Annotated in this window: 51 protein-coding genes and 1 tRNA gene (1 of these 52 only partly in view); 30 read left to right on the forward strand and 22 right to left on the reverse strand. The window is 69.2% G+C overall.

Annotated elements, in window-relative coordinates; genetic code table 11:
- Positions 1-1245 (reverse strand): hypothetical protein (locus ACK4S2_RS06655; RefSeq protein ID WP_409621885.1); only part of this gene is annotated, 1245 nt, incomplete at its 3' end.
- A gap of 190 nt (positions 1246-1435) precedes the next feature.
- Between ACK4S2_RS06655 and ACK4S2_RS06660 the strand changes: the two genes are divergently transcribed.
- The 3 genes from ACK4S2_RS06660 (at position 1436) to ACK4S2_RS06670 (ending at position 5280) form a co-directional block, all read left to right on the forward strand.
- On the forward strand, positions 1436-3328 hold the full coding sequence (locus ACK4S2_RS06660) for a propionyl-CoA synthetase (RefSeq protein WP_409621888.1): 1893 nt from the start codon (positions 1436-1438) through the stop codon (positions 3326-3328).
- 168 nt (positions 3329-3496) lie between these two features.
- Complete coding sequence (locus ACK4S2_RS06665) at positions 3497-3901, forward strand: hypothetical protein (RefSeq protein ID WP_409621891.1); 405 nt, start codon at positions 3497-3499, stop codon at positions 3899-3901.
- Positions 3898-5280 (forward strand): sigma-54-dependent transcriptional regulator, encoded by a 1383-nt coding sequence (locus ACK4S2_RS06670; protein ID WP_409621894.1) that lies wholly within the window; start codon positions 3898-3900, stop codon positions 5278-5280. The genes ACK4S2_RS06665 and ACK4S2_RS06670 overlap by 4 nt, the downstream gene beginning before the upstream one ends.
- Positions 5281-5359: 79 nt before the next feature.
- Here ACK4S2_RS06670 and uvrA read toward each other — a convergent pair whose 3' ends face one another.
- Positions 5360-8218, reverse strand: coding sequence for an excinuclease ABC subunit UvrA (gene uvrA, locus ACK4S2_RS06675; protein WP_409621897.1), 2859 nt, complete (start codon positions 8216-8218; stop codon positions 5360-5362).
- A 213-nt stretch (positions 8219-8431) separates the two neighbouring features.
- On the opposite strand from uvrA, the gene ACK4S2_RS06680 reads away from it, so the two are divergent.
- On the forward strand, positions 8432-8803 hold the full coding sequence (locus ACK4S2_RS06680; RefSeq protein ID WP_409621900.1) for a rhodanese-like domain-containing protein: 372 nt from the start codon (positions 8432-8434) through the stop codon (positions 8801-8803).
- Between the two features lie 22 nt (positions 8804-8825).
- On the opposite strand, the gene ACK4S2_RS06685 is transcribed toward ACK4S2_RS06680, so the two are convergent.
- Complete coding sequence (locus tag ACK4S2_RS06685) at positions 8826-9599, reverse strand: 3-hydroxybutyrate dehydrogenase (protein WP_409621903.1); 774 nt, start codon at positions 9597-9599, stop codon at positions 8826-8828.
- Positions 9600-9951: 352 nt separating this feature from the next.
- Between ACK4S2_RS06685 and ACK4S2_RS06690 the strand changes: the two genes are divergently transcribed.
- From ACK4S2_RS06690 to ACK4S2_RS06710, 5 genes are all read left to right on the forward strand, one after another.
- Positions 9952-11784, forward strand: a complete 1833-nt coding sequence (locus tag ACK4S2_RS06690) for an extracellular solute-binding protein (RefSeq protein ID WP_409621906.1) — start codon at positions 9952-9954, stop codon at positions 11782-11784.
- Positions 11785-11934: 150 nt separating this feature from the next.
- The gene (locus tag ACK4S2_RS06695; RefSeq protein WP_409621909.1) at positions 11935-12051 is read left to right on the forward strand and encodes a lipoprotein; all 117 of its coding nucleotides are present in this window, start codon (positions 11935-11937) and stop codon (positions 12049-12051) included.
- A 719-nt stretch (positions 12052-12770) separates the two neighbouring features.
- Entirely contained in the window at positions 12771-13445 is a 675-nt protein-coding gene (locus ACK4S2_RS06700) for a helix-turn-helix transcriptional regulator (RefSeq protein WP_409621912.1), read from the forward strand.
- Positions 13442-14125: a helix-turn-helix transcriptional regulator gene (locus tag ACK4S2_RS06705; protein WP_409621914.1), complete on the forward strand. Its 684-nt coding sequence runs from the start codon at positions 13442-13444 to the stop codon at positions 14123-14125. Before ACK4S2_RS06700 ends, ACK4S2_RS06705 begins: the two co-directional genes overlap by 4 nt.
- Positions 14126-14197: 72 nt before the next feature.
- Positions 14198-15826 carry an alpha-D-glucose phosphate-specific phosphoglucomutase gene (locus ACK4S2_RS06710; RefSeq protein ID WP_409621917.1) on the forward strand — a complete coding sequence of 543 codons (1629 nt, stop codon included), beginning with the start codon at positions 14198-14200 and terminating at the stop codon, positions 15824-15826.
- Between the two features lie 60 nt (positions 15827-15886).
- Here the strand turns inward: ACK4S2_RS06710 and ACK4S2_RS06715 are convergent, their stop codons facing one another.
- The 3 genes from ACK4S2_RS06715 to ACK4S2_RS06725 all read right to left on the reverse strand — a co-directional run bounded on the left by ACK4S2_RS06715 (position 15887) and on the right by ACK4S2_RS06725 (position 20279).
- Positions 15887-17896 (reverse strand): polysaccharide biosynthesis protein, encoded by a 2010-nt coding sequence (locus ACK4S2_RS06715; RefSeq protein WP_409621919.1) that lies wholly within the window; start codon positions 17894-17896, stop codon positions 15887-15889.
- A 241-nt stretch (positions 17897-18137) separates the two neighbouring features.
- Positions 18138-19586: an IMP dehydrogenase gene (gene guaB, locus ACK4S2_RS06720; protein WP_409621922.1), complete on the reverse strand. Its 1449-nt coding sequence runs from the start codon at positions 19584-19586 to the stop codon at positions 18138-18140.
- Between the two features lie 78 nt (positions 19587-19664).
- Positions 19665-20279, reverse strand: coding sequence for a hypothetical protein (locus ACK4S2_RS06725; RefSeq protein WP_409621925.1), 615 nt, complete (start codon positions 20277-20279; stop codon positions 19665-19667).
- Between the two features lie 110 nt (positions 20280-20389).
- Between ACK4S2_RS06725 and ACK4S2_RS06730 the strand changes: the two genes are divergently transcribed.
- On the forward strand, positions 20390-21085 hold the full coding sequence (locus ACK4S2_RS06730; protein ID WP_409621928.1) for a type 1 glutamine amidotransferase: 696 nt from the start codon (positions 20390-20392) through the stop codon (positions 21083-21085).
- A 36-nt stretch (positions 21086-21121) separates the two neighbouring features.
- Here the strand turns inward: ACK4S2_RS06730 and coaD are convergent, their stop codons facing one another.
- From coaD to ACK4S2_RS06745, 3 genes are all read right to left on the reverse strand, one after another.
- Entirely contained in the window at positions 21122-21628 is a 507-nt protein-coding gene (coaD, locus tag ACK4S2_RS06735; RefSeq protein WP_409621931.1) for a pantetheine-phosphate adenylyltransferase, read from the reverse strand.
- Positions 21629-21736: 108 nt separating this feature from the next.
- Positions 21737-22171 carry a CBS domain-containing protein gene (locus ACK4S2_RS06740; protein ID WP_409621934.1) on the reverse strand — a complete coding sequence of 145 codons (435 nt, stop codon included), beginning with the start codon at positions 22169-22171 and terminating at the stop codon, positions 21737-21739.
- 49 nt (positions 22172-22220) lie between these two features.
- The gene (locus ACK4S2_RS06745) at positions 22221-23111 is read right to left on the reverse strand and encodes a LysR family transcriptional regulator (protein WP_409621937.1); all 891 of its coding nucleotides are present in this window, start codon (positions 23109-23111) and stop codon (positions 22221-22223) included.
- 100 nt (positions 23112-23211) lie between these two features.
- Between ACK4S2_RS06745 and ACK4S2_RS06750 the strand changes: the two genes are divergently transcribed.
- The 8 genes from ACK4S2_RS06750 (at position 23212) to ACK4S2_RS06785 (ending at position 29926) form a co-directional block, all read left to right on the forward strand.
- Positions 23212-24711 (forward strand): CoA-acylating methylmalonate-semialdehyde dehydrogenase, encoded by a 1500-nt coding sequence (locus ACK4S2_RS06750; protein ID WP_409621940.1) that lies wholly within the window; start codon positions 23212-23214, stop codon positions 24709-24711.
- 106 nt (positions 24712-24817) lie between these two features.
- The gene (locus ACK4S2_RS06755) at positions 24818-25237 is read left to right on the forward strand and encodes a hypothetical protein (RefSeq protein ID WP_409621943.1); all 420 of its coding nucleotides are present in this window, start codon (positions 24818-24820) and stop codon (positions 25235-25237) included.
- 171 nt (positions 25238-25408) lie between these two features.
- Positions 25409-25840, forward strand: coding sequence for a hypothetical protein (locus ACK4S2_RS06760; RefSeq protein WP_409621946.1), 432 nt, complete (start codon positions 25409-25411; stop codon positions 25838-25840).
- Between the two features lie 82 nt (positions 25841-25922).
- Positions 25923-27068 (forward strand): acyl-CoA dehydrogenase family protein, encoded by a 1146-nt coding sequence (locus ACK4S2_RS06765; protein WP_409621949.1) that lies wholly within the window; start codon positions 25923-25925, stop codon positions 27066-27068.
- Positions 27065-28102: an enoyl-CoA hydratase/isomerase family protein gene (locus tag ACK4S2_RS06770; protein ID WP_409621952.1), complete on the forward strand. Its 1038-nt coding sequence runs from the start codon at positions 27065-27067 to the stop codon at positions 28100-28102. The genes ACK4S2_RS06765 and ACK4S2_RS06770 overlap by 4 nt, the downstream gene beginning before the upstream one ends.
- Positions 28099-28971: a 3-hydroxyisobutyrate dehydrogenase gene (gene mmsB / locus ACK4S2_RS06775; protein WP_409621955.1), complete on the forward strand. Its 873-nt coding sequence runs from the start codon at positions 28099-28101 to the stop codon at positions 28969-28971. The genes ACK4S2_RS06770 and mmsB overlap by 4 nt, the downstream gene beginning before the upstream one ends.
- Positions 28972-29616: a Crp/Fnr family transcriptional regulator gene (locus tag ACK4S2_RS06780; protein WP_409621958.1), complete on the forward strand. Its 645-nt coding sequence runs from the start codon at positions 28972-28974 to the stop codon at positions 29614-29616.
- Between the two features lie 103 nt (positions 29617-29719).
- Complete coding sequence (locus ACK4S2_RS06785; RefSeq protein ID WP_409621961.1) at positions 29720-29926, forward strand: DUF2892 domain-containing protein; 207 nt, start codon at positions 29720-29722, stop codon at positions 29924-29926.
- A gap of 127 nt (positions 29927-30053) precedes the next feature.
- Here the strand turns inward: ACK4S2_RS06785 and ACK4S2_RS06790 are convergent, their stop codons facing one another.
- Positions 30054-31235, reverse strand: a complete 1182-nt coding sequence (locus ACK4S2_RS06790; RefSeq protein ID WP_409621964.1) for an NAD(P)/FAD-dependent oxidoreductase — start codon at positions 31233-31235, stop codon at positions 30054-30056.
- Positions 31236-31398: 163 nt separating this feature from the next.
- On the opposite strand from ACK4S2_RS06790, the gene ACK4S2_RS06795 reads away from it, so the two are divergent.
- Entirely contained in the window at positions 31399-32187 is a 789-nt protein-coding gene (locus ACK4S2_RS06795) for a helix-turn-helix transcriptional regulator (protein ID WP_409621967.1), read from the forward strand.
- 561 nt (positions 32188-32748) lie between these two features.
- On the opposite strand, the gene tsf is transcribed toward ACK4S2_RS06795, so the two are convergent.
- Both tsf and rpsB read right to left on the reverse strand, forming a co-directional pair.
- Positions 32749-33660: a translation elongation factor Ts gene (tsf, locus tag ACK4S2_RS06800; protein ID WP_409621970.1), complete on the reverse strand. Its 912-nt coding sequence runs from the start codon at positions 33658-33660 to the stop codon at positions 32749-32751.
- Positions 33661-33740: 80 nt separating this feature from the next.
- Complete coding sequence (rpsB, locus tag ACK4S2_RS06805) at positions 33741-34496, reverse strand: 30S ribosomal protein S2 (protein ID WP_409621973.1); 756 nt, start codon at positions 34494-34496, stop codon at positions 33741-33743.
- A gap of 361 nt (positions 34497-34857) precedes the next feature.
- Here rpsB and ACK4S2_RS06810 point away from each other — a divergent pair, with 361 nt between their 5' ends.
- Both ACK4S2_RS06810 and ACK4S2_RS06815 read left to right on the forward strand, forming a co-directional pair.
- Positions 34858-37275 carry an FAD-dependent oxidoreductase gene (locus ACK4S2_RS06810; protein WP_409621976.1) on the forward strand — a complete coding sequence of 806 codons (2418 nt, stop codon included), beginning with the start codon at positions 34858-34860 and terminating at the stop codon, positions 37273-37275.
- A 9-nt stretch (positions 37276-37284) separates the two neighbouring features.
- Positions 37285-37872, forward strand: coding sequence for an NTP transferase domain-containing protein (locus ACK4S2_RS06815; protein ID WP_409621979.1), 588 nt, complete (start codon positions 37285-37287; stop codon positions 37870-37872).
- Positions 37873-37978: 106 nt separating this feature from the next.
- Here the strand turns inward: ACK4S2_RS06815 and ACK4S2_RS06820 are convergent, their stop codons facing one another.
- Together ACK4S2_RS06820 and ACK4S2_RS06825 are read right to left on the reverse strand one after the other, a co-directional pair.
- The gene (locus ACK4S2_RS06820; RefSeq protein ID WP_409621982.1) at positions 37979-40501 is read right to left on the reverse strand and encodes a Hint domain-containing protein; all 2523 of its coding nucleotides are present in this window, start codon (positions 40499-40501) and stop codon (positions 37979-37981) included.
- Between the two features lie 713 nt (positions 40502-41214).
- Positions 41215-41298: transfer RNA gene (locus ACK4S2_RS06825), tRNA-Leu, on the reverse strand.
- A gap of 170 nt (positions 41299-41468) precedes the next feature.
- Here ACK4S2_RS06825 and ACK4S2_RS06830 point away from each other — a divergent pair.
- Complete coding sequence (locus ACK4S2_RS06830) at positions 41469-42047, forward strand: YqaA family protein (protein WP_409621985.1); 579 nt, start codon at positions 41469-41471, stop codon at positions 42045-42047.
- Positions 42044-42514 (forward strand): disulfide bond formation protein B, encoded by a 471-nt coding sequence (locus ACK4S2_RS06835; protein WP_409621988.1) that lies wholly within the window; start codon positions 42044-42046, stop codon positions 42512-42514. The genes ACK4S2_RS06830 and ACK4S2_RS06835 overlap by 4 nt, the downstream gene beginning before the upstream one ends.
- Positions 42515-42643: 129 nt before the next feature.
- Here the strand turns inward: ACK4S2_RS06835 and ACK4S2_RS06840 are convergent, their stop codons facing one another.
- The 4 genes from ACK4S2_RS06840 to ACK4S2_RS06855 all read right to left on the reverse strand — a co-directional run bounded on the left by ACK4S2_RS06840 (position 42644) and on the right by ACK4S2_RS06855 (position 47837).
- Positions 42644-43204 (reverse strand): sarcosine oxidase subunit gamma, encoded by a 561-nt coding sequence (locus ACK4S2_RS06840; protein WP_409621991.1) that lies wholly within the window; start codon positions 43202-43204, stop codon positions 42644-42646.
- Positions 43197-46178, reverse strand: coding sequence for a sarcosine oxidase subunit alpha family protein (locus ACK4S2_RS06845; RefSeq protein ID WP_409621994.1), 2982 nt, complete (start codon positions 46176-46178; stop codon positions 43197-43199). Before ACK4S2_RS06845 ends, ACK4S2_RS06840 begins: the two co-directional genes overlap by 8 nt.
- Positions 46175-46498: a sarcosine oxidase subunit delta gene (locus ACK4S2_RS06850; RefSeq protein WP_409621997.1), complete on the reverse strand. Its 324-nt coding sequence runs from the start codon at positions 46496-46498 to the stop codon at positions 46175-46177. Before ACK4S2_RS06850 ends, ACK4S2_RS06845 begins: the two co-directional genes overlap by 4 nt.
- A 91-nt stretch (positions 46499-46589) precedes the next feature.
- Positions 46590-47837, reverse strand: a complete 1248-nt coding sequence (locus ACK4S2_RS06855) for a sarcosine oxidase subunit beta family protein (protein WP_409622000.1) — start codon at positions 47835-47837, stop codon at positions 46590-46592.
- Positions 47838-48023: 186 nt separating this feature from the next.
- Between ACK4S2_RS06855 and ccmI the strand changes: the two genes are divergently transcribed.
- The 3 genes from ccmI to ACK4S2_RS06870 are packed head-to-tail and all read left to right on the forward strand — an operon-like array spanning position 48024 to position 49977.
- Positions 48024-49262: a c-type cytochrome biogenesis protein CcmI gene (ccmI, locus tag ACK4S2_RS06860; protein WP_409622003.1), complete on the forward strand. Its 1239-nt coding sequence runs from the start codon at positions 48024-48026 to the stop codon at positions 49260-49262.
- The gene (gene ruvX, locus ACK4S2_RS06865) at positions 49259-49747 is read left to right on the forward strand and encodes a Holliday junction resolvase RuvX (RefSeq protein WP_409622007.1); all 489 of its coding nucleotides are present in this window, start codon (positions 49259-49261) and stop codon (positions 49745-49747) included. The genes ccmI and ruvX overlap by 4 nt, the downstream gene beginning before the upstream one ends.
- Entirely contained in the window at positions 49744-49977 is a 234-nt protein-coding gene (locus tag ACK4S2_RS06870) for a DUF1289 domain-containing protein (protein ID WP_409622010.1), read from the forward strand. The genes ruvX and ACK4S2_RS06870 overlap by 4 nt, the downstream gene beginning before the upstream one ends.
- Positions 49978-50057: 80 nt before the next feature.
- Here the strand turns inward: ACK4S2_RS06870 and ACK4S2_RS06875 are convergent, their stop codons facing one another.
- Positions 50058-50945 (reverse strand): sigma-70 family RNA polymerase sigma factor, encoded by an 888-nt coding sequence (locus ACK4S2_RS06875; protein ID WP_409622013.1) that lies wholly within the window; start codon positions 50943-50945, stop codon positions 50058-50060.
- Positions 50946-51029: 84 nt separating this feature from the next.
- Here ACK4S2_RS06875 and ACK4S2_RS06880 point away from each other — a divergent pair, with 84 nt between their 5' ends.
- Positions 51030-51605, forward strand: coding sequence for a MarR family winged helix-turn-helix transcriptional regulator (locus ACK4S2_RS06880; RefSeq protein WP_409622016.1), 576 nt, complete (start codon positions 51030-51032; stop codon positions 51603-51605).
- Positions 51606-51712: 107 nt separating this feature from the next.
- On the opposite strand, the gene purS is transcribed toward ACK4S2_RS06880, so the two are convergent.
- Positions 51713-51952 (reverse strand): phosphoribosylformylglycinamidine synthase subunit PurS, encoded by a 240-nt coding sequence (purS, locus tag ACK4S2_RS06885; RefSeq protein WP_409622033.1) that lies wholly within the window; start codon positions 51950-51952, stop codon positions 51713-51715.
- 17 nt (positions 51953-51969) lie between these two features.
- The gene (locus ACK4S2_RS06890) at positions 51970-52731 is read right to left on the reverse strand and encodes a phosphoribosylaminoimidazolesuccinocarboxamide synthase (protein WP_409622019.1); all 762 of its coding nucleotides are present in this window, start codon (positions 52729-52731) and stop codon (positions 51970-51972) included.
- Between the two features lie 144 nt (positions 52732-52875).
- On the opposite strand from ACK4S2_RS06890, the gene ACK4S2_RS06895 reads away from it, so the two are divergent.
- Positions 52876-53190, forward strand: coding sequence for a DUF1476 domain-containing protein (locus ACK4S2_RS06895; protein ID WP_409622022.1), 315 nt, complete (start codon positions 52876-52878; stop codon positions 53188-53190).
- Between the two features lie 101 nt (positions 53191-53291).
- Positions 53292-54302, forward strand: a complete 1011-nt coding sequence (gene bmt, locus ACK4S2_RS06900) for a betaine--homocysteine S-methyltransferase (RefSeq protein WP_409622024.1) — start codon at positions 53292-53294, stop codon at positions 54300-54302.
- Between the two features lie 126 nt (positions 54303-54428).
- Here bmt and tyrS read toward each other — a convergent pair whose 3' ends face one another.
- Entirely contained in the window at positions 54429-55679 is a 1251-nt protein-coding gene (tyrS, locus tag ACK4S2_RS06905) for a tyrosine--tRNA ligase (RefSeq protein ID WP_409622027.1), read from the reverse strand.
- Between the two features lie 69 nt (positions 55680-55748).
- On the opposite strand from tyrS, the gene ACK4S2_RS06910 reads away from it, so the two are divergent.
- On the forward strand, positions 55749-56127 hold part of the coding region annotated (locus tag ACK4S2_RS06910; protein ID WP_409622030.1) for an anhydro-N-acetylmuramic acid kinase (this coding region is incomplete at its 3' end). Its footprint extends 713 nt past the window's final position; 379 of 1092 annotated nt are visible.

Genomic DNA, 56127 nt, shown 5'->3' on the forward strand with positions numbered 1-56127 from the left:
GCCCATCAGCGTATCCCAGCCGTTGCCGCCATGGACCAGATCGTTGCCGAAGCCGCCGCCGGCGCCGTCGCCCCAGGCGGCGGTGCGCAGGGTATCCTGCCCGTCGCCACCCCAGAGCCGGTTGCGCTGGCCGTCGAGCGCCTCGATCAGGTCGTCGCCGGCGCCGCCGCCCAGCGTGTCGCTGCCGCTGCCGCCCGACAGGGTGTCGTTGCCCGGGCCGGCCCAGACCTCGTTGTTGCCGGCGCGCAAGGTGACCCGGTCGTGGCCGGCGCCGCCCCAGATGGTATCGCGCCCGCCCCAGGCCGCGCCTTCGAACAGGTCGTCGCCGTCGCCGCCGATCAGCAGGTTGTTGCCTTGCAACCCGCGCAGCGTGTCGTTGCCGGCACCGCCGGTCAGCGTATCGTTCAGCGGGCCGCCCAGGATCAGGTCGGCGCCGGCCCCGCCCGCCAGGCTGTTGGCGCTGCCGGTGCCCGGGATGATGTCGTCGCCGGGGCCGGCGGCCAGAACGAAGGTCCAGCCCTGATAGGCCCAGGTCCAGCCGGTCAGGTCGCGGGGCGCGCCGTAAAGGTGTTGCAGGGCCTGCACGTCGAACGGGGAATAGACGCGCAGGTTGCTGCTGGACCAGCTGTAGGACATGAGGGTGTTTTCGGTGCGGTCCAGATCGGGGGCCAGCACAAGGCCGCCGTCGAACGGGTGTTTCAGCCCCACGGCATGGCCCAGTTCGTGCAGCAGCACCTGAAAGCTGGCGCTGCCGGGGGCAAAGCTGTCGGCGCGGTTCATCACCAGCGTGCCGCGGCCCACGCCCCAGTCGCCCACCGACGGATAGTTCGACCAGCCGGCCCAGGTCGAGCCGCTGGCACCGTGGAAGTCGACCATCGCGGTATCGGCCGTGGTTTCGACGAAGACCACCCCCGCGGTGGCCGCCAGCTGCGCCAGCGCGGCCCGGGTGGAATCGCGCTGCGCGGTGCCGAAGGACCAGACCTCGGTCACGGCATAGGCCACCGCGTCCAGCGGCGGCAGCTGGTCGCTTTCCAGAAAGCGGTAGCTGACAAAGACCGGCGCCCCCGGTTGCGGCAGCAAGGCGTTGAAGCGGGTGCCGGGATAGTCGAGATAGGCCAGCAAGGCGGTGTAGTCGCGCACCTCGGTGGCGGCGGCGGGGGCCAGGCCCGGGCCCCGGGCCAGGCCCGGGGCAGAGGCGCACCCCTCGACCCCGACGCAGGACAACTGGAAACAGGACTGGCACATGGGGGCTCTCCGGGGCGCGTTGCCGCGACAGTCGCAGAACGGGGGGGGGGCGATCAAGCGTTTCGCCGGGGGCGGCGCGGCAGTGCCGCGCAGCAGCATGGCTTGGCAGCCCGCGCAATAGTTGCGAAACAATTGCGTGTCACGGCGCAGGCCGAGTCACGCGCCGCAGTGCCGCAAGGGGGACAACCGCATGAGCTACGCATCCGTCTATTCCGCATGGGCCGCCGACCCCGAAGCCTGGTGGATGGACCAGGCCCGGGCGATCGACTGGGTGCGCCCGCCCAGCCGGGCGCTGTTCGCCGAGAACGGCCCTTGCGGCGAATGGTTCGCGGACGGGCTGGTCAACGCCTGCTGGAACGCGGTGGACCGCCATGTGCAGGCGGGGCGCGGCGCGCAGGTGGCGATCATCCACGACAGCCCGGTGACGGGCACCGTGCACAAGATCACCTTTGCCGAATTGCAGGAGCGCGTGGCACGGCTGGCCGGCGCGCTGGCGCGGCAAGGCATCGCCAAGGGCGACCGGGTGATCGTCTACATGCCGATGGTGCCCGAGGCGCTGGAGGCGATGCTGGCCTGCGCGCGGATCGGTGCCATTCACTCGGTGGTGTTCGGCGGCTTTGCCGCGGCGGAGCTGGCAACGCGGATCGACGATGCCAGGCCCCGCGCGATCATCGCCGCCAGCTGCGGGGTCGAGCCCAACCGCGTGGTGCATTACAAGCCCTTGCTGGACGGCGCGATCGAGCTGGCGGCGCACAAGCCCGAGTTCTGCGTGATCTTCCAGCGCGAGCAGGAGGTGGCGAAGCTGGTCGAAGGGCGCGACCATGAATGGCACAGCTTCCAGTATGGCGCCGAGCCTGCCGCCTGCCTGCCGGTCGAAGGCAACCACCCGGCCTATATCCTTTACACCTCGGGCACCACGGGCCAGCCCAAGGGCGTGGTGCGCCACACCGCCGGGCATCTGGTGGCGCTGCACTGGTCGATGAAGAACATCTATGGCGTGAACCCCGGCGAGGTGTTCTGGGCCGCCTCCGACGTGGGCTGGGTCGTGGGGCACAGCTACATCTGCTATGGGCCGCTGGTGCATGGCAACACCACCATCGTGTTCGAAGGCAAGCCGGTGGGCACGCCCGATGCCGGCACCTTCTGGCGGGTGATCCGCGACCACAAGGTGGCCAGCTTCTTTACCGCGCCGACCGCCTTCCGCGCCATCAAGCGCGACGACCCCGAAGGCAAGCTGGTGGGCAACTACGACCTGTCGTCGTTGCGGGCGCTGTTCCTTGCGGGCGAACGGGCCGACCCCGATACCATCGTCTGGGCGCAGACCAGGCTGGGTGTGCCGGTGATCGACCACTGGTGGCAGACCGAAACCGGCTGGGCCATCGCCGCCAACCCCGTGGGGGTGGAACTGCTGCCGGTGAAACTCGGTTCGCCGTCCGTCGCCATGCCGGGCTATGACGTGCAGGTTCTGGACGAAGGCGGCCATCCGGTGCCTGCGGGCACGCTGGGCGCGATTGCGGTGAAGCTGCCCTTGCCCCCCGGCACGCTGCCCACGCTGTGGAACGCCGAGGACCGGTTCCGCAAATCCTACCTCGCGCATTTCCCCGGCTATTACGAAACCGGCGATGCCGGCTACAAGGACGAGGACGGATACCTTTACATCATGGCGCGCACCGACGACGTCATCAACGTCGCCGGGCACCGGCTTTCGACCGGCGCGATGGAGGAGGTGCTGGCCGGCCACCCGGATGTGGCCGAATGCGCGGTGATCGGGGCCGGCGATGCGCTGAAGGGGCAGGTGCCGGTCGGGTTCCTGTGCCTGAACAAGGGCTGCAACCGCCCCCATGCCGAGATCGTCGCCGAAAGCGTCAAGCTGATCCGCGACCGCATCGGCCCGGTGGCCGATTTCAAGAAGGCGGTGGTGGTGGACCGGCTGCCCAAGACGCGCTCGGGCAAGATCCTGCGCGCCACCATGGTCAAGATCGCCGATGGCGAGGCGTTCAAGGTGCCCGCCACCATCGACGACCCGGCGATCCTGGACGAGATCCGCGAGGCGCTGCGCACCATCGGCTACGCCTGCACCTGACCGGCGGCGGTCGGGGCGGGGCGGGGCGCCCCTGCGCGCGCCCTGGCCCGACACAAACCTGTGCGGTTTGCAACCTTGGGGCTTTTCTGCGCCGACGCACTCGCCTAGGCTGAGCGCAAGGCCGGCCCTGCCCCGCCGGCCACCGCCGACCCCAGACCGCGAGGCGCCATGAACACCGAACCGCTGCGCCGCCCCCCGCAAGGCGAAGGCGCCGGCCGCAACCCGCCGCTGGCGCTGGACCAAGACCGCTTCGACCATCTGATGCAGGTGGCCGGTGCCCATGCCGAAGACCTGCTGCGCCAGCTGCTGATCGACCTGGAACAGGTGCATGCCCAGCTGCTGGCGACGGCCGAGGCGCCCGACCCGGGCGTCGTGCGGGCGCAGGCCCATGTGCTGGTGGCGCTGGCCGGGGCGACCGGCGCGGGGAAGGTGCAGGACCTGGCCCAGGCGCTGAACGCCACCGCGCACCACCAGTCGGGGCCGGAGCTGCGCGCGGCCGTGGCGGGGGTGCTGGGGCCGCTCGAAGCGCTGCTGGCCTTTCTGGCGGCGCGGCTGGACGGGATGGGCGGATGACCGATCCGCGCCCGTTGCTGCTGGTCGAGGACACGCCGTCCTTGCAACTGGTCTATCGCGCGGTGCTGGAAGCCGCGGGGCACGCGGTGGAACTGGCCGGCACCGCGGCCGACGGGCTGGCGCTGTTCCGGCGGCTGGAGCCCGATTGCGTGTTGCTGGACATCATGTTGCCCGACCGCGACGGGCTGGCACTGATGCGCGACATGCTGGCCGAACGGCCGGGAACGCGGGTGATCGTCATCACCTCGAACGGGTCGATCAACAAGGCGGTCGAGGCGATGCGCGCCGGCGCGCAGGATTTCCTGGTCAAGCCCTTCGACGAGGCGCGTTTCGTGGCGGCGGTGGAAAACGCCTTGCGCGCCGGCGGCGGGGCCGCGCCGCGCAGCGGGGCCGCGGCAGCGGCGATTCCGGGCCTTGCCGGGCAATCGGAGCCGATGCAGGCGGTGGCGGCGCGCATCCGGTCGGTCGCGCGGTCGATGGCATCGGTGTTCATCACCGGCGAAAGCGGCACCGGCAAGGAACTGGCGGCGCAGGCGGTGCACGACCTGAGCCCGCGCGCCCGGGGGCCGTTCATCGCGCTGAACTGCGGCGCGATTCCGCCCGACCTGCTGGAATCCGAGGTCTTCGGCCATGTGCGCGGGGCGTTCACCGGCGCGGTCAGCGACAAGCCCGGTGCAGCGGTGGCAGCCGATGGCGGCACGCTGTTTCTGGACGAGATCTGCGAGATGGACCTGGGCCTGCAACCCAAGCTGCTGCGGTTTCTGCAGACCTCGAGCGTGACGCCGGTGGGTTCGACCCGGCCGCGCAAGGTGGATGTGCGCATCGTCTGCGCCACAAACCGCGACCCTCTGGAACAGGTGCGCGCCGGGCGGTTCCGCGAGGATCTGTATTACCGCCTGCACGTGGTGCCCATCCACATGCCGCCCTTGCGCGAGCGCGGCGACGACGTGATCGAGATTGCGCAGGCCGCCTTGCGCCGATTTGCCGCCGAGGAGGGCCGCCGCTTTGCCGACCTGTCGCCCGAGGTGCAGGCGCTGTTCCGCCGGCTGCCCTGGCCGGGCAATGTGCGGCAGGTGCTGAACGTGATGCGCAACGTGGTGGTGCTGCACGACGGGCCGGCGGTGACGCTGGACATGCTGCCGCAGGAGGCGCTGCTGCCGCCCGGGCCGGCGCCGGTGCCCCCCCCTGCCCCCTTGCCCGCCGCGGCGCCGCCGGACCTGGGCCAGATGCTGGCCGGGCGCACGCTGGCCGAGATCGAGCGGCTGGCGATCGAGGCGGCGATCGCGCGGCACGGCGGATCGTTGCCGCGGGCGGCGCGCGAGCTGGGGGTGGCGGCCTCGACCCTGTATCGCAAGCGCGAGGCCTGGACGGCCGGTTGAAAGGGGGGCTGTCTGCCCCCCTCTGCGGCTGCGCCGCATTCACCCCCCGAGGATATTTCGGCAAGGTGAAAGGGGGCGGTCACTCGGCCGCGACGCGGCCCTTGCGCAGGAGCGGGCCGAGGTAGCGGCCGGTGTGGCTGCGCGGGTCGGCGGCCACATCCTCGGGCGTGCCGGTGGCCACCACCTCGCCGCCGCCGTCGCCGCCTTCGGGGCCGATGTCGATGACCCAGTCGGCGGTTTTCACCACGTCGAGGTTGTGTTCGATCACCACCACCGTGTTGCCCTGGTCGACCAGTTCGTGCAGCACTTCGAGCAGCTTGCGCACATCCTCGAAATGCAGGCCGGTGGTCGGTTCGTCGAGGATGTAGAGGGTGCGCCCGGTGGCGCGGCGGCTGAGTTCGCGCGACAGTTTCACGCGCTGCGCCTCGCCGCCCGAGAGGGTGGTGGCCTGCTGGCCGACCTTGATGTAGCCCAGGCCCACCTGGCAAAGCGCCTCCATCTTGTCGCGGATGGCGGGCACGGCGGCGAAGAAATCGCGCGCGTCCTCGCAGGTCATTTCGAGCACGTCGGCGATGCTTTTGCCCTTGAAGCGGATTTCCAGGGTTTCGCGGTTGTAGCGCGCGCCCTTGCAGGTTTCGCAGGTGACGTAGACGTCGGGCAGGAAGTGCATCTCGATCTTGATGACGCCGTCGCCCTGGCAGGCCTCGCACCGGCCGCCCTTGACGTTGAAGGAAAAGCGGCCGGGCTTGTAGCCGCGGGCCTGCGCCTCGGGCAGGCCGGAGAACCAGTCGCGGATCGGGTCGAAGGCGCCGGTGTAGGTGGCGGGGTTGGACCGCGGGGTGCGGCCGATGGGGCGCTGGTCGATGTCGATCACCTTGTCGAGGTGTTCGAAGCCCTTGATGGTTTCGCAAGGCGCCGGGGTTTCGCGCGCGCCGTTGAGCCGGACGGCGGCGGTCTTGAACAGGGTTTCGATGGTGAGGGTGGACTTGCCGCCGCCCGAGACGCCGGTGACGCAGACGAACTTGCCCAGCGGAAAATCGACGGTGAGGTTCTTGAGGTTGTTGCCGGTGGCGCCGACCACGGTGAGCTTCTTGCCGCTGCCCTTGCGCCGCGTGGGCGGCACGGCGATTTCGCGCGCGCCCGACAGGTATTGCCCCGTGAGGCTGGCGGGGTCGCGGGCCAGCTGATCGGGCGTGCCCTGGGCCACGACGCGCCCGCCGTGGACCCCGGCACCGGGGCCGATGTCGAAGACGTAGTCGGCGCTGCGGATCGCGTCTTCGTCGTGTTCGACCACCAGCACGGTGTTGCCCTGGTCGCGCAGGGATTTCAGCGTGGTCAGCAGGCGGTCGTTGTCGCGCTGGTGCAGGCCGATGGAGGGTTCGTCGAGCACGTAGAGCACGCCGGTGAGCCCCGATCCGATCTGGCTGGCCAGCCGGATGCGCTGCGATTCGCCGCCCGACAGGGTGCCGGCGTTGCGCGACAGGGTGAGGTATTCCAGCCCGACGTTGTTGAGGAATCCGAGCCGTTCGCGGATTTCCTTGACGATGGCGCGGGCGATTTCCTGGCGCTGGGGGGTGAGCGTTTCCATCACGCCGCCGATCCAGGCATAGGCATCGCGGATCGACTTCTGCACCACCTGGCCCACGTGCAGGCCGGCAATCCTGACCGCCAGCGCCTCGGGCCGCAGCCGGTAGCCGCCGCAGGCGCCGCAGGCGCGGTTGTTCTGGTAACGCTCCATCTCCTCGCGCGACCAGGCGCTGTCGGTTTCCTTGTAGCGGCGTTCGAGGTTGGGGATCACGCCTTCGAAGGTGCGGCTGACCTGATAGACCCGGCCGCCTTCGTCGTAGCGGAACAGGATCTCCTCGCCTTGCGAGCCGTAGAGGAACAGGCGGCGGATCTCCTCGGGCAGATCCTTCCACTTCTTCTTGGGGTCGAACCTGTAGTGATTGGCCAGCGACTCGATGGTCTGCACGAAATAGGGCGTGCGGGATTTGGCCCAGGGCGCGATGGCGCCTTGCAGCAGCGTCAGCGACTGGTCGGGCACGACAAGGCGTTCGTCGAAGAAAAGCTCGACCCCCAGCCCGTCGCAGACCGGGCAGGCCCCGAACGGCGCGTTGAAGGAAAACAGCCGCGGCTCGATCTCGGGGATGGTGAAGCCCGACACCGGGCAGGCGAACTTTTCGCTGAAGACGTAACGCTCTGCGGCGCCTTCCGAAGGTGCCGTCTCGAGAATGGCGATGCCGTCGGCAAGGTTGAGCGCGGTGCGCAAGCTGTCGGCCAGGCGCACCTCCAGCCCTTCGCGCACCACGATGCGGTCCACCACCACGTCGATGTCGTGGCGCAGCTTCTTGTCGAGCTCGGGCGGTTCGTCGAGTTCGTGGAAGGTGCCGTCGACCTTGACGCGCTGGAAGCCCTGCTTGCGCAGGTCGAGCATCTCCTTGCGGTATTCGCCCTTGCGGTCGCGCACGATCGGCGCCAGCAGATAGCCGCGGGTGCCTTGCGGCAGCGCCATGATGCGGTCCACCATGTCCTGCACCTGCATCGCCTCGATCGGCAGGCCGGTGGCGGGCGAATGCGGCACGCCGACGCGGGCGAACAGGAGGCGCAGGTAGTCGTAGATCTCGGTCACCGTGCCGACGGTGGAGCGCGGGTTCTTGCTGGTGGTCTTCTGTTCGATGGAAATGGCCGGCGACAGGCCCGAGATGTGGTCCACATCCGGCTTCTGCATCATGTCCAGAAACTGGCGCGCGTAGGCGCTGAGCGATTCGACATAGCGGCGCTGGCCTTCGGCATAGATGGTGTCGAAGGCGAGGCTGGACTTGCCCGACCCCGACAGCCCGGTGATGACCACCAGCCGGTCGCGCGGGATGTCCACGTCGATGCCCTTGAGGTTGTGTTCGCGCGCGCCGCGCACCTCGATGAACTTCTGTTCCGCCATGACAGCACCCCCGCAGGCCCGAGGCCGAGAGATAGCGGGATTTTCCGGGAAGGCCAATCGGAAAGCGTGAACGATTGGAGAACAGTTGCGCAGGAAACGCAAGGCTCGCATGCAATATTCAATAACGCGAATATTTTCTTGCCAGCGGTCTTGCGCCTGCGGCAGGATCGCCCCAGATCACAGCCAACCCAAACCCCCGAAAGGTTGCTTCAGATGTTCGGATTTGCCCGCAACGCCGGCCCGCGCGTCGGCCGGATTTCCCCGCAAGACTGTGTGGCGCGTCACGCCCGCGGCGAATTGACCGTGGTCGATGTGCGCGACATTTCCGAGCTGCGCGCCAGCGGCACTGCCTCGGGCGGGGTGCATGCGCCGCTGATGCGGCTGGCCGACCTGGCCGACCCGCGCCACCCCGACCACAACCCGGCGCTGGACCCCGATGCCCCGGTGGCGGTGTTCTGCGCCTCGGGCGGGCGGTCGGCGATGGCGGCGGAGATCCTGCTGAACCTGGGCTACCGCGAGGTTTACAACCTGGGCGGCTTCCACGCCTGGACGGCGGGCGGCGGCAAGGTGCACCGCCCGGCCTGAGACCCGCAAGGCGGGCGGCGCGTTACAGCGCCGTCCAGCCGCCATCCACGCTGATCGTGGTGCCGGTGATCTGGGCGGCAGCGTCGGAACACAGGAACACCACGGTGCCGCCGACCTGTTCCACGGTGGCGAATTCGCCCGAGGGCTGGCGGGCGAGCATCACCTTTTTCACCACCTCGTCCCGGCCCATGTTGTGCACCTGCATCTGGCCGGGGATCTGCGCCTCGACCAGCGGGGTCAGCACGTAGCCCGGGCAGATCGCGTTGCAGGTGATGCCTTGCCCGGCACATTCCAGCGCCACGGTCTTGGACAGGCCGACCACCCCGTGCTTGGCGGCGACATAGGCCGACTTGAAGGGGCTGGCGGTCAGCCCGTGCGCCGAGGCGATGTTGACCACCCGGCCCCAGCCGCGCGCGCGCATGCCCGGCAAGGCGGCCGCGGTGGTGTGGAAGGCCGAACTGAGGTTGATGGCGATGATCGCATCCCAACGCTCGGTCGGAAACTCCTCGATCGGGGCGACATGCTGGATGCCGGCGTTGTTGACCAGGATGTCGCAGCCGCCGGCGGTTTCCACCAGCGCGCGGCACTGGGCGGGGCTCGCCATGTCGGCCGCGATGTAGCGCACCGCGACGCCGTGTTCGGCGGCCAGTTGCGCGGCCAGGGCGTGATCCTCGGGCCGGTCGGTGAACGAGTTGATGACGAGGTTGCAGCCCGCCCGCGCCAGTTCCACCGCGATACCCAGACCGATACCCGAGTTCGACCCGGTCACGATCGCGTGTTTGCCCTTCAGTTGCATCGGCGCCTCCCTTGTGTGCAGGCGCAGCATAAGCAATGCGCGGCGCGGCGCCAGAGGGTGCCGCGGGGCGCGATGCGGCGCAGGGCGAAAATCTGCCCGTGTCAGGCCGGCGGGATGCGGGGGGGCCCAGAAACGCCCGCGCAAGACGGGCGTGCGGGGGGGGCCAAAAAAACGCCCGCGCAAGGCGGGCGTTCAGTGTTGAGGCAGGTTTCATACAGGCAAGAAACCTATCGAGCAGTGCTTACCTTATACGCTGCAAGTTGCCGGTTTCCAAGCCGAAAATTTGCATGGTGCACAGTGGGCCGTTATCACGGGGGCCAGCGAAACAAGGGCCGGAGGCAGCGTTTCCACCATGACGACCGATTATTTCCGCAAGCCGGCCCTGGCCTTTGCGCTTGTTGCCGGGGTGCTGGCGGGGGCCGGGGCGGCGGGTGATTCCCGGGCCGAGCCGACCACCATGCATGGTATTGCCATGCACGGAAACCCGGCCCTGCCCCCCGATCTTGTGGCTCAGCCCCAGGTCAACCCCGAGGCACCGAAGGGCGGGCGGATCGTGCTGGGCGAAGTGGGCGGGTTCGATTCGCTCAACCCCTTCTCGACGCTCGGGCGCGCGCCGGGCTGGATCGCGCCCTTGACGGTGGAAACGCTGATGGGGCGGGCCTGGAACGAACCCTTTACCGTTTACGGGTTGCTGGCCGAATCGGTCACCACCGACGACGCGCGCAGCTTTGCCGAATTCACGCTGCGCGAAGGCGCACGATTCGCCAACGGCGACCCGGTGACGGTCGAGGATGTGCTGTGGTCGTTCGAGGCGCTGGCCAAGGCGCATCCGCGCTATGCCGCGGCCCATGCCAAGGTGGCGCGCGCCCATGCCACCGGCCCGCGCAGCGTGCGGTTCGATTTTACCGCCCCCGACCGCGAATTGCCGCTGATCCTGGGGTTGCGCCCGGTGCTGAGCGCGAAAGACTGGCAAGGCCGCGATCCGGCGGCCTCGGGCATGGTGGCGCCGCTGGGCTCGGGGCCCTATCGGGTGGCGGCGGTGGACCCGGGGCGGTCGATCACCTTTGCCCGCCGGGCCGACTGGTGGGCGGCGGACCTGCCGCTGATGCGCGGGATGCACAATTTCGACGAGGTGAAGGTGGAATACTTTGCCGATGGCGCGGTGATGTTCGAGGCGTTCAAGGCCGGCGCGATCCAGGTGTTCCGCGAAGGCCAGGCGGCGCGCTGGGCCTCGGGCTACGATTTTGCGCGGGTGCGTTCGGGCGAGGTGGTGAAATCGGAGATCCCGCACTGGCGGCCGGCAATGATGACGGGGCTGGCGATGAACGGGCGCCGGGCGGTGCTGGCGGACTGGCGCGTGCGGCAGGCGCTGATCGACAGTTTCGGGTTCGAGTTCGTCAATGCCACCGTCAACGGCGGCAGCGAACCGCGGGTGCAGTCGTGGTTCCACAACTCGGATCTGGCGATGGGGCCGGGCCCGGCCTCGGCCGCCGTGGCCGCCTTGCTGGCGCCCTTTGCGGACAGCCTGCCGCCCGATGCGCTGGGCGACCTGAGCCTGCCGGTGTCGGACGGGTCCGAGGCCAACCGCGCCGGCTTGCGCCGCGCCGGGCGCTGGCTGGAGGAGGCCGGCTGGACCGTGGCCGCCGACGGGCGGCGGGTGAATGCCGCGGGCGAGGCGATGGCGCTGGAAATCCTGCTGCCGATCGGCGGGGCGGAGATGCGCTCGGTCGCCACGATCTGGGCGCGGGCGCTGGAGCGGCTGGGGATTTCGGCGCGGATCGTGGCGGTGGACGATGCGCAGCTGAACGCGCGGCTGCGCGACTACGATTTCGACATCACCCCGATCGTGCGCGCCAATTCGCTGAGCCCGGGGTATGAGCAATACCTTTACTGGGGGCGCGACGGGGTGACGACCCCCGGCACGCGCAACATCGCCGGGGTCGACAGCCCGGCGGTGGACGCGATGATCGAAACCATGCTGGCCGCGCGCGACCCGGCCGATTTCCGCACCGCGGTGCAGGCGCTGGACCGCGCGTTGATGGCGGGGCGCCATGTGATACCGCTGTGGTTTGCCGACCGCGCGCGGCTGGCGCACGACCGGCGGCTGCGCTTTGCTGCCGATCGGCTGCCGGTTTACGGCGATGCGGCGGGGTTCCTGCCGGACGTGTGGTGGTGGCAGGACTGAGGCTGTGGCCGGACCGCATCGGTGCGCGGCGCAAGGGGGGCGCTGCCCCCCGTCCGGCTTGGCAGCCGGACTCCCCCCGGGATATTTTGCCAAGGTGAAGGGCACCCCGGGCAACGGGGGCGGAAGCGGCAGAGCAAGAGGCACGAGGCAATGAAGCGGATGATCGGGGCGGCGCTGCTGGCGCTGGCTTTGGCAGGCTGCAACACCGTGGATGGCGTGGGGCGCGACATTTCGGGCGCGGCGCAAAGGGTGGGCAGCTGGTTCTGACCTGACGGCGGCGACGAGGAGGGTCGCAACCGGGCGCGTGCAGCGCGGCCCGACCGGGTGCGTTGGTGCCAGGGCCGCCCGGATCGGCCGGGGGTTCCAGCGACACAAGCTGCGCGCGCAGCGCAAGCTTGCCCGCCCCGTCACGGCCCGAAGCCTCGACCCGGGCGGAGGGGCGGCGCGGGGCCACCTCCTCCCACGTCGTCAGCAGCGCGCGGCGCAAGGCGGCGATGTCGGCGAAATGCCAGTAGAAGCTGCCCTTGGTGGCGCCGAGGTCGGCGGCCATCAGATCGACCCGCAGGCCGGCGGGGCCGTCGGCGGCCAGACGGCGGAAACCGGCGCGGATCCAGTCGGCGGGGGCAAGGCGCGGGCGCGGGGTGGGCATGGGCTGGCCATATGATAGGGTATGGTCGGGCGCAAGCGGCTGTGGGAAACCATACCTGATGGTATGAATTCGGGCGGCACCGGCATGGCATGGACGGCGGCACAGGCGCAACGGCGGGTGGCGGGGGGGGAGGGCTGACGCTGTTTCTGGCCGCGCATCTGGCGCATCATCTGGCCGCGGCGGGGGGCGGCGATCCGGCGGGCGAGGCATGTGGCGGGGGGCGCCGCGGCGCTGGCCATCCTGGCGTTGCTGGCCGGGGTGACGCACCCGTTCGATGCCCCGGCCTTTGCGCTGCTGCCCGGTTGACGGCGCGCGGCCCCTGCCCCACCTTGCCGCCATGCGCCGCACCGACCGCCTGTTCGACCTGATCCAGATCCTGCGCGACGGGCGGTTGCACCGTGCCGGCGAAATGGCGGAACGCCTGGGCGTTTCGGTGCGCACGATCTGGCGCGACATGGCGACGCTGATGGCCAGCGGCCTGCCGGTGGAAGGCGAACGGGGGGTGGGCTACATCCTGCGCGCGCCGATCACGCTGCCGCCGATGATCCTGACCGGGCCCGAGATCGAGGCCTTGCGCCAGGGCGTGCGCCTGGTGGCCGAAGGCGACGACCCGGCGCTGGCGCGGGCGGCGCGGGCGCTGGCGGCCAAGATCGCCTCGGTCACGCCGGCGCCGCCCGAAGGCGACGACCTGTTCGTGTTCACCGGGCAGGAGGCGGCGCGGGCGGCGGCGCATCTGCCGGCGATCCGCAAGGCGATCCGCGCGCGCGAGCGGCTGACGATCAGCTATATCGACAGCCGCGGCCGCGAAAGCCACCGCGACATCCGCCCGCTGGCGCTGGACCTGGCGGGCCGGGTGCAGGTGCTGGTCGCCTGGTGCGAGGCGCGCGGCGACTTTCAGGCGTTCCGGGTCGATCGCATCGTGGCGCTGACCCCGACGGGCGAGATCTTTACCGAGGAACCGGGGCGCAGCCTGGCCGACTGGCGCGCCGCGCAGGCGGGTGGTGCGCCATGACCGGCGGGCTGGAGCGGCGCCTGGCGCGCCTGCTGGCGCGGCTGTCGCTGGGCCCGCCCCAGACCCTGGCCGCGCTGGAAGCCGCCACCGGCGACAGTCGCCAGCGGCTGCGCGCCGACCTCGACCTGCTGATCGCGGCGGGCTACCCCATCGAGGGCAGCGCGGCCGAAGGCTGGCAACTGGTGCGCGAGTTGCTCTTGCCCGAACTGCGCGTGACGGCCGCCGAACGCGAGGTGCTGGCGGCCGCCCTGGCCATCGTGGCGGCGCGCGACCCGGCGGCCGGGGCGCGGCTGCTGGCCTGGATGGCGGCCGGGGTCGAAGGCTACCTGCCGGGCATGGACCTGCCGCATGTGGTGGCGCAGCAAACCTTTCCGCGTCCCTATCGGCTGGCCGTGCGCCACCTGCCGGCCTTGCGCCGGGCGATCCGGCTGCGCCGGCCGGTGGTGCTGGACTATGCCGATGCCGAAGGCCGCCCGACACGGCGCGACGTGCGCCCGCTCGCGCTGGAGCGCTGGGGCGTGGCCTGGGCGCTGATCGGCTGGTGCGCGTTGCGCGGCGATTTCCGCAACTTCCGGCTGGACCGGATCCTGTCGCTCGAGGTGTTGCCGGGCGTGTTCCCGCCGGAGCCCGGGCGGGAATGGGCCGATTTCGCCGCCGTGCATCGCGCCGACCGGGTCTGAGCGCTGCCGAACGTCTTGCGGTTTGCGCCGGTTCCGGCGAATGTCCGCGCGCCATTCGACCGGAGCCTTGCCATGCCAGCCATTACCGTTGCCGCCGGACCCTTTGCCGGGCAGAAGCCCGGAACCTCGGGCCTGCGCAAGAAGACGGCGCAGTTCCGCGCGCCGCATTACCTGGAATGCTTCGTGCAGGCGATGTTCGATGCCGTCGGCGCGGCGGGCAAGGTGCTGGTGCTGGGCGGCGACGGGCGGTTCTTCGGGCGCGAGGCGGCCGGGATCATCCTGCGCATGGCCGCGGCCAACGGGGTGGCGCGGGTGATCGTGGGGCGGGGGGGGCTGCTCTCGACCCCGGCGGCCTCGCACCTGATCCGGCTCAATGGTGCGGATGGCGGGATCATCCTGTCGGCCAGCCACAACCCGGGCGGCGAGGACGGCGATTTCGGGGTGAAATACAACATCGCCAATGGCGGACCGGCGCCCGAGGCGGTGACGGCGGCGATTCACAAGGCCAGCGAAGCGGTGCGCGCCTATCGCATTTCCGATGCCGAGGTGCCCGACCTGGACCGCATCGGCGAAACCCGGCTGGACGGGATGGCGGTCGAGGTGGTGGACCCGGTGACCGATTATGCCGAGCTGATGGAGCGGCTGTTCGATTTCGACGCGATCCGCGCGATGATCGCCGGCGGATTCACGCTGCGCTTCGATGCGATGTGCGCGGTGACCGGGCCCTATGCCGTGGAAATCCTGGAACGCCGGCTGGGGGCGGCGCCCGGTTCGGTGGTGAACGCGACCCCCCTGCCCGATTTCGGCGGCCTGCACCCCGACCCGAACCCGACCTGGGCCTCGGCGCTGCACGACCTGATGCTGTCGGACGATGCCCCCGATTTCGGCGCCGCCTCGGACGGCGACGGCGACCGCAACATGGTGATGGGGCGCGGCATCTATGTGAACCCGTCGGACAGTCTGGCGGTGCTGGCCGAACATGCGCACCGCTGCCCGGGCTATGCCGGCGGGCTGCGCGGCATCGCGCGGTCGATGCCCACCTCGACCGCGGCCGACCGGGTGGCGGCGGCGCTGGGGATCGGTGCGCATGAAACGCCGACGGGCTGGAAGTTCTTCGGCAATCTGCTGGACGCCGGGCAGGCCACGATCTGCGGCGAGGAAAGTTTCGGCACCGGGTCGGACCATGTGCGCGAAAAGGACGGGCTCTGGGCAGTGCTGATGTGGCTGAACATCCAGGCGGCGACCGGCATGGGCGTGGCCGAGCTGGTGGCGGCGCACTGGCGCCGGTTCGGGCGCACCTTCTATTCGCGCCACGATTACGAGGCGCTGCCGGTGCCGCAGGCCGAAGCGGTGATGGCCGGCCTGCGCGCCGCCTTGCCCGGCCTGCCCGGCCGCCTGGTCGAGGGGCGCCGCATCGTGGCGGCCGACGATTTTGCCTATGCCGATCCGGTCGACGGGTCGGTCAGCACCGGCCAGGGGCTGCGCGTGGTGTTCGAGGATGGCGCGCGTCTGGTGCTGCGGTTGTCGGGCACCGGCACCGAAGGCGCCACACTGCGGCTTTACCTCGAAGCACCGTGCGACGACCCGGAACGGTTCGACACCGATCCGCAAACGATGCTGGCGCCGGTGGCGGCGGCGGCCGAGGCGCTGGCCGGCATCGCGCGCACAACCGGGCGGACGGCGCCGGACGTGGTGACCTGAGCCGGCCGCGCTTCGCGCAGACGGGTGCAGTTGTTTGCCGCGCTTCGCGCAGCAAGGCGGTCAGCTCCCGGCGACGCCGCCGTTGGCGAACATCTGCCGTGCGGCCCGCGGCGGGACGGGCTCGGCGGCGGCGGGGGCCGGGCGCGGTTCCTCGGCGGTGGCGGCCGCAGGCGGCAGGCCGGCCCGGCGCGGCACATAGCCGATCGGGGCTTCGGTCAGCAGGCGGCGCAGGGTTGCTTCGTCATCGGCGGCGCAGGCCATGCGCAGCGCCTCCAGCAAGGGCGAAAGGCGCTGCCAGTCCATCGCGGTTTCGGTCGCGGTCAGGATGCGGGGGTGGGCCGTGGGTTCTTGCGCATTGCCGATGAACAGTTCCTCGAACAGCTTTTCGCCCCGGCGCGGGCGGGTAAAGACGATGGGCACCACATCGGCGCCTTCGGCGGCCTTGCGCGTGCCTGGTTCGCCTTCGATCACCGGCACGCAGCCCGACAGGCGGATCATCCGTTCGGCCAGTTCGACGATGCGCACCGGCTCGCCCATGTCGAGCAGAAACACATCGCCCCCCTGCGCCAGCGCCGAAGCCTGGATCACCAGCTGCGCCGCCTCGGTGATGGTCATGAAATAGCGGCTGATCTCGCGGTGGGTGACGGTGACGGGGCCGCCTTGCGCGATCTGGCGGCGGAACAGCGGGATGACCGAACCCGAAGACCCCAGCACATTGCCGAAGCGCACCATCGAGAACCGCGTATGCCCCGGGCCGCGCGGCTGCGCCTGGCACACCAGTTCGGCCAGGCGCTTGGAGGCGCCCATCACGCTGGTCGGCCGCACCGCCTTGTCGGTGGAGACGAGGGTAAAGCTTTCGACCCCGGCGGCGATCGCGGCCTGCGCGCAGGCCAGCGTGCCGAACAGGTTGTTCGACAGGCCCTCGATGGGGTTTTCCTCGACCATCGGCACGTGCTTGTAGGCGGCGGCGTGATAGATGGTCTGCACGCCGTGGGCGCACATCAGCTTTTCCATCCGCGCCCAGTCGCGCACCGAGCCCAGCACCTGCGCGATGCGCACGTTCAGCCCTTCGGCGCGGCGCGCGGCCTCCAGTTCCTCGGCGATTTCGAACAGGGCGTATTCGGACTGGTCGAACAGCACCAGCACCCGCGGCCTTTGCCGCAGGATCTGGCGGCAAAGCTCCGACCCGATCGAGCCACCTGCCCCGGTGACCAGCACCGACTTGCCGGCGATGTTGCGGGCCATCAGTTCGGGCACCGGCGGCACCGGGTCGCGGCCCAGCAGGTCTTCGACCGAAACCTCGGAAATCTCGGCCACGCGGTGCTTGCCGGTAACCAGTTCGGCCATGCCCGGAATGGTCTGCACCCGGATCGGCAGGGTTTCCAGCCGCTTGAGGATCTGCGCGCGCACCGCCCGGCTGGCCGAGGGCATCGCCAGCAACAGCACCTTGGCGTTTTCGCTGCGGATCAGCCGGTCGAGTTCCGACGGCGGCCAGACCCGCAGGCCCAGAATCTGCGTGCCCCACAGGTCGGGGTTGTCGTCCACGAAGGCGGCGGGGGAATGTTCCGTCCCCTGCCACAGCGAATGCGCCGTCTGCCGCCCGGATTGCCCGGCGCCATAGATGATGACGCGCGTCTTGTCGCGCCGGTTCGTGCGCTGATGGATCGCGCGCAGAGCGAAGCGGATGCCGCCGACGGTGCACATCGCCAGCAGCGCATAAAGCGCGGGCACCGCGGCCGGCACCGGCAGATCGAGCCAGATGGTCATCACCGACAAGGCGATCGCGCTGGCCACCACGCCGTTGATGATGGTGATCAGCGCCTTGAAACCCATGTAGCGGATGATCGCGCGGTAGAACCCGAGCTTGACGAACAGGATGAGCGTGAAGGGCAAGGCCGCGACCAGCGCGGCCCAGACCTTGTAGTCGTCCATGAAGTCGAGGCTTTCGGTGCGCAGGAACATCGCAAGGGCAAAGCTGCCTGCCAGCAACAGCGTGTCCGTCGCGACCTGCAGGATGCGCTTTTGCGTCCTGGGCAGATCGAACAGCGATTGCAGCAATGCGATGTTCATTCGGGTTCCTGCGGACGAAATGGGCAACGAGCCCGCTGCCTGTGATCCTCAAACAACTCTCGACTTTAACGCTCGAGGGTTAGCACGCCTTGCAAGCCGCTGTCACACCACTTCTGCGGGGCTTTGCATCAAAAGCGGGCGCGCGGTGCCCCGGTCGGCGAAAATCTGCCCGTTCGGCAAGCTGTGGCGCCTGGTGGCGCCGCGGCGCGGCATGGGTTTGCCGCGCCGCGCGAATCATGGGTCAGCCCGCGCGGTAGTTCGGGCTTTCGCGGGTGATCTGCACGTCGTGGACGTGGCTTTCCTTCAGCCCGGCGTTGGTGATGCGCACGAACTGGCAGCGGCTGCGCATCTGGGCGATGGTGCGGTTGCCGGTATAGCCCATCGCGGCGCGCAGGCCGCCGACCATCTGGTGCACCACCGCGGCGACCGAGCCCTTGTAGGGCACCTGGCCTTCGATGCCTTCGGGCACCAGCTTGTCCGAGGCCGCGTCCTTCTGGAAATAGCGGTCGGCCGAGCCGCGCGCCATCGCGCCAAGGCTGCCCATGCCGCGATAGGACTTGAAGCTGCGCCCTTGCCACAGGATCACCTCGCCGGGGCTTTCGTCGGTGCCGGCAATGGCGCTGCCCACCATCGCGCAGGAGGCGCCGGCCGCGATGGCCTTGGCGAAGTCGCCCGAATACTTGATGCCGCCGTCGGCGATGATCGGGATGTCGCCTGCGGCCTGCGCGGAATCCATGATCGCGGTCAGCTGCGGCACGCCGACCCCGGCGACGATGCGGGTGGTGCAGATGCTGCCCGGGCCGATGCCGACCTTGACCGCATCGGCGCCGGCGTCGATCAGGGCGCGCGTCGCCTCGGCGGTGGCGACGTTGCCGGCCACCACCTGCACGCTGTTCGACAGCGCCTTGATGCGTTCGACCGCGCGGGCCACCCCTTCGGAATGCCCGTGCGCGGTGTCGATCACGATCAGGTCGCAGCCCGCCTCGATCAGCGCCTGGCTGCGCTCGAACCCGGCATCGCCCACGGTGGTGGCCGCCGCCACGCGCAGGCGGCCCAGTTCGTCCTTGCAGGCCTGCGGGTTCAGCACGGCCTTTTCGGTATCCTTGAGCGTGAGCAGCCCGGTCAGCCTGCCGGTGCCGTCGGTGACCAGCAGCTTTTCGATGCGCCGGGCCTTCATCAGGCTGATCGCCTGCTCGCGGTCCACCGGCTCGTGCAGCAGTGCGAGGTTGTCCGAAGTCATCATCACCGAAACCGGGGTGCGGTCGTCGGAGGCAAAGCGCATGTCGCGGTTGGTGACGATGCCCACCACGCGGCCGTCGCCATCCACCACGGGAAAGCCGGTGATGTTGTAGCGTTCCATCAGCGCCTTGGCATCGGCCAGGGTCTGATCGGCGCGCAGGGTGATCGGGGCATAGACCACGCCCGATTCGAACCGCTTGACCCGCCGCACCTCGCGCGCCTGGGCCTCGGGGTCGAGGTTGCGGTGGATCACGCCCATGCCGCCGACCTGCGCCATCGCAATGGCCATGCGCGCCTCGGTTACCGTGTCCATCGCGCTGGACAGCAGCGGGATGTTCAGCCGGATCGCCCGGGTGACATGGGTGGACGTATCGGCATCCGATGGCAGCACGCTGGAGGCGGCCGGAACCAGCAGAACGTCGTCGAAGGTGAGCGCCTCGCGAATCTCCATAAGAGTCTCCTCGGGAGTGTCCGTTTGGCGGTTCCCCCTTTCACGCCCGCGCCGCGAAGGCAAGGGGTCATCGCGCGGTCACGGGGTGCGCGGGGCACCCATCATGCGCGCGTGCACCGATTGCATGCCGCGCGCCGCCATGTCCGAGACTTCGGCGGCATGGGTCTGCAAGGCGGCGACGGTGGCCGCGTCGTCCGACCGCTGGGTCACGCGGACGCCGGTTTCGGTCGGCACGATCCCGGTGCGGATCAGCGCGCGGTTGGCGAACAGGAGGTCGAGCGTAGGGCTCTGGATCGGCACGCGGGGGTCGCGGTTGTCTTCCACGCGGCCGATCATGCCGGCGACGTGGCGCAAGATGGCCTCGGCCAGCGCCGGATCGTCGGATTCGGTCAGGGTTTCGATGCCGTCGGGCAGGTTGACGACGCTGCGGCGGATCGCCGGGTGATCGAGGAACAGGGCGCGCATGTCCTCCACCTCGGTTTCGTCGGTGTCGATGCCTTGCAGCATGTGGGTCATGCCCATGCCGCCGCCCATGCCCATGCCGTGCATGCCCTGCCCCATGCCGCCCATGCCGTGCATGCCCATGCCGTGCATGCCTTGCCCCATTCCGTGCTGCGCCTGGGCCCAGGCAAAGCCGGCGGCAAGGGTCAGGGCGACCGCTCCGGCGGCCAGCAGCGCGTGCGAGGTTTTCATCGGGCTCTCCTTCGGGGGCGGGCCGGTGCAGCGGTTGCATGGGCAAACGCGGGGCCCTTGCGGATTCCGTCGCGGCTTGCATCATCGGCGCCGCAAGAACCGGGGGCCCCATGCGCGTTGCCATCGTCGAGAATACTGCCATCACCCATCACGGGCAGGTCGGCGTCGCCCTGCACGAGGCGGCGGCGCGGATCGGGCTTTACAAGCCCTTTGCCGACGGGCGCCTGCCCGACCCGGCGGCCTATGATGCGCTGGTGGTGTTCGGCGGCGAACAGGCCGCGACCGACGACCACACCCACCCCTACCTGCCGGCGCTGGCGCGGCAGATGATGGGCATGGCGACCGACGGCAAGGCGGTGCTGGGCATTTGCCTCGGCGCGCAGGTGTTTGCGCGCGGGGCGGGGGCGGAAAACCGGCTGGGGGCGGCGCCGGAATTCGGCTGGCGCGGAGTGCGGCTGACCGAAAGCGGCCGCGCCGACCCGGTGCTGGGCGCGGTGGACGCGGAGTTCCGCATCTTTCAGTGGCATTCCGATACCTTCACCCTGCCGCCGGGGGCTGCGCATCTGGCGCAGAACGACGCGACGCCGGCGCAGGCGTTCCGGGTGGGGCGGGCCGGCTACGGCATGCAGTTTCACTTCGAGGCCAGCCGCGCCGTGGTCGAGGACTGGAACCGCAGCTTTCCGGCCGCCATCCTGAACCTTTCGCCCGGCTGGCTGGAAGGCTACGCCGAAGCGCGCACCCGCGACGGTGCTGCGGCCGATGCCGCGGGGCTGGCGCTGGCGCGGGCCTGGGTGGCGCGAATCTGACCGCCGCCGCCCCGGGCGCCCCGGGCGCCGGCAGACCTAGCGCGTGTTGACCGGGCCGAAGCGGTCGCGCAGCGCCTCGTTCACGCGGGGGGGCACGAACTTCGACACATCGCCGCCCAGCCGGGCGATTTCCTTGACCAGCTTCGAGGCGATGGCCTGGCGGCGGGCATCGGCCATGAGGAAAACCGTCTCGATGGAATGGTCCAGCGCGCGGTTCATGCCGACCATCTGGAATTCGTATTCGAAATCCGCCACCGCGCGCAGCCCGCGCACGATCACGCCGGCGCCCACGTCGCGCGCGCAGTCGATCAGCAGGTTTTCGAACGGATGCGCGACGATCTCGGTGCCGGTGCGGGCCGACAGGCCGGCGCATTCGGCCTCGATCATGGCGACGCGCTGTTCCAGGCTGAACAGCGGCCCCTTGTCGCGGTTGATCGCCACCCCGATCACCAGCCGGTCCACCAGCATGGCGGCGCGTTCGATGATGTCCATGTGGCCCAGGGTCACCGGGTCGAAGGTGCCGGGGTAAAGTCCGATGCGCATGGGGCCTCCGTGCTGCCGTGCAGCGGAACCCCCCGCTGCCATGCTGCACACGCAACATTATTGCGCAGATGAATGCAAGCCCGGATTGAATCGCAGGCAGATCGCGGATCAGAAGCCCTTTATCATGCCCTCGAGCGCGTCCTTTTCCATCGCCAGCTCGTCCAGCCGCGCCTTGACCACGTCGCCGATGGAAATGAGGCCGACCATCTGCCCGGCCTCCATCACCGGCATGTGGCGGAATCGGCCGGCGGTCATGCGTTCCAGCACCTGGTCGGCGGTGTCGGACCGGGTGCAACCGACGATGGCGGCGGTCATCACCCGTTCGACCGGATCGTCGAGGCAAGCCGCCCCGCGCTTGCCCAGTTCGCGCACCACGTCGCGTTCCGACAGGATGCCGGCGACTCGCTTGCCGTCGGAGGACACGATCACCGCGCCGATGCGGCGCACGGCCAGCACCTCGACCGCCTCGCGCAAGGTGGTGCCGGGCGGAACGGTGGCGACGCCCTGTTCGGGCTTGGCGTTCAGAATCTGTTGCACCAGCATGGTTTGTCCCTCCCTTTTCAGGCAGGGTCCGCCTGTCGGGCCGATTCTGTCAAGCAAGGCTTTCCAGCCGCGCCACCTCGCGGCGCAGGCCGGCGGCCAGCGCCTCGGCAAGGCGGTTCAGCCGGTCCGACCGGCGGTCGTCGGCGTGGCGGATCAGCCAGAAGCTGCGGGTCAGCACGATCTGGTCGGGCAGCACCCGCACCACCCCCGGGCAGGCGGGAATGGCAAAGTCGTGCACGATGCCAAGCCCTGCCCCGGCCCGGATCATCTGCATCTGCACCGAGACCGAATTGGACGCGAGCGTCACCCCACCGGCCCCGGTTTCGGCCATGTAATCCAGTTCCTTGTCGAAGATCATGTCGGGGATGTAGCCGATCATGCGGTGGCCGGCGAGATCGGCGCGGGTGGCCACGGGCGGGTGGCGCGCGAGGTAATCGGCATGGCCGGCAAGGTGCAGGTGGTAATCGGTCAGCTTCTGCACGGTCAGCCGCCCGGCGGCCGGCGGCGACACGGCGATGGCCATGTCGGCCTCGCGCCGCGACAGGTTGAACACCCGCGGCAAGGCGACGATCTGGATTTCCAGCCCCGGATGGGCGTCGCAGATGGCGGCGCAGACCTGCGGCAGCAGGTAATTGGCGCAACCGTCGGGCGCGCCGATGCGCAGCTGCCCGGTGATGCGCCCGGCAGCCCCGCCCAGATCCTCGGCCGCGGCCGACATCGCCTGTTCGGCCTGTTCGGCATGGGGCACCAGCCGGGCGCCGGCATCGGTCAGCGCATAGCCTTGCGCCGAACGGGCGAACAGCTGTGCGGACACCGCGTCTTCGAGCCGGGCGATGCGGCGGCCGACGGTGGCGGCATCGCATTTCAGAATCTTGCCCGCGGCCGACAGGCTTTCGCTGCGCGCCACGGCCAGAAACACCCGCAGATCGTCCCAGTCCATCACCGACCTTTGCACAAATGCAAAACCGTTTTGCTGGATTTCCCCTTTTGCGGGCAATTCTGCAAGCCTAGGATGCCGCCAGTTTTCGGGAGGACAGCCCATGTATGAAGTCGGACACTGGATCAACGGCAAGCGCGTTGCCGGCAGCTCGGGCCGCACGGCCGATGTCTACAACCCCCACACCGGCGAAGTGCAAGGCCGCGTGGCCCTGGCCAGCAAGGCCGAACTGGATGCCGCCGTGGCCGATGCCGCCCGCGCCCAGGTCGCCTGGGGCGCCACCAACCCGCAAAAGCGCGGCCGGGTGATGATGGCGCTGGTCGGGCTCATCAACCGCGACATGGACAAGATGGCCGAGGTGCTGAGCCGCGAGCACGGCAAGACCATTCCCGACGCCAAGGGCGACATCCAGCGCGGTCTGGAAGTGATCGAATACTGCATCGGCGCGCCGCAGATGCTGAAGGGCGAGTTTACCGACAGCGCCGGCCCCGGCATCGACATGTATTCCATGCGCCAGCCGCTGGGCGTGGTGGCCGGCATCACGCCGTTCAACTTCCCCGCCATGATCCCGCTGTGGAAGATGGGCCCGGCGCTGGCGGCGGGCAACGCCATGATCCTGAAACCCTCCGAGCGCGACCCCTCGGTGCCCTTGATGCTGGCGGAACTGTGCAAGGAAGCCGGCCTGCCCGACGGCGTGCTGCAGGTGGTGAACGGCGACAAGGAATCGGTCGATGCGATTCTCGACAACCCGACCATCCAGGCCGTCGGCTTTGTCGGCTCGACCCCGATCGCGCATTACATCTACTCGCGCGCCGCGGCCAACGGCAAACGCTCGCAGTGCTTCGGCGGTGCGAAGAACCACATGATCATCATGCCCGACGCCGATCTGGACCAGGCGGCGGATGCGCTGGTGGGCGCAGGCTATGGCGCCGCCGGCGAACGCTGCATGGCGATTTCGGTGGCGGTGCCGGTGGGCGACAAGACCGCCGACGCGCTGATCGAAAAGCTGGTGCCGCGCATTGAAAAGCTGAAGGTGGGCCCCTACACCGCCGGCAACGACGTGGACTATGGCCCGGTGGTGACCGCCGCCGCCAAGGCCAACATCCTGCGGCTGGTCAACCGCGGCGTGGAACAGGGCGCCAAGCTGGTGGTGGACGGGCGCAACTTCAGCCTGCAAGGCTATGAGAACGGCTTTTTCGTCGGCCCGCACCTGTTCGACCACGTGACCCCGGACATGGACATCTACCGCACCGAGATCTTCGGGCCGGTGCTGTCCACCGTGCGCGCCAAGACCTATGAAGACGCGCTGAAGCTGGCGATGGACCACGAATACGGCAACGGCACCGCAATCTTTACCCGCGATGGCGACACCGCGCGCGACTTTGCCAACCGGGTGAACGTCGGCATGGTCGGGATCAACGTGCCGATCCCGGTGCCGCTGGCCTACCACACCTTCGGCGGCTGGAAGAAATCGGGCTTCGGCGACCTGAACCAGCATGGCCCCGATGCCTTCCGGTTCTACACCCGGACCAAGACCGTCACCTCGCGCTGGCCCAGCGGCATCAAGGAAGGCTCGGCCTTCAACTTCAAGGCGATGGACTGACCCGAGGCCGCGCGGCCCCCTCGTGCCGGGGGGGGCGCGGGCCGACTGGACCCGGGGCCGGTGCTGCGCTAGCCTCGGGGCCCGCCGCCCTGACACGGGAGTGTCCATGCCTGTCGCCTTCCGCATCCTGCCGCAGCACGACCTGGTGTTCGTGGTGTTCAGCGGATCGGTCGGAATCGCCGAAACGGCGGAAAGCGTGGCCGCCTGCGCACGCCATCCCGACTTTCGCCCCGGCATGAAGCACCTGTTCGACCTGAGCGCGGTGACGGGGGTGGAACGCGACTATGCGGCCTACCTGGCCTTGCAGGCCAAGGCGCTGGAAAACCTGGGCCCGCAAACGGAAGACAGCCTGCTGGTCTATCACGCGCCGACGGCACCGGGGCAAAGCATGGCCGCGCTGATCCGGCGGTCATGGGACGGCTTGCCCGGAACGGTGGTCCGGGTCGTCGAGGACGAGGAAGCCGCCTGCGAGGTGCTGGGCCTGCGCGACCGCCGCTTTGCCGACCTGATGCGCAGCCCTGCCTGACCTGCCCGGCGCCAAGGCCGCCGGGCCCCAAGCCCGAGCCGGAGAGCCCGCCGATGCACCGCTGCACCATCCGTCCCCTGCCAGCTTGCACGAGCCCTGACCGGGGCGACGGGTTGACCTTGCGGCAGGTGTCGCTATGCTTGGTCGCGCGTTCGTCGTGTGTTGTTCCTCATGTCCGTGACCTTCCGGCTGCTTGCGCCGCGCAACCTGATCCTGTTCCGCTACAGCGGGCAGACCCGGCTGCACGAACCCTCCGAGGCGGTGCAGGCCAGCACGCGGGCGCCGGGATACCGGCCGGGGATGCGGCATCTTGTGGATCTGACGCACGTGACAGGGGTAGACCGCGACTGGCCGGCCCTGCTGCGCCAGCAGGCGCAGATCGCCGCCGCGCTGATGCCGGGCGGCCCCGAACAGCTGGTCCTGTTCCTGGCGCCGACGCGGCCCGGGCAGGTGCTGGCGCAGATGGCGCGCCGGTCGTGGGAGGGGCTCGACAGCATCGCCATCCGCGTGATCGAGGACGAGGCCGAGGCGCTGGCGCTGCTGGGCGTGCCCGAACGGTCGGTCGCGGCGCTGCTGGCGCTGGACCAGCACCCCCTGGCCTGACTGCCCGCGCCGGGGTCGAGGCAACATTCTTGCAGCATTCCGGGGTTAGACGCGCGGCAGGTCCGCAGCGAAGGAGGAGCACATGGATTTCGGCTTGAGCGAGGAACAGCAGGCGATCTTCGACATGGCCCATGCCTTCGGGCAGGAACACATCGCCCCCCATGCCCGGGCGTGGGAGGCCGAGGGCACCATCCCCAAGGCGCTGTGGGCCTCGGTGGCCGAGCTGGGCCTGGGCGGCATCTACGTGTCCGAGGAGCATGGCGGATCGGGCCTGACCCGGCTGGACGCCACCCTGGTGTTCGAGGCGCTGGCGATGGCCTGCCCTTCGGTGGGCTCGTTCCTGTCGATCCACAACATGTGCGGCGGCATGATCGACAAGTTCGCCAGCCCCGAGGTCAAGGCAAGGTGGCTGCCCGCCTTGTGCCGCATGGAAAAGGTGTTCAGCTATTGCCTGACCGAGCCGGGGTCGGGGTCGGATGCCGCCGCCTTGCGCACCCGGGCCGAAAAGACCAACGAAGGCTACCGGATGAACGGCACAAAGGCCTTCATTTCGGGCGGCGGGTATTCCGACGTCTATGTCGTGATGTGCCGCACGGGCGAGGATGGCCCCAAGGGCATTTCCACCCTGATCGTCGAAAACGGCACCGCTGGCCTGTCCTTCGGTGCGCTGGAAGACAAGATGGGCTGGCGGTCGCAGCCCACCGCACAGGTGCAGTTCGACGATTGCCTTGTGCCGCTGGAAAACCGCATCGGGGATGAAGGACGCGGTTTTGTCTATGCGATGGCGGGGCTGGATGGCGGGCGGCTGAACATCGCGGCCAGCGCCCTGGGCGGCGCGCAGGCGGCACTGGATGCGACGCTGGCCTACATGGGCGAACGCAAGGCCTTCGGCAAGACCATCGACCAGTTCCAGGGGTTGCAGTTCCGCCTGGCCGAAATGGAGGTCAAGCTGCAATCGGCCCGCACCTTCCTGCGCCAGGCGGCCTGGAAGCTCGATACCGGCGCGGCCGACGCCACCAAGTTCTGCGCCATGGCCAAGATGTATGTCACCGATGCCGCCTTCGACGTGGCCAACCAGTGCCTGCAACTGCACGGCGGCTACGGCTATCTGGCCGATTACGGGATCGAGAAGATCGTGCGCGACCTGCGCGTGCACCAGATTCTCGAAGGCACCAACGAGATCATGCGCGTGATCGTGGCGCGCGCGATGCTGGCGGGGCGGGCATGAGCGACATCGACATCCGCGTGCAGGGGCGTGCGGGGCGCATCACGCTGACGCGGCCGCAGGCGCTGAACGCGCTGACCTACGAGATGTGCAGGACCATCGACGCGGCCTTGCGCGCCTGGGGCCAGGACGACGCCGTTCAGGTGGTGTTGATCGACGCGGAAGGCCCGCGTGCCTTCTGCTCGGGCGGCGACATTGCGGAAATGTACGCCACCGGCACCCGCGGCGACTACAGCTATGGCCGCCGCTTCTGGCGCGACGAATACCGCATGAACGCGCGGTTGTTCGAGTTTCCCAAGCCCACGGTCAGCTTCCTGCAAGGCTTCACCATGGGCGGGGGCGTGGGCGTGGGCTGCCACGCGGGCCTGCGCGTGGTGGGCGAAAGCGCGCAGATCGCCATGCCGGAATGCGGCATCGGCCTGATCCCCGATGTGGGCGGCACCATGATCCTGGCCCGTGCCCCCGGCCGGCTGGGCGAATACCTCGGCTGCACGGGCGCGCGGATGGGGGCGGCCGATGCCATCCTGGCCGGGTTCGCCGATGTCTATCTGCCCGAGGCGGAATGGGAGGCGGCCAAGGCCCGCATCGTGGAAACCGGCCGGGCCGAGCTGGCCGCGCAGACCCCGCCGCCGGGCCGGCTGGCGTCGCTGCGCCCGGCCATCGACCGGCACTTTGCCGGCGAAACGCTGGGCGACATCGTGCGGTCGCTGCAGGCCGAGGACAGCGACTTTGCCCGCGACACGCTGAAGACCCTGCGGCGCAATTCGCCCTTGTCGATGGCCTGCACCGTCGAGGCGCTGCACCGGCTGGGCGATGCGCCCGACATCCGCACGGCGCTGGCCATGGAATACCGCTTTACCTTTCGCGCGATGGAAAAGGCGGATTTCCTCGAAGGCATCCGCGCCGCCATCATCGACAAGGACCGCAACCCGACCTGGCGCCACGCGGCGCCGGACGCGGTGCCCGCGGTCGAGGTTTCCGCCATGCTTCTGCCGCTGGGGGCGGATGCGCTGACATTCGAGGAGAAGAACACATGAAGGTCGGGTTCATCGGGCTGGGCAACATGGGGGCGCCGATGGCGCTCAACCTGGTCAAGGCAGGGCATCAGGTCGCAGGGTTCGACCTCGCCGCCCCCTGCCCCGAAGGCGTCGCCCGCGCGGCCAGCGCGGCCGAGGCGGCGAAGGGCGCCGACGTGGTCATCACCATGTTGCCCAACGGCGCCATCCTGCGCGCGGTCGCGGCCGAGGTGATTCCGGCGATGGCCCCGGGTGCCGTGCTGTGCGACTGCTCCACCGTCGATGTCGACAGCGCCCGCGCCGTGGCCGAACAGGCGGCGGCGGCGGGGCTTGGCGCGCTGGATGCGCCGGTGTCGGGCGGCGTGGGCGGGGCGGCGGCAGGCACGCTGACCTTCATGGCCGGGGGCAGCGACGATGCCTTTGCCAAGGTGAAACCCCTGTTCGACGCGATGGGGCAAAAGGCCGTGCATTGCGGCGCGGCCGGCGCCGGCCAGGCCGCCAAGATCTGCAACAACATGATCCTGGGCGTCACCATGATCGCCACCTGCGAGGCCTTTGCCCTGGCCGACAAGCTTGGGCTGGACCGCCAGAAGATGTTCGACGTGGTCTCGACCTCGTCGGGCTACAGCTGGACGATGAACGCCTACTGCCCGGCGCCCGGCGTCGGGCCCAAGAGCCCCGCCGACAACGGCTACAAGCCCGGTTTCGCGGCCGAGCTGATGCTCAAGGACTTGCGCCTGAGCCAGCAGGCCGCAGCCTCGGCCGATGCCGATACCCCGATGGGGCAGCTGGCGGCGGCGCTCTACGAACAGTTCGTCGAACGCGAAGACGGCCGCGGCATGGATTTTTCCGCCATGCTGCCCCGGTTCGAAAAGCGCGGTCGCGGCTGAATGGGCTGGGCCGGCACCGCCTTGCCCGGGCTGGACGCGGCGACCCGCGCCCGGCTTGACGCCTTGCCGGCCCAGGATCTGCCGCGCGGCACCCGGTTGTTCGCGCCGGGCGACCGCGCACGCGGCTTTGCCATCGTGCTGGCGGGCCGGGTCGAGGTGCATCTGACCGGGCCTTCGGGGCGCGAGATCCTGCTTTACGCCGTGGAGCCGGGCGAAAGCTGCGTGCAGACCACGCTGGGCCTGCTGGGCGATGCGCCCTACACCGCCGAAGCGACCGCGGCGACCGACATCCGCGTGGTGTCGGTGCCGGCCGCGCTGTTCCACGCGCTGATGGACGGCTCGTCCAGTTTCCGTGCCTTCGTCTTTCGCGCCTTTGCCGCGCGCATGGCCGACATGACCGCCCTCTTGGAACGCGTGGCCTTTGCCCGGGTCGAGGCGCGGCTGGCCGCGGCCTTGCTGGAACTGGCGGCGGACGACACCGTGCGCATCACCCAGGCCGAACTGGCCGCCCGCATCGGCACCGCGCGCGAGGTGGTGTCGCGCCGGCTGGAGGCGATGGTCCGTCAGGGCCTGGTCGAAACCGACCGCGGCCGCATCCGCCTGAGCAATCGGGCCGCGCTGCTGCGGCTGGCAGCCGGTGTGTGACGGCGTCACAGACAGCGCGCGCGTGTTGCGCTAGGCTGTGGGCATGGCCGCCCCGCACAGGGGCAAGGCCAGACAAAGGCAAGACCAGACAAAGGGAACCGACATGCTGAAAACCAACGTCGGCGGCATCGACCGCATCCTGCGCATCGTGGTGGGCCTTGCGCTGATCGCCGGCTTCTTCCTCAACACCGAAGCCTCGATGCGCTGGCTCTATCTCATCGGCATCGTGCCGCTGGCCACGGGGCTGTTCAGCACCTGCCCGCTCTATTCGATTTTCGGCATCAACACCTGCCCGATGAAAAAGAGCTGACCCCGCACCGCGCCGGCCCCGGGGTGGTCGCGGAGGGGGCGGCGCCCCCTCCGGCGGCGTGCGGGGCCGGCCCCGCGGCGGCGGCGCCCCCTCGATGGGGGCGACGCCGCCGGCCTGCCCGGGCCGGTCAGACGATGGCGCGTTCCAGGAACGGGCGCCCTTCCACCACCCGCTCCATCCCGAGTTCCGACAGATCGAGGCTGCGATACCCGCCATGCACGATCAGCTCGGCCATGCCGCGTCCCACCGCCGGCGATTGCTGCAACCCGTGCCCCGAAAAGCCGCAGGCCAGAAACAGCCCCTGCCGCCCCGGCACCCTGCCAAGGATCGCGTTCTGATCCAGCGTGTTGTAGTCGTAATGCCCGACCCACAGCCGCTGCACCTTCACCGCGTCGAACCCTTCGGACCGCTGATACAGCATCGGCCAGATCGCCTCCTCGAACAGGTGGGCGTCGGGCTCGAAATCGTCGGCATCGCAGGGGCCGTCGTCCTGCGGCACGGTCGCCGTGATCCATCCGCCTTGCTCGGGGCGCATGTAATAGCCCTGATGGTCGATGATCAGCGGCGCCTCCGGGTGGCGCGCGTTCGGGGCGTCGATCACGAAGACGGTGCGCTTGCGCGGCTCGACCGGCAAGGCGATGCCGGCCCAGGCCAGCACCTCGGCCGATCGCGTGCCGGCGCAGTTCACCACCGCACCGCAACCCAGCACCGCGCCCGAGGCCAGCCGCACGCCGCAGGCCCGGTCGCCTTCCATCACCAGCCCCACGGCGACGTCCTGCACGAACTCCACCCCCGCCTGCCGGGCGGCGGTGCGAAACCCGCCCAGCAGCCCCATGTTGTCGAACCAGCCTTCGTCGCGCGGGCCGAAGCTGCCGGCGGTCAGGTCGGCGGTCTGCATCCAGGGCCAGGCCTGCGCCACTTCGGCCGGGGTCAGCACCTGCGTGGCCGCGCCCAGATCGCGCTGCATGGCCGCGATTTCCGCCATCACCCCCGGCGCCTCGGGCGAACCGCCAAGGAACAGATACCCGTTTTCCTTCAGCCCCAGGTCGCCTTGCCCGGGTGCCAGCCCCAGCTCCGATTCGAAATCGCGCAGGAACTGCACCCCGAATCGCGAAATCTGCACGTTGACCGGGTTCGAGAACTGGCTGCGGATCGAGGCGACCGACAACGCCGTCGCCGCCCGCGCATAGGTCGGATCGCGCTCGATCACGCTGACGCGCAACCCAGGCGCGAGTCTGGTCAGCCACCACGCCACCGAAGCGCCGGTCACGGCGCCGCCTATCACGATCACATCACGGTTCGTCTGCAAGGTCATCTCCATACGGGCCGCCCGCGCCGCGCATGGACAGGGCCGGGTGCGCCCCTGTATTAGGAGAAACGGGATGAGATCGACAAGCCTTGGACTGAAACGTCTGCCTCTGCCGCAACCCGCGGCCGAAGGGCGAGTCGCCGTGCCGGTGGGAGGTTCGAACTTGAGCAACGCCCTGGTCCATCTGCAGCGCATCGGCAATGCGCGCACGCCCGAAGAACTGTGGGGTCTGCTTCTGGCCGCGTTGGCGGATTACGGCTTCGACCGGGTGACCTATGGCGCCACGCGTTCGGGCCGCGACGGTTCGATCGGCGACACGCAGGATGCCGTGTTCCTGTCCAACCACCCGCGCAGCGTGATGAGCGGCTACTTCGACATCGGCTTCTTCATGCGCACGCCGATGTTCCGCTGGGTGCTGCACAACACCGGCGCCTGCTCGTGGTCCTGGGCCGAGCAGGAGCGCCGCGCCGGGCGGCTGTCGGCCGAGGAACTGGCCGCGCAGGACATGGCGCGCAAGGCGGGTCTGGTGGCGGGCTATTCGATCAGCTTTGCCGACCCCTCGCCGCGCAGCCGGGCCGCGATGGGCCTGGCCGCCGCCCCGGGCGCGACGCAGCAAGAGGTCGATGCGCTGTGGGCCGACAAGGGCGGCGAGATCATGGCGATCTGCCAGATGATGCACCTGCGCATGCAGGGCATGCCGTTTCCGGTGCAGCGCCGCCCGCTGAGCCCGCGCCAGCGCGAGGCGCTGGAATGGGTCGCCGAAGGCAAGACCACACAGGATATCGCCATCATCATGGGCATCTCGCCGGCGATGGTGGAAAAGCACCTGCGCCTGGCGCGCGAGGCGCTGGATGTGGAAACCACCGCCCATGCGGTTGCCAAGGCGGCCCTGTTCAACCACCTGTTCGCAGGCGATCCCTCGCGCCTCGGCCGTGGCGGCACCGGAGCCTGACCGGGCGCAAGGTCAGGTTTCCCTGACCGCCTTGCCCTTGCGTCAAGCGGCAGGATGTGCGCGTTCATGGCATGGTGGCGCATGCCAGGAACAGCGTCGCAGCGACCCGACACCGGGCGCAGCGTTGCTTGACCGGGCAACCGGAAGCAGGGTCGGCAGGCAATTTCGGCCTGTCGGCCCGTTGTTTTTCGCGCATATCTTTCATATTCAAAACCTTGGCCGGCAAACTTCATGCGCCGGGTAAGGTTTTCCCGACTGTGCGGCCCCAGACCGGCATGGCACAGTCGAGCCATTGGGAAGCCCCGATTTTCCAGCTTGCCAGATCGAACGCTACAGATTTTCCCCGCGCGGATTTCAGGCGGGGTCCCCGACCGGATCAACCCCGGTCCCCGCCGATGCGCCCCGCTCATCCCCGAACGGGGGCGCAAAAGGAAACGGAGCAGTCCCCAGACTGCTCCGTTTTCGTTTTCGGGTCTTCTGCCAGGGTGCCGGGCGGTTCGGGCCTTGTGCCGTCCGGCAATCAAGGGGAGCCGCAGCCCCCCTTGCCGCCGGATCGCGGGCTCAGCCTTGAACCATCTTCGCCACTTCGGCGGCGAAGTCCTCTTCCTTCTTTTCCACGCCTTCGCCGACCGCGACGCGGGCATAGCCGGTGATCTCGACGCCGGCTTCCTTGGCCGCCTGTTCGACGGTGACATCCGGGTTGATGACGAAGGCCTGACCCAGCAGCGTGTTTTCGGCCAGGAACTTCTTCATCCGGCCCGGGATGATGTTGTTGTGGATCACCTGCTCGGGCTTGGGCTTGGCGGAGGACGCGTTTTCTTCCAGCGCCTTGGCGGTCTGCACGGCGAGTTCGCGTTCCAGCACGGCCGGGTCCAGCGTCGCCTCGGACAGCGACAGCGGGTTGGTGGCGGCGATGTGCATGGCGAACTGCTTGCCGATCGCCTGCGCCTTGTCCTCGGGGCCGTTCAGCGCGACGAGCACGCCGATCTTGCCCATGCCTTCGGCAGCCGCGTTATGGACGTAGGACACCACGGTCGAGCCTTCGAGCACGTGCAGACGGCGGAAGGTCATGTTTTCGCCGATGCGGGCGATGGCCTCCTGCACCACTTCCTCGACGGTCTTGCCGTTCAGGTGCGCGGCCTTCACCACCTCGACCGAATCGCCGGTTTCCAGCGCCACGCGGGTCACGTCGCGGACCAGGGCCTGGAAGTCGGCGTTCTTGGCCACGAAGTCGGTTTCCGAGTTGATCTCGACCGCCACGCCGCGGCCGTCGCGCACGGCCACGCCGATCAGCCCTTCGGCGGCCACGCGGTCGGCCTTTTTCGCGGCCTTGGCCAGGCCCTTGGTGCGCAGCCAGTCCACGGCCGCGTCGAAATCGCCGCCCACTTCGGTCAGCGCCTTCTTGGCGTCCATCATGCCCGCGCCGGTGGCTTCGCGCAGTTCCTTGACCATCTGAGCCGTGATCGTCGTCATGTCGGCTTCTCCTTTGTCGGGTGTGATGTAAAGCGGGCGGGGAATACCCCCGCCCCGCAACAATCCGGTGACGGGTGGGCTCAGCCCTCGACGGCTTCTTCGACCGGGGCTTCGTCCATCGCGCCGATGTCGATGCCGGCAGCGCCCATCTGGGCGGTCATGCCGTCGAGCGCCGCGCGGGCGACCAGATCGCAGTAGAGCGCGATGGCGCGGGCCGCGTCATCGTTGCCCGGGATGATGTGCTGCACACCCTTGGGCGAGCAGTTGGTATCGACCACGGCCACGACCGGGATGCCCAGCTTGTTGGCCTCCAGCACGGCGAGGTCTTCCTTGCCCACGTCGATCACGAACAGCAGGTCCGGCACACCGCCCATTTCGCGGATGCCGCCGAGCGAGGCTTGCAGCTTGGCCTGCTCGCGCTCCATGTTCAGGCGTTCCTTCTTGGTCAGCCCTTCGGCGCCGTGGGCCATCAGCTCGTCGATCTGCTTGAGGCGCTGGATCGACTGCGACACCGTCTTCCAGTTGGTCAGCGTGCCGCCGAGCCAACGGTGGTTCATGTAATACTGCGCGCATTTTTCGGCCGCGTCGGCGACGGCCTTTTGCGCCTGACGCTTGGTGCCGACGAACAGCACGCGCCCGCCGCGGGCGACGGTATCGCGCACGACCTTCAGCGCCTGGTCCAGCAGCGGAACGGTCTGGGTCAGGTCGATGATGTGGATGCCGTTGCGGTCGCCGTAGATGTATTCGCCCATCTTCGGGTTCCAGCGCTGGGTCTGGTGGCCATAGTGCACGCCAGCTTCCAAGAGCTGCCGCATGGTGAATTCGGGAAGCGCCATCGTGGTTCCTTTCCGGTTTGCGCCTTGGCCCGGGATTCAGGGCATGTGCCCCAACCGGTGGACCTGACAGGGATGACTCCCCCGCCAGACCCGCCCGGGCCTGTGAAGTGCGCCGCCCTTAGCCCGGATCGCGGCACCGCGCAAGGGCAGATCGGCGCGGCGCACCACGCGGCGGCGCAGGCGGGGGCTCTGCCCCCACGGCGCGTGCCGCGCCGTTCCCCCGGGATATTTCGGTCAAGGTGAAGGGGCCGCCGGCAGGACCATCCGGGAGAAACAGGAATACGACACATTCTGTCGCAAACGGAAAGGCATTCCGGCGGGCGCAATCGGACTGTCGGCGCAAAGATTCAGGAGTCGTTCCATGAAAACCCATACCCGCGTCGTCGTGATCGGTGGCGGAGTCGTCGGCTGTTCGGTGCTGTATCACCTGACGAAGCTGGGCTGGTCGGATGTGATGCTGATCGAACGGTCCGACCTGACCAGCGGGTCGACCTGGCATGCGGCGGGCGGATTCCACACGCTGAACGGCGACACCAACATGGCGGCGCTGCAAGGCTATACCATCCGGCTTTACAAGGAGCTGGAAGCGATTACCGGCATGTCCTGCGGGTTGCACCATGTCGGCGGCATCACGCTGGCCGACAACCCGGCCCGGTTCGAGATGCTGAAGGCCGAGCGCGCCAAGCACCGCTACATGGGGCTGGATACCGAGATTCTCGGGCCGGAGGAAATCAGGAAGCTGACCGACGGGATGGTCAACCTCGACGGCATCATCGGCGCGCTTTACGACCCGCTGGACGGGCACCTCGACCCTTCGGGCACCACCCATGCCTATGCCAAGGCCGCGCGGATGGGCGGGGCGGAAATCGTGCTGCACAACCGCGTGCTGGAAACGCGCCCGACCCGCGAAGGCTGGGAAGTGGTGACCGAAAAGGGCACGGTGACCTGCGAACATGTGGTCAACGCCGCCGGATTGTGGGCGCGCGAGGTGGGGGCGATGGCCGGCGTCTATCTGCCGCTGTTGCCGATGGCGCACCAGTATCTGGTGACGGATGACATCCCCGAGATCGTGGAGATCCTGAAATCGGGGCGCGAGTTCCCGCATGTGATGGACCCGGGCGGCGAAAGCTACCTTCGCCAGGAAGGGCGCGGGCTGTGCATCGGGTTTTACGAAAAGCCCTGCGAGCCGTGGTCGGTGGACGGCACGCCCTGGGGCTTCGGGCATGAGCTTTTGAACGAACAGTGGGACAAGATCGAGGATTCGGTCGCCTTTGCCTATCGCCGCTTTCCGGTGCTGGAACGCTCGGGCGTCAAGCGGGTGATCCACGGGCCCTTTACCTTTGCGCCCGACGGCAACCCGCTGATCGGCCCCGTTCCCGGCCTGCGCAACTACTGGTCGGCCTGCGCGGTCATGGCCGGCTTCAGCCAGGGCGGCGGCATGGGGCTGGCGCTGGCGCAATGGATGATCCACGGCGAGGTGGAGCGCGACCCGCGCGGTTTCGACGTGGCGCGGTTCGGCAACTGGACCTCGCCCGGCTATACCGTGCCCAAGGTGATCGAGAATTACCAGATGCGGTTCAGCGTTTCCTACCCCAACGAGGAACGCCCCGCCGCCCGCCCGTTCCGCACCACGCCGATGTACGAGGTGTTCGATGGCATGAACGCCGTCTGGGGCCAGCAATACGGGCTGGAGGTGGTGAACTACCACGCGCTCCCCGGCGAGCCGCGCTATGAACAGCCGACCTTCCGCCGCTCGAACGCGTGGGAGGCGACCGCGCAGGAGGTGCGCGCGGTGCGCACCGGCGTGGGCATCAACGAGGTGCAGAACTTCGGCAAGTATCGGGTAACCGGGCCGAAGGCGCGGGAATGGCTGGACCGGATCATGGCCGGGGCGATCCCCAAGCCGGGGCGGCTGTCGCTGACCCCGATGCTGGCGCATTCGGGCAAGATCATCGGGGATTTCACCGTGTCCTGCCTGTCGGACACCGAGTTTCAGCTGACGGCGAGCTACGGCGCGCAAGGCTGGCACGAACGCTGGTTCGAACAGAACGCGCAAGAGGATGTGCGGGTCGAGAACATTTCGGACGCACGCTCGGGTTTTCAGATCGCGGGGCCGAAGGCGCGCGAGCTTCTTTCGCGGGTGACCCGTGCCGATGTGTCGGCCGAGGCGTTCCGCTTCATGGACGTTCGCCGCATGACCGTGGGCATGGCCAACTGCATCGTGCAGCGCGTCAGCTACACCGCCGATCTGGGGTACGAGATTTTCACCGACCACATGTCGGTGCGGCATCTGTGGGATGTGCTGACCGCGGCCGGCAAGGACCTGGGCCTGCGCCCCTTCGGCATGCGGGCGATGATGAGCCTGCGCCTGGACAAGTGGTTCGGGTCCTGGGGGCGCGAGTTCAGCCCCGACTATACACCGGCGGAAACCGGGCTCGACCGCTTCATCCGCTGGACCAAGGGCGATTTCATCGGCAAGGCGGCAGCGCTGGCCGAACGCGAAACCGGACCGAAGCGCAAGCTCGTGTCCTTTGTCGTCGATGCCGACGAGGCCGATGTGGTGGCCTGGGAACCGATCTGGCTGGACGGCGCGGTGGTGGGTTTCTGCACCTCGGGCGGTTTCAGCCACTGGACGGGCAAGTCGGTGGCGATGGGCTTTCTGCCGACCGACCGGGTCGCTGACGGGCTGGCCTGCGAAATCGAGATCCTGGGCGAGCGGCGCCCTGCCCGCGTGCATCTGGCGCCCTTGTGGGACGATGGCGGCCGGATGCGGGCCTGAGGCGGGCCGGTGCTGATCCTGCTGCCGGCGGCCGGGTCGTCCTCGCGCATGCGCGGGGGCGACAAGCTGCTGGAACCCGTAGGAGGCGTGCCGCTGCTGCGCCGGCAGGCGGCGATGGCCGCGGCCTTGGCGCCGGTGCTGGTGACGCTGCCCCCCGACCGGCCCGACCGTGCCGCCGCGCTGGCCGGGCTGGATGTGGCAATCCAGACCTTGCGCAATGCAGGCGAAGGCATGGCCGCGTCCTTGCGGGCCGGGGCGCGGGCGGCAACGGGGCGCGCCTTGCTGGTGCTGCCCGCCGACATGCCGGATCTCGATACCTCCGACCTTGCCACATTGATGGCCGAGGCCGCGCTTGCCCCCGATGCCATCCTGCGCGGTGCCGGCGCCGATGGCACCCCGGGGCATCCGGTGGTGATCCCGCCCGATCTGCTGGCCGAGCTTCGCCGGCTGTCGGGCGATACCGGCGCGCGGCCCTTGCTGGCCCGCCATGCCGATCGGCTGCGCCTGGTGCCCTTGCCGGCGCGCCACGCGCTGACCGATCTGGACACGCCCGAGGACTGGGCGGCCTGGCGCCGCGCCAACCCGGACCATAGCTGAGCGGCGGCGGTCGCCGGCGGGCCGATGCGGCCCGGCGCAACCCGCCCGACAACAACAACGGGGGGCAACCGTGCCGGCCGCCCCCCGTCATCGCTGCATAAGCCTGTCACCTCACCAGCAAAAGCGCCTCGTGCCGCTTCAGCGTCTTGCGCGCGGCGGCATAGCCTTCGACCCCGGCGGGGGTCTTGAGCTCGGGGAAAATCTCGAACAGCTCGGACCGCTGGGCGTTGCCCATGCCTTTCAGGGTCTGGTCGCCCGGCTGGAAGGTCTCGGTCCAGGCGCCGTTCGACAGCACCACCTCGTGCCGGTCGCACATGAAGTGGATGTAGGACGTGCCCGACGAATGGATGGCGCGGATCGCCTCGCCCGCCAGCAGGTGCTTGGCGGCCACCAGAACCTCGTGTTCGTCGAAATAGAGCGCAGTGCGGTCGTTGGCCACCAACAGGCGGTGGTTCGGGCTGACCATCATGTCGCGTTCGGGCAACCCGTTGCCAAGCGCCCCCTTGCGCACCAGCACCGGGCGAAGATGCGGCGCCACGGCGAAATCGCCCGCGGTCATGTCGCGCCGCCCAACCCAGCGGATATCCTGGATGCCGTTGTCGCGGGTGATGACGCGGTCGCCGACCTTCAGGTCTTCCACCGGCACTTCGCCGCGCGGGGTGGCGATCAGCGTGCCGGGGGTAAAGCAGGGCACGACATTCTCGATGTTGACGAAACGGGTGGTGCCGATCACGTTGCGGTCGGCGTCGAGGAAGCTGACGATGCCGTTTTCCGGGTTGTCGCTGTCGTAGGTCACGCGCAGCGGGCCGGAGCCGCGCAGATCCAGCGTGTCGAAGTCGTCGCCGCCTTCGCCGCCGTCGATCAGGTCGCCCACCGTCGCGCCCAGGAACACGTCGCGGTCGTCGCCCCCGGACAGGGTGTTGTTGCCGGTGCTGCCGGTGATGGTGTCGTTGCCGGTGCCGCCGGCAATCACGTCATTGCCGTCGCCGCCGAACAGCAGGTCGTCGCCATTGCCGCCGACCAGGGTATCGTTGCCGGCATCGCCGTTCAGCGTATCGTTGCCGTCAGCGCCGATCAGCGCGTCGTCGCCGGTGCCGCCGAACAGAAGGTCGTCGCCTGCATCGCCATCCAGCAGGTCGTTGTCGGCCCCGCCATAGATCGCATCGTTGCCGTTGCCGCCGAACAGGGCATCGAAGCCGTCGCCGCCGTAAAGCTCGTCGTCGCCATCCTCGCCGAAGACCAGGTCGTTGCCTTGCCCGGCCAGCACGGTGTCGTTGCCGTTACCGGCCAGCACGAAATCGTCGTCGGGCGCGGTGTTGGGCAGGATCGCGTCGCCAGCGTCGATCATGTCGCCGTCGTTGTCGCCGGTATAGGCCACGTCGATCAGGTCGCCCGCCGCCGTGCCGTAGACGATGCCATCGCGCAGCGGGGCGCCCACGGTGACCAGCACCTGGGCGGTATCGGTGCCGCCGTTGCCGTCGGTCACGCCATAGTCGATCACCGCCACGCCGCTGAAGCCGGCGTTCGGGGTAAAGGTGATGGTGCCGTCCGGGTTGACCGTCACGGTGCCGTCAGCACTGGTCGGGGTGCCCAGAACGGCCAGAGCATCGCCATCGACATCGGTGTCGTTGGCCAGCACGGCGATGGTCACCGGCGTGTTGAACGCGGTCGAGGCGGTATCGTCGTTCGCCACCGGCGCGTCGTTGACGGGGTTGACCGTCACCGCAACGGTCGAGGTGGCGGACCCGCCGTTGCCGTCGGTCACGGTGTAGGTGATGGTATCGGGCCCGTTGTAATCGGGGTTGGGCGTATAGATCAGCGTGCCGTCCGGGTTCACCGTGACGGTGCCGTTGGTCGCCGTGGCACCGGTCACGGTCAGCGTGTCGCCGTTCGGGTCGCTGTCGTTGGCCAGCACCGGAATGGTGACGGAGGTATCCTCGTCGGTCACGGCGGTGTCGGGATTGGCGATCGGGTCGGCGTTGCCCTTGTTGTCGATGCTGTCCGAGAAGGACAGGAACTCGGCGGTGCCGTTGAAATGCTGGTCGATCCCGGCCAGGGTGTCGGGCGGGCTGGCCGCCTGGCCGCCGCCGATGATCCAGTTCTGGTTCTGCGACCCCATGTCCATCGTCACCGTGTTCGGCACGTCGGCCGAATAGGTGTTGCCCGTGGTGATGTTCGAGATCACCAGCCGGCCCGGCTCGGACCCGCCGAAATCCCAGGAATAGCTGAAATCGATGGTATCGCCCGGTTGCATGAAGCCGGGTCCGGTGGTCCAGGTGACGGTTTCCGACGCGGTCTCGTGGCTGACGACGATGGCCCCGGTCTTGAGCACCTCGACCCGATAGCCGCCGCCTTCGGCATTGCCCACACTGTCGCGCGACAGGATGGTGTTGGGGTTGTCGCCGACATGCGCGGTCTGGGTGAACTTCATCGCCAGGGTGCCGCGGTCCATCTGGAAGATCGGGCTGGCATAGATCTTGGCGATGTCGTCCACGCCATCCAGCACCGCCTGCCCGCCCGAGGCCACGGCACCGTTCATGTAAAGCCCGTTCTGCGCGCCGTTGCCGAGCGCGGAATCCTGAATGGTGGTGTCCGTGTCATTGAAATTGTACAGCGCGAAGACCGGCATCGCCAAACCCCTTTGTCCGATACGGGCCACCTGCCACGCACCGATCGATTACCCGGCCTGACCCGAACGGGACCAGGCAGCGGCGCGCTTTCCGGGTGGATCGCAACGCCATGCGGGCAGACGCAGGATGATGGGGGATCGTGAGCAGCCGCCGCACAAGCGGCGCCGCCTGCCCTTCAGACAGCACGATACCTGTCGGGCGCAGACCCCGCCCGCATCACCACTACGACCGCCCCCACGGCCCTCGTTTCCGCCCCAGCAAGGCGTGCTTCGTTTTTACCCCCGCCGCGGGCGCCGGCAAAGCGAAAAGCGGCATGAACGCGGCGCGACCGCGGCGATGGAACCGACACCGTGGGCCGGCTGTGGCCGGCGGCTTCCGGGGTGCGTTTCCAAACCGGAAATCCGATCCTGCGGATTTTCACGCAATTTTAGGAAAAACCGGGTCGAAAGCGCGGCGTCCCACAACCCTTGCGCGCAGGACATCAAGGATTTGGAAACAGAGATTGTGGCGCGAGGCTGCGCGCGCCGCTTTACCAGATTTGCACTTTTTTGCCGCAGTGCCAGAAGCACGGTTTCCGAAACCCAACGATATTCCGGTAATCCTGCGGTTTTGTTGCCGATGGCGCCCCGATGCCGGAAACGGGCGCACGAATCAGCCCTGCGCCGCAAGCGTCAGCACGAGAAGGGAAACGTCGCCGATCGGGGAACTGCGCTGGTGCGGGTGGTCGGACTCGAACCGACACTCCTTTCGGAAGCAGAGTTTGAGTCTGCCGCGTCTACCATTCCACCACACCCGCCCACGCCTGCGCCCGATGGTAGCTGGCAACCCCACTGGGCCGCCCGGGCGCGCGCTCTCTATACAGGCGCCTTGCAGGCTTGTTCAAGCCCCGAGACGCGCGGCGTGCCGCACCTTGACCTCGGCCGCAGCATCGGGCAAGCGCGGGGCCTCAGCTGCAGGGAAATCGCCATGTTGCGCCGCCTTTACGACTGGACGCTGTCCCTTGCCGGGCATCGCCATGCCCTGTGGGTGCTGGCAGCGGTGGCCTTCGTGGAAAGCTCGGTCTTTCCGATCCCGCCCGACATCCTGATGATCCCGATGATCCTGGCCGCGCGCCAGCGCGCCTTTCTGATCGCGGCGGTCTGCACGGCGGCTTCGGTGCTGGGCGGGCTGCTGGGCTATGGCATCGGGGCGCTGGCGTTCGAGCAGCTGGGCCGCCCGATCCTCCAATCCCTCGGCAAGGCCGATGCGATGGCCGAATTCGCCACGCGGTTCAACGACTTCGGCTTCTGGTCGGTGCTGGTCGCGGGGGTGACGCCCTTTCCCTACAAGGTCATCACCATCATGTCGGGCTTTACCGCCATGCCGCTCGATACCTTCATGCTCACCTCGCTGCTGGCGCGAGGCCTGCGGTTTTTCGTGGTGGCAGCGTTGCTGTGGCGCTTCGGCGCACCGATCCGTGATCTGGTGGAACAGCGGCTGGGCTTGATGTTCACGCTGTTCGTGGCGATGCTGCTGGGCGGTTTTCTGGTGCTGAGGGCATTTTGACGCGCAACTCCCTGATCCTCGCGGCCGCTGGCGGCTCGGCGGCGCTGCTGCTCGGGGCGCTGACCTTTCAGTATGTCGGGGGCCTGCACCCTTGCGTGCTATGCATCTGGCAGCGCTGGCCGCATCTGGCGGCCCTGGTTGCGGGGGCGCTGGCGCTGGCGCTGCCCGGGCGGGTCTGGCCGCTGCTCGGGGCCCTGGCCGCGCTGACCACCGCCGGGATCGGCGGCTTTCACGTCGGGGTGGAACAAGGCTGGTGGCAAGGGCTGAGCAGCTGCACCGGCCCCGGCCTTGCCGGCATTTCGACCCAGGCGTTGCTGGACCCGACGGCCGATGTCGCCGCCCCGGTGCGCTGCGATGCGGTGGCCTGGTCGTTCCTCGGCCTGTCGATGGCGGGCTGGAACATGGTGCTCAGCCTCGGTCTGGCCGGCCTCTGGCTGGGCGCGGCCGGGATGGCCCGGAAGGGCTAGCCCTTCCGGCGGCGTGCGGGGCCGGCCCCGCGGCGCGGGCCGCCCCCTCGATGGGGGCAACCGCGCCCCCCTTTGCTCACGCGCCCTCTGCGCGCGCGCCCGCGGCGCACGCGCGCCCTGCCCGACCGCTCAGCGGTAAAGCCCGACTTCCGATCCGGGGCGCGCCAGCGTGGACAGCAGGTCGAACACATAGCGCGCGACCGAACGGAAGCAGACCAGCGTGAACGTCTCGTCCTCGCTCATCCACACCGCCGCCGCGACCTGCGCCGCCCGGGTGCGCCGCACCTCGCCGGGTTCGAACACGCCCGGCGCGAAATCCACCGGGCAGGCCTTGGCCAGCACCTCGCGCGCGCCTGTGCCGCGCAAGGTGAACACCGCACGGGCATCGGACACATTGGCCACCAGATGGTGCCGGCCCGCCAGCGCCGCCTCCAACGCGGCCACCGCCTCGGCCACCTCGGCATAGGGCAGCCAGATCAGATACTCGTCGGGGCTCATCCAGGCCACCGCCCGTTCGCCGGCCTGCACGATCCGCCGCTGGCCGGGCACGGGCAGGCCAAGGGCGGCCAGCGCGCCCTCCAGCCCGTCGCCTTTCGAGCGCAGCACGATCATGCCGTGCGGCCCGGTCTCCGCCACCTGCACATAGCCGTCGAACGCAAGGCCCCCCAGGGCCGAAACCGCCTCAGACATTCTGTTTCGCCCCTTCCTTGTCGTAGACCACCGGATCGACGATGCGCGCCTTCACCTCGCCGCCCCCCAGCTTGGGGAAGGTGACGATTTCGCCCATCCGCTCCGGCCCGCGGCGGATCAGGCCCATGGCGATGCCGCGCTTCAGCGTCGGGGACCAATAGGTCGAGGTCACGCGCCCTTCGGTGTTGCGCTGCCCGTTGGCATTCGTGCCCGGCGCCACCGCATAGGCGCCTTCGGGGATGACCGAGCCATCGAGCGATTCCAGCCCCACCAGCTTCCACCGATCGGGGTCGGACAGGTGGCTGCGCTCCATCCCGCGCTTGCCCAGGAAATCGGCCTTTTTCTTCGAAACCGCCCAGCCGAGGTTCAGGTCCAGCGGCGTCACCGTGCCATCGGTTTCGTCGCCGATCATGATGAAGCCCTTTTCGGCCCGCAGCACGTGCAGCGCCTCGGTGCCATAGGGCATGGCGCCCAGGCCTTCGCCGGCGGCGACCAGGGCATCCCACAGGCTGCGCGCCTCGCCTGCCGGCACGGCGATTTCATAGGAAAGCTCGCCCGAAAAGCTGATGCGGAACACGCGCACACGGTGGCCGCCCAAGCTGCCCTCGCGCCATTCCATGAAAGGCAGGCTTTCGCGGCTGACATCCATGCCGCCCACCGCCTCCAGCAGCTTGCGCGCATTGGGGCCGACCACGGCGATCTGGCCGTATTGTTCGGTGACATTGGCGGTGAACACCTGCCAGTCCCACCATTCGCATTGCAGCCAGTCCTCCATCCAGGCATGGATGCGGTCGGCCCCGCCCGAGGTCGTGTGGCACAGCCAGGTGTCCTCGGACAGGCGCGCGACCACGCCATCGTCCGAAAGGAAGCCCTGTTCGTTGCACATCAGCCCGTAGCGGCACTTGCCCACCGGCAGGTTGGACATGACGTTGGTGTAAAGCATGTCGAGAAAGCGGCCGGCATCCGGCCCCTTGACGATGATCTTGCCCAGCGTGCTGGCATCGAGCAGCCCGACATTGCCGCGCGCGTTCAGCACCTCACGCTCCACTGCCTGATGCACGGTTTCGCCCGCGCGCGGGTAAGCATAGGGGCGGCGCCACAGGCCCACGGGTTCCCAATGCGCGCCGTGGGTTTCGTGCCAGTCGTGCATCGGCGTGCGGCGCAGCGGCTGGAAGATTTCGCCCCGCGCCTCGCCCGCCAGCGCGCCGATGGTGACGGGGGTGTAGGGCGGGCGGAAGGTGGTGGTGCCCACCTGCGGGATGGCCGCGTTCAGGCTGTCGGCCAGCACGGCCAGACCGTTGATGTTGCTCAGCTTGCCCTGATCGGTCGCCATGCCCAGCGTGGTGTAGCGCTTGGTATGCTCGACGCTGGTGTAACCTTCGCGCGCGGCCAGCTGCACATCGCTGACCTTCACGTCGTTCTGGAAGTCCAGCCACATCTTGCTGCGCAGCGCAACGCCCGCGCCTTGCGGCATGACCCAGACCGGGGTCAGCGGGGCCTCGTCCTCGGCCGCGCCGACCGGGGCCGCGCCGGTGCCGGCAGCGGCGGCATGGGCATCGGCCAGGCACTCGGCCAGCGTCAGCGCGCCCGAGGCGGCGCCGGCGGTGGCCACCATCGCGGCACCGTCGGCGCCGGTGGGCGGGCGCGCCGGATCGGGGCGGAACATCGCCGCGTCGGCATCCCACAGCAGCTTGCCGCCGCAATGGCTCCACAAATGCACCACAGGCGACCAACCGCCCGACATGGCAACCGCATCGCAGGCGATTTCCTCGACCACGGCGCCTTCGCCGGCCTGCAGGCAGACCTGCACCGCCGTCACGCGCTTGGCCCCCTTGACCGCGGCAATGCCGTGGCCGGGCAGCACCCGGATGCCTTCGGCCCGCGCGGCCTGCGGCAGCGCGCCATCGGCGCGGTCGCGGGCATCGAGGATCGCCGGCACCGCCAGCCCTGCCGCCCGCAGCGCCAGCGCGGTGCGATAGCCGTCGTCGTTGTTGGTGACGAGCACCGTGCGGTCGCCGGGCGACACGGCCCAGTTGACCAGGTAATCGCGCACCGCCGAGGCGAGCATCACGCCCGGAATGTCGTTGCCGGCAAAGGCCAGCGGGCGTTCGATGGCGCCGGTGGCGGCCAGGATGCGCGCCGCACGGATGCGCCAGAGCCGCTTTTTCGGCCGCCCGTCGCCCGGGGTGTGGTCGGCCACGCGTTCTTCGGCCAGGACATAGCCGTGGTCGTAGACCCCGGCGACCACCGTGCGCGCGCGCAGCGTGACATTCTGCATCGCTTCAAGTGCTTGCAGCGCGTCCTTCACCCACTGGTCGGGGTGCTTGCCGTCGATCGTGCCGCCATCCACCGGGGCGCGCCCGCCCCAGTGGGCGGCCTGTTCCAGCACGATCACCCGCTGCCCGGCGCGGGCCGCGGCCAGGGCGGCCGTCAGGCCGGCCACGCCGCCGCCCGCCACCAGCACGTCGCAATGGGCATAAAGCTGTTCGTAACGGTCGGCGTCGCGGTCCTTCGGTGCCGGGCCCAGGCCGGCCGACTGGCGGATCACCGGCTCGAACACGTGCTTCCAGAAGGCGCGCGGCCACATGAAGGTCTTGTAGTAGAACCCCGCCGGCAGAAAGCGGCTGACCAGGTTGTTCACCACGCCGACGTCGAATTCGAGGCTCGGCCAGTGGTTCTGGCTTGCGGCGGAAAGGCCATCGAACAGCTCGGTGGTGGTGACGCGCTGGTTGGGCTCCAGCCGCGCGCCGGTGCCGAGGGCCACCAGCGCGTTCGGCTCCTCGGCGCCCGAGGCGACCAGCCCGCGCGGCCGGTGATACTTGAAGCTGCGCCCCAGCAGCATCTGGCCGTTGGCCAGCAGCGCGGAAGCCAGCGTATCGCCGGCAAAACCCTTGAACCGCTTGCCGTTGAAGCGGAATTCCTGCGCCGCCGACCGGTCGATCAGGCGGCCGCCCTTGGCCAGACGGGTGCTCATTTGTCACCTTCCCAGCCCGGACGCCGGGCCTTGATATGCGCGATCAGATCGGCGGGGGGTTCGGAGGTTTGCGCCGGATAGGTGCCGAACACCTCGAGCGTGGCGGTGCAGCGCGCGGCCAGGAACCACTTGCCGCACCCATAGCTGTGGCGCCAGCGTTCGAAATGCACGCCCTTGGGGTTGGCGCGGGCGAACATGTAGGATTCGAACTCGGCATCCGTGGACCCGGGGCCGAAACGCTTCAGATGCGCTTCGCCGCCGGCGGTCAGCTCGGTTTCCTCGGCACGGACGCCGCAGTAGGGGCAGGTCAGGATCAGCATGGCAGGCCCTTGCGCAACGGGAAAGGCCGGGGGGCGCTGCCCCCCGGACCCCCCGGGATATTTCGGGACAGAAAATGGACGCGGCGGGGCATCAATGCGCCACCCCTGCCGCAACGGATTCATCGATGAACTTGCCTTCGCGGAAGCGGTACATGCTGAATTCCGCCGCCAGCGGCCCCGGTTCGCCCCTGGCCATCAGTTCGGCCATCGCCCAGCCCGAGCCCGGAATGGCCTTGAACCCGCCGGTGCCCCAGCCGCAGTTGATGAAGCAGTTGCCGAGCGGCGTTTTCGAGATGATGGGCGAACGGTCGCCGGTCATGTCCACGATGCCGCCCCACTGGCGCAGCATCTTGAGCCGCGAGATCATCGGAAAGGTTTCGACCAGCGCGCGCAAGGTTTCCTCGATATGGTGGAAGCTGCCGCGCTGGGTGAAGTTGTTGAACCCGTCGGTGCCGCCGCCGATGACCATTTCGCCCTTGTCGGATTGCGACATGTAGCCGTGCACGGTGTTGGCCATCACCACCACGTCCATGCAGGGCTTGATCGGCTCGGACACCAGCGCCTGCAGGCAAAGCGATTCGACCGGCAGGCGGAAACCGGCCATGTCGGCCAGTTGCCCCGAATGGCCGGCCACGACGATCCCGAGCTTGTCGCAGGCGATGTCGCCGCGGGTGGTGGTGACGCCGGTGACCTTGCCGCCCGATTGCGAGACGCCCGTGACCTCGCAGTTCTGGATGATGTCCATGCCCATCGCGCTGCAGGCCCGCGCATAGCCCCAGGCCACCGCATCGTGCCGCCCGGTGCCGCCGCGCGCCTGCCACAGCGCCCCCAGCACCGGATAGCGCGGGCCGTTGATATTGATGATCGGCACCAGTTCCTTGACCCGCTCGGGCCCGATGAATTCGGTGGCGACACCTTGCAGCGCGTTGGCATGGGCGGTGCGGCGATAGCCGCGGACCTCGTGTTCGGTCTGGGCCAGCATCATCACGCCGCGCGGGCTGAACATGACGTTCATGTTCAGATCCAGGCTCATGGTTTCGTAAAGGCTGCGGGCCTTTTCGTAGATCGCCGCCGAAGGATCCTGCAGGTAGTTCGAACGGATGATCGTGGTGTTGCGCCCGGTGTTGCCGCCGCCCAGCCAGCCCTTTTCCAGCACCGCGACATTGGTGATGCCGTGGTTCTTGCCCAGGTAATAGGCGGTGGCGAGGCCATGACCGCCCGCCCCCACGATGATCGCATCGTAGCGCTTCTTCGGTTCGGGGCTGGCCCAGGCGCGTTCCCAGCCCTGGTGCCAGCTCAGCGCCTCGCGGGCGATGGCAAAGACCGAATAGCGTTTCATGGCGGCGACTCCCCGGGGGCGTGGTTCGTTCCGGTGATGGAACAGAAAAAGGGTTCTACCCCGTGCTGCAAACGGCGCAAAGGGGGCGAAAAGCGACATGCGGCGGCAAGTGCGACATCACGGCCTTCGCCGGGGCTTTTGCCGGGGCGCCGAAAGGGCTACATCGGCGACGAGGAAGGGGAACCGATGGGCGATTGGGTGTTCTGGGGGGGTGCGGCCGGCTTGACGCTGGCGGTGGCCGGGCTGATGGCGGCGGCCCTGGCGCGCGGGCGGGCCGCGCCTGCGGCGGCGCAGGATCTGGGTGTCTACCGCGACCAGCTGCGCGAGGTGGAGCGCGACCTCGCGCGCGGGCTGATCGGCGAGGACGAGGCCGCGCGGTTGCGCACCGAAATCGGGCGTCGGGTGCTGGCGGCCGATGCGGCGCTGCGGGCCGAAACGGCCAGGGCCGAACCGGGCCCTGCCCCGGCGCTGGTCGCCGGGCTGATGGCCGCGCTGGTGCTGGGCGTGGGCGGCGGGGTTTACCTCTGGCGCGGGGCACCCGGTCAGGGCGACCTGCCGATGGCCTTTCGCCTGGCCGAATCCGACCGGATGCGCGCGGCACGGCCGACCCAGGCCGAGGCCGAGGCGCAGGCCGCCGCCGCGCTGCCCCCTGCGCCGGCCCCCACCGACCCGCGCCATGCCGAGTTGCTGGAGCGTCTGCGCCAGGTGATGGCAGGGCGCCCGGACGACCTGCAAGGGCAGGAACTGCTGGCCCGCAATGAGGCGCTGGTCGGCAACTTCGCCGCCGCCGCCCGTGCGCAGGCCATGGTGGTGCGGCTGAAGGGCGCCGCGGCCACGGCCGACGATCTGGCGATGCAGGCCGAGCTGATGATCTCGGCCGCCGGCGGGCTGGTCAGCCCCGAAGCCGAGGCGGTGCTGTCGGCCGCGCTGGAAAAGGACCGGACCAACGGCACGGCGCGCTATCTTTCGGGGCTGATGTTCCTGCAGGTCGGGCGGCCGGACCTTGCATTCCGCTTCTGGGCCCCGCTGTGGGAAAGCTCGGCCCCCGACGCGCCCTGGGTGGCCGCGCTGCGCGCCCAGCTGCCCGATGTGGCCTGGCTGGCCGGGCAGCACCGCTATCAGATGCCCGAACCCGGCGGCCGCGCCATGCCCGGCCCGGATGCCGCCGCGATGGCCGCGGCCGAGGACATGACGCCCGAGGCCCGCCAGCAGATGATCCGCGGCATGGTGGACGGGCTGCTGGAACGGCTGGCAACCCAGGGCGGCACGGCGGCGGAATGGGCCCGCGCCATCCGCGCGCTGGGGGTGCTGGGCGAAACCGACCGCGCCCGCGCAATTCTGGCCGAGGCCGAAGGCCGCTTTGCCGGGCGCGAGGCCGACCTTGGCCTGATCGCCGCCGCCGCCGCCGAAGCCGGGTTGAAATGACCCGGGCCGGGCACGACGACATGGCCGGCTTTGCCGCGGCACTGCCGCGCGTCGGGGCGCTGGCCGGGCTCGACCTCGGCGACAAGACCATCGGGGTCGCGGTCTCGGACAGCTTGCGTTCGGTGGCCACGCCGCTGCTGACCATCCGGCGCGTCAAGTTTACCGAGGACGCCGCCCGCCTGCTGGACCTGACGGCCGAGCGCGGCATCGTCGGGCTGGTGCTGGGGCTGCCGCGCAACATGGACGGGTCCGAAGGCCCGCGCTGCCAGTCCACCCGCGCCTTTGCCCGCAACCTGGCGCGGCTTTCGCCCTTGCCGCTGGCCTTCTGGGACGAACGGCTGTCGACCGTTGCGGCCGAAAGGGCACTGCTCGAGGCGGATACGTCACGAAAGCGTCGTTCCCAGGTGATCGACCACGTTGCGGCAGGCTATATCCTGCAAGGCGCGCTGGACCGGCTGGCGCACATCGCAAGGGGCACCCCGTGAAGGACGAAGTCTGGAAGCGCGACGAAATCGAAAGCCCCTGCGTCAAGATCTGCGTGGTGCACCCGGAGGCCCGCGTCTGCGTCGGCTGCCACCGCACCATCGAGGAGATCAGCGCCTGGTCGCGGCTGACCCACGAGGCGCGCCGCGCGATCATGCAGGACCTGCCCGCCCGCAGCGCCTTGCTGACCCGCCGCCGCGGCGGGCGCGCCGCCCGGATGGCGCAGGACTGAGCCGAAACCGCGCTTAAAACCCGCGCGACCAGCGGCGCCGCCCGGCCCGCAGCCGCAAACCCGGCGCCCGCCCGGTGCCCTCAGGCCCCCAGCCCCTCGGCCTGCAACAGCGCGCGGGCCTCGGGGTCGGCCGCCAGAGCCTTGCGCATCGCCGCCAGGGCGCGTTCGCGCAGCTGCCGCACCCGTTCGCGCGAAATCGCGTGGGTGGCGCCCAGATCGGCCAGGGTGCGGCTTTCGTCCTCCATCACCGTGCCGGTCAGGATGTCGCGGTCGCGCGCCGGCAGGTCGGCCAGATGCCGCTGCATCAGGCTGGCCAGCCGCGATTGCGCACGCGCCTCGCCCACGCGCACCTCGGGGTCGGCCTCCGGGTCGGGGTCGGGCAGCAGATCCTGCCACTCCGCCCCCTGCTCGGCATCGCCGACCTGCTGGTTCAGCGACAGATCGCGCGCCGCCAGACGTTCGCGGATCAGCCCGATCTTGTCGACCTCGACCCCGAAATGGGTGGCCAGCGCGGCATCCATGTCTTCGGGGCGCGTGCCTTCGGCGCGCAAGGCGGCCTCGGCCTTGCGCAGCCCGAAAAAGACCCGGCGCAAGGACGACGACCCCGGCAGGCGGATCAGCGACCAGTCGCCATAGGCATAATCCTGAATCTCGGCCCGCACCCACCAGGTCGCATAGGTGGAAAAGCGAAAGCCCATGTCGGGGTCGAAACGGTCGGCTGCCTTCAGCAGGCCCAGGTTTGCCTGCTGCACCAGATCCTCGTCCGGCCGGCCGGCCCCGCGCGACATCCGCGCCGCGGCAGCATAGGCCAGCGCCCGATGCGCCAGCACCAGCCGGTCGCGCGCCCGGGCATCGCCCCGCTCGCGCCAGGCGCGGGCCAGGTCGGCCTCGGTCGCGGCATCCAGAAACTCGGCCCCGAAGCGGTTGCTGCGGGTGCGGGTCCGGGGCGGGCGAAAGGGCTTGTTCATGGCAGCACCGATGATGATTTCGAATCGAAACTATCACGCCGGCAGCGATTGTCAAACAGGTTTCGATTCGCTACTATCCCGCGCATGAGCACGCCTGATGAAATCGCCGAACTGCTGATCCACCTGGCTCGCGCCGCAAGGGCCGAAGATCAGGATGCGCAACTGACCCCGGCGCAATGGACCGCGCTGCGCTTTCTGTCGCGCGCCAACACCGCCAGCCGCACGCCTTCGGCCTTTGCCAGCTTTCACGCCACCACCCGCGGCACGGCAACCCAGACGCTGAAGGCGCTGGAGCTCAAGGGCCTGATCGCGCGCGGCGCAGGCCAGGAGGACGGGCGCAAGGTCTGCTACGACGTGACGGCGCAAGGGCGCGCGCTGCTGGCGCAAGACCCGCTGCGCGACCTGACAGGGGCGGTGGCGGGCCTGCCGCCCGAGCTGTTCGATGCCCTGGCCCGCACGGTTCCGCAACTGGTCGCCGACCTTGCCCGCCGGCGCGAGGCCCCAAGCTTCGGCACCTGCCACGATTGCCGCCATTTCGAAGGGCGCCCGCAACAGGCGTTCTGCGCCTGCATGGCGCGGCTGATCGCCGCGCCCGAGGTCAACCAGCTGTGCATCAACTTCGACAGCGGCGCAGCGGCAGAGCCCCGCCTGCGCGGCTGACGGCCCCCCGCGGCACCATCGGCCGCCTTTCACCTTGTCGAAATATCCTCCGGGGGTCCGGGGGTGGAAAACCCCCGGTCGCTGGGGGCAAGACCGCGCCCGTCGGTTCAGGCGATGGTGACCGAATATTTCTCGATCACGGTATTGGCCAGCAGGCGCTCGCACATCGCGCGCACCTCGGCCTCGGCCGCCGCGCGGTCGGTCGCGGCCAGTTCCAGCTCGATCACCTTGCCTTGCCGCACCGACTGCACGCCGGCAAAGCCCAGCGTTCCCAGCGCATGGCGCACCGCTTCGCCTTGCGGGTCCAGCACCCCATCCTTCAGCATGACATGAACGGTCGCTTTCAAAGCCATGACGGGGCCTTTCAGTTGATGAGCGTGGGCTTGGTGGTGTGGGTCACGTTCGACGGCAGCACGCCCAGTCGCCGCGCCAGTTCGGTATAGACATCGGCCAGCGGCCCGGGCTCGCGCGGCTGGCCTTCGCGGTCGGTGCCTTCGGCACCGCGCAAGTCCCACAGGCGGCAGCTGTCGGGGCTGATCTCGTCGGCCACGATCAGGCGCATGTAATCGCCTTCCCATACCCGGCCGACCTCGATGCGGAAATCGGCCAGGCGAATGCCGGCGCCCAGCATCGCCCCCGACAGGAAGTCGTTGACGCGCAAGGCAAGGGCCACCATGTCGTCCAGGTCCTGCTGGCTGGCCCAGCCGAAGGCGATGATGTGTTCCTCGGTGACCAGCGGGTTGCCCAGCTTGTCGTCCTTGAAATAGAATTCCACGATCGGGCGCGGCAGCGCGGTGCCTTCGGGAATGCCCAGCCGGCGCGACAGCTCGCCTGCGGCATAGTTGCGCACCGTCACGATCAGCGGAATGATCTCGACCATGCGGATCAGCTGTTCGCGCATGTTCAGCCGGCGGATGAAATGCGTCGGCACCCCGATGGCGTTCAGCCCGGCCATGAAGAATTCCGACAGACGGTTGTTCAGCACGCCGCGCCCGTCGGTCGATGCCTGCTTGTGCACCGGCTGGGTTGCCGCATCGTCCTTGAAATACTGGATGAGGGTGCCGGGTTCCGGCCCCTCGTACAGGATCTTCGCCTTGCCTTCGTAGACTTTCTTGCGCCGTGCCATCGGACCTCGCCTGCGGGCCACCCTGCCCGCACAGACTGCCTCTTAGTGCAGATGCTGCCATGCCGCAAGCCGCGCGCCTCTTGCAGGCGCGGCCCGGGGTGGGCATATGGGGTTCAGGCCGAACACAAGCAAGACGGAGCCGCCATGACCACCTTCGACGACCGCGAACGCGCCTACGAATCGAAATACGCCCATGACGAGGAAATGCAGTTCCGTGCCAATGCGCGGCGCAACAAGCTGCTGGGGCTCTGGGCGGCCGGGCTCCTGGGCAAGACGGGCGCCGAGGCCGAGGCCTATGCCGTCGAGGTGGTGAAGTCCGATTTCCAGGAGGCCGGCGACGACGACGTGCTGCGCAAGGTCGCCGCGGACCTGGCCGGCAAGGCGACCGCCGCCGAGGTGCGCGCCCGGATGGATGCGCTGCTGGCCGAGGCCAAGCGCCAGCTCGCCGCCGAAGGCTGACATCTTGCGCCCCAGCGCAAGATCATCCTGCACCGCTTTCATTTGCGCCCCGTCCTGCCGGCATGGCAGGACGGGGCGATATCCTTGAGGGGAGAGACTTGATGTCAGACCTGCTGTCCCGGCTGCTGGCAACGCGCGACTGGCTGATGGCCGATGGCGCCACCGGCACCAACCTGTTCAACATGGGCCTGTCGTCGGGCGACGCGCCCGAGATGTGGAACGTCGAACATCCCGACCGTATCCGCACGCTCTATCGCGGCGCGGTCGAGGCGGGGTCGGACATCTTCCTGACCAACAGCTTCGGCGCCAATGCCGCACGGCTCAAGCTGCACAACGCCCAAAGCCGCACGCGCGAGCTGAACCGCATTGCCGCCGAACTGGGGCGCGAGGTGGCCGATGCCGCCGGGCGCCCGGTGGTGGTGGCCGGTTCGGTCGGCCCGACGGGCGAGATCTTTCAGCCGATGGGCACCATGACCCATGCCGACGCGGTGGCGATCTTTCACGAACAGGCCGAGGGCCTGAAGGAAGGCGGCGCCGACGTGCTGTGGGTGGAAACCATCAGCGCGCCCGAGGAATTCAACGCCGCCGCCGAGGCCTGCGCCCTGGCCGGAATGCCCTGGTGCGGCACCATGAGCTTCGACACAGCGGGGCGCACCATGATGGGCGTCACCTCGGCGCAGATGGTCGAGCTGGTGGAAAGGCTGCCGAACCCGCCCATCGCCTTCGGTGCCAACTGCGGCGTGGGGGCGGCGGACCTGTTGCGCACGGTGCTGGGCTTCATGGCGCAAGGCACCGAACGCCCGGTCATCGCCAAGGGCAATGCCGGCATCCCGAAATATCACGACGGGCACATCCACTATGACGGCACGCCCGAACTGATGGCCGAATATGCCGTGCTGGCCCGCGATGCCGGCGTGCGCATCATCGGCGGCTGCTGCGGCACCATGCCCGAACACCTGCGCGCGATGCGCGCAGCGCTGGAGACCCGGCCCCGGGGCGAGCGTCCGTCGCTCGAAACCATCGCCGCGGTGCTGGGCGGGTTTTCGTCGGCCTCGGACGGCACCGGCGGCGACGATGGCGCGGGGCGCGAACGCCGCCGGCGCCGGGGCTGACCGCCCGGGCGCGAGCCCGCGGGTCGGAAGCGGGGGTTTCACACCCCCGCACCCCCGTGGGATATTTGGGTCAAGGTGAAAGACCGGGGCCGGCTGCGCACCGGGCCCCGTCGCTGGCAGCCGGTGTCAGCCGATCACCACCAGCGCATGCCGCTTGCGCCCGGCGGTCAGCTTCAGCGGTGCGGCCAGATCTTCGGTGCGGATCAGGCGGCCGGCATCGGTGGCCTCGGCATCGTTCACGCGCGCGCCGCCTTCGGCGATCAGGCGCTTGGCATCCTTGCCCGATTTCGCCAGCCCGGCGCGCACGAACAGTTGCGGCAGGCTGATGCCTTCGGCGGCCTCCTCGGCGGTGACGACAACCGTGGGCAGGTCGCCGCCGATGCCGCCTTGCTCGAACACCGCGCGCGCCGTGGCCTCGGCGGCCCGAGCCGCCTCGGGCCCGTGCAGCAGTGCCGTCACCTCGTTGGCCAGGATCACCTTGGCCGCGTTGATCTCGGACCCTTGCAAGCCACCCAGCCGGTCGCATTCGGCGACGGGCAGTTCGGTGAACAGCTTGAGGAACCGGCCCGTATCGGCATCGGTGGTGTTGCGCCAGAACTGCCAGAACTCGTAAGGGCTCAGCATGTCGCCGCGCAGCCAGACCGCGCCCGAGGCCGACTTGCCCATCTTGCGCCCGTCCGAGGTGGTCAGCAGCGGCGTGGTCAGGCCCCAGATTTCCGCATCCAGCACCCGGCGCGTCAGGTCGATGCCGTTGACGATGTTGCCCCACTGGTCCGACCCGCCCATCTGCAACCGGCAGCCGTAGCGACGGTAGAGTTCGAGAAAGTCGTAGGCCTGCAGGATCATGTAGTTGAATTCCAGGAAGGACAGCGATTGTTCGCGGTCCAGCCGGGACTTGACGCTTTCGAACGACAGCATCCGGTTGACGCTGAAGTGCCGCCCGATGTCGCGCAGGAAGTCGAGGTAATTCAGGCTGTCGAGCCATTCGGCGTTGTTGAGCATGATGGCATCGGTCGGCCCGTCGCCATAGGCGAGGTAGCGGGCAAACACCTGCTTCATGCTGTCGATGTTGGCGTCGATCTGCGCGGGCGTCAGCAGCGGCCGTTCCTCGGCGCGAAAGCTCGGGTCGCCCACCTTGGTGGTGCCCCCGCCCATCAGCGTGATCGGCTTGTGCCCGGTTTTTTGCAACCAGCGCAGCACCATGATGTTCATCAGATGGCCCACATGCAGGCTGGCCGCCGTGGCATCGTAGCCGATATAGGCCGGCACCACCCCTGCGATCAGCGCTTCGTCCAGGGCCTGACAATCGGTGCAGTCGGCCAGAAAGCCGCGCTCGATCATCACGCGCAGGAACTCGGATTTGGCATGGTAGGTCATGGCGTCATCGTCCATATCTTCGCAGGTGCGCGGCGGGGTATAGCCGTGCCGGGGCCAAAGGGGAAGCGCATGTTGAAAGCCGGGCCGGTCTGGGCGCTGGGGGCGATGTCGGGCACCTCGCTCGACGGGGTGGATGCCGCGATGGTGCTGACCGACGGCGAGGCGGTGCTGGAGTTCGGGCCTTCGGCCTATCGGCCCTACAGCCGCGCCGAACAGGCGGTGCTGCGCGCGGCCCTGGGCCGCTGGCCCGGAGAGCCAGGCGTGGCCGCCGCCGCCGAGGTGGTGGAAACCGCCCATGCCGAGGTGCTGAGCCGCTTCGACGGGGCCGAGCTGGTGGGGTTTCACGGGCAGACGCTGGCGCATGACCCCGGCGGGCGCGGCACGCATCAGTGCGGCAGCGGTGCGGTGCTGGCCGAGGTGCTGGGCCGGCCGGTGGTGTGGGATTTTC

This window comes from Gemmobacter sp., assembly GCF_046292685.1.
Classification (GTDB): domain Bacteria; phylum Pseudomonadota; class Alphaproteobacteria; order Rhodobacterales; family Rhodobacteraceae; genus Wagnerdoeblera.

Bases quoted from the DNA above. Each gene is read 5' to 3' on its own strand.
- ACK4S2_RS06700 (WP_409621912.1), top strand. From the start codon at position 12,771: ATGCGCCGCACCGACCGCCTGTTCGACCTGATCCAGATCCTGCGCGAC.
- ACK4S2_RS06760 (WP_409621946.1), top strand. From the start codon at position 25,409: ATGTCCGTGACCTTCCGGCTGCTTGCGCCGCGCAACCTGATCCTGTTC.
- ACK4S2_RS06670 (WP_409621894.1), top strand. From the start codon at position 3,898: ATGACCGATCCGCGCCCGTTGCTGCTGGTCGAGGACACGCCGTCCTTG.
- ACK4S2_RS06715 (WP_409621919.1), bottom strand. From the start codon at position 17,896: ATGAACATCGCATTGCTGCAATCGCTGTTCGATCTGCCCAGGACGCAA.
- ACK4S2_RS06840 (WP_409621991.1), bottom strand. From the start codon at position 43,204: ATGTCTGAGGCGGTTTCGGCCCTGGGGGGCCTTGCGTTCGACGGCTAT.
- ACK4S2_RS06695 (WP_409621909.1), top strand. From the start codon at position 11,935: ATGAAGCGGATGATCGGGGCGGCGCTGCTGGCGCTGGCTTTGGCAGGC.
- ACK4S2_RS06730 (WP_409621928.1), top strand. From the start codon at position 20,390: ATGCGCGTTGCCATCGTCGAGAATACTGCCATCACCCATCACGGGCAG.
- uvrA (WP_409621897.1), bottom strand. From the start codon at position 8,218: ATGGCGGAACAGAAGTTCATCGAGGTGCGCGGCGCGCGCGAACACAAC.
- ACK4S2_RS06880 (WP_409622016.1), top strand. From the start codon at position 51,030: ATGAGCACGCCTGATGAAATCGCCGAACTGCTGATCCACCTGGCTCGC.
- ACK4S2_RS06660 (WP_409621888.1), top strand. From the start codon at position 1,436: ATGAGCTACGCATCCGTCTATTCCGCATGGGCCGCCGACCCCGAAGCC.
- rpsB (WP_409621973.1), bottom strand. From the start codon at position 34,496: ATGGCGCTTCCCGAATTCACCATGCGGCAGCTCTTGGAAGCTGGCGTG.
- bmt (WP_409622024.1), top strand. From the start codon at position 53,292: ATGTCAGACCTGCTGTCCCGGCTGCTGGCAACGCGCGACTGGCTGATG.
- coaD (WP_409621931.1), bottom strand. From the start codon at position 21,628: ATGCGCATCGGACTTTACCCCGGCACCTTCGACCCGGTGACCCTGGGC.
- ACK4S2_RS06745 (WP_409621937.1), bottom strand. From the start codon at position 23,111: ATGGACTGGGACGATCTGCGGGTGTTTCTGGCCGTGGCGCGCAGCGAA.
- ACK4S2_RS06725 (WP_409621925.1), bottom strand. From the start codon at position 20,279: ATGAAAACCTCGCACGCGCTGCTGGCCGCCGGAGCGGTCGCCCTGACC.
- ruvX (WP_409622007.1), top strand. From the start codon at position 49,259: ATGACCCGGGCCGGGCACGACGACATGGCCGGCTTTGCCGCGGCACTG.
- ACK4S2_RS06845 (WP_409621994.1), bottom strand. From the start codon at position 46,178: ATGAGCACCCGTCTGGCCAAGGGCGGCCGCCTGATCGACCGGTCGGCG.
- ACK4S2_RS06855 (WP_409622000.1), bottom strand. From the start codon at position 47,837: ATGAAACGCTATTCGGTCTTTGCCATCGCCCGCGAGGCGCTGAGCTGG.
- ACK4S2_RS06710 (WP_409621917.1), top strand. From the start codon at position 14,198: ATGCCAGCCATTACCGTTGCCGCCGGACCCTTTGCCGGGCAGAAGCCC.
- ACK4S2_RS06690 (WP_409621906.1), top strand. From the start codon at position 9,952: ATGACGACCGATTATTTCCGCAAGCCGGCCCTGGCCTTTGCGCTTGTT.
- ACK4S2_RS06820 (WP_409621982.1), bottom strand. From the start codon at position 40,501: ATGCCGGTCTTCGCGCTGTACAATTTCAATGACACGGACACCACCATT.
- ACK4S2_RS06890 (WP_409622019.1), bottom strand. From the start codon at position 52,731: ATGGCACGGCGCAAGAAAGTCTACGAAGGCAAGGCGAAGATCCTGTAC.
- ACK4S2_RS06750 (WP_409621940.1), top strand. From the start codon at position 23,212: ATGTATGAAGTCGGACACTGGATCAACGGCAAGCGCGTTGCCGGCAGC.
- ACK4S2_RS06770 (WP_409621952.1), top strand. From the start codon at position 27,065: ATGAGCGACATCGACATCCGCGTGCAGGGGCGTGCGGGGCGCATCACG.
- ACK4S2_RS06755 (WP_409621943.1), top strand. From the start codon at position 24,818: ATGCCTGTCGCCTTCCGCATCCTGCCGCAGCACGACCTGGTGTTCGTG.
- ccmI (WP_409622003.1), top strand. From the start codon at position 48,024: ATGGGCGATTGGGTGTTCTGGGGGGGTGCGGCCGGCTTGACGCTGGCG.
- mmsB (WP_409621955.1), top strand. From the start codon at position 28,099: ATGAAGGTCGGGTTCATCGGGCTGGGCAACATGGGGGCGCCGATGGCG.
- ACK4S2_RS06895 (WP_409622022.1), top strand. From the start codon at position 52,876: ATGACCACCTTCGACGACCGCGAACGCGCCTACGAATCGAAATACGCC.
- ACK4S2_RS06705 (WP_409621914.1), top strand. From the start codon at position 13,442: ATGACCGGCGGGCTGGAGCGGCGCCTGGCGCGCCTGCTGGCGCGGCTG.
- ACK4S2_RS06830 (WP_409621985.1), top strand. From the start codon at position 41,469: ATGTTGCGCCGCCTTTACGACTGGACGCTGTCCCTTGCCGGGCATCGC.
- tsf (WP_409621970.1), bottom strand. From the start codon at position 33,660: ATGACGACGATCACGGCTCAGATGGTCAAGGAACTGCGCGAAGCCACC.
- ACK4S2_RS06810 (WP_409621976.1), top strand. From the start codon at position 34,858: ATGAAAACCCATACCCGCGTCGTCGTGATCGGTGGCGGAGTCGTCGGC.
- guaB (WP_409621922.1), bottom strand. From the start codon at position 19,586: ATGGAGATTCGCGAGGCGCTCACCTTCGACGACGTTCTGCTGGTTCCG.
- tyrS (WP_409622027.1), bottom strand. From the start codon at position 55,679: ATGACCTACCATGCCAAATCCGAGTTCCTGCGCGTGATGATCGAGCGC.
- ACK4S2_RS06685 (WP_409621903.1), bottom strand. From the start codon at position 9,599: ATGCAACTGAAGGGCAAACACGCGATCGTGACCGGGTCGAACTCGGGT.
- ACK4S2_RS06680 (WP_409621900.1), top strand. From the start codon at position 8,432: ATGTTCGGATTTGCCCGCAACGCCGGCCCGCGCGTCGGCCGGATTTCC.
- ACK4S2_RS06740 (WP_409621934.1), bottom strand. From the start codon at position 22,171: ATGCTGGTGCAACAGATTCTGAACGCCAAGCCCGAACAGGGCGTCGCC.
- ACK4S2_RS06875 (WP_409622013.1), bottom strand. From the start codon at position 50,945: ATGAACAAGCCCTTTCGCCCGCCCCGGACCCGCACCCGCAGCAACCGC.
- ACK4S2_RS06665 (WP_409621891.1), top strand. From the start codon at position 3,497: ATGAACACCGAACCGCTGCGCCGCCCCCCGCAAGGCGAAGGCGCCGGC.
- ACK4S2_RS06780 (WP_409621958.1), top strand. From the start codon at position 28,972: ATGGGCTGGGCCGGCACCGCCTTGCCCGGGCTGGACGCGGCGACCCGC.
- ACK4S2_RS06850 (WP_409621997.1), bottom strand. From the start codon at position 46,498: ATGCTGATCCTGACCTGCCCCTACTGCGGCGTCCGTGCCGAGGAAACC.
- ACK4S2_RS06765 (WP_409621949.1), top strand. From the start codon at position 25,923: ATGGATTTCGGCTTGAGCGAGGAACAGCAGGCGATCTTCGACATGGCC.
- ACK4S2_RS06785 (WP_409621961.1), top strand. From the start codon at position 29,720: ATGCTGAAAACCAACGTCGGCGGCATCGACCGCATCCTGCGCATCGTG.